This is a genomic window from Ruminococcus turbiniformis (assembly GCF_020687545.1).
GTDB classification, from domain to species: Bacteria; Bacillota; Clostridia; order Lachnospirales; family Lachnospiraceae; genus Mediterraneibacter; species Mediterraneibacter turbiniformis.
Window position 1 is genome coordinate 1 of sequence record NZ_JAJEQX010000022.1, and the last position, 57,671, is coordinate 57,671.

The following is a 57,671-nucleotide window of genomic DNA, read 5'->3' on the forward strand; positions in this document are numbered from 1 at the left end:
AAAAAAAGTAAGCGAAGATAAAACATTACTATATTTCAAGTATGGTGCACAAAGTGCCACAATCCCTGTATCTTCAAGGATTGTGGCACTCGTTTTTCTTTTCAACTGTCAAAGATGGGATTATACCATCATCAGGTATATATTGTAAAATTTATTTTTTTTCGATATACTAATAATATCAGTGTACTGATTTTTTGGTCACAGACTATATTCAAGGAGGAGTACAACAATGAAAAACAATGTAATCGTCGGACAGTCCGGAGGCCCAACAGCCGTGATTAATGCCAGTCTGTACGGAGTTGTGTCGGAGGCGCTGAAAAGAGCGGGCGACTGCGGAACTGTATATGGTATGGTAAACGGGATCGAGGGATTTTTAAATGGACAGGTAATGGAGATGAAACCTCTTGAAGAATCCGGCGACCTGGAGCTGATCCGGACAACTCCCGGTTCCTATCTCGGTTCCTGCCGGTTTAAACTGCCGGAAGATCTGGAAGATGAAGTATATCCGAAGCTGTTTGAGAGATTTGAAGAGTATGGAATCGGATACTTTTTCTATATCGGCGGAAACGATTCCATGGATACGGTGAGCAAGCTGTCCCGTTATGCGCAGAAAACAGAGAGTGAGATCCGCTTCATCGGTGTTCCGAAGACGATTGACAATGACCTTGTACATACAGATCATACGCCCGGATTCGGAAGCGCTGCGAAATATGTGGCGTCAACGGTGCGTGAAGTTGCCATAGACGCTTCCGTTTACGACAACAAGAAATCCGTTACAATCGTAGAGATTATGGGACGCCACGCAGGATGGCTTACTGCGGCGAGTGTGCTGGTGCGTAAGTTCGAGGGAGACAATCCGGTTCTGATCTACCTTCCGGAGACTGCGTTTGACACAGAGAAATTCCTGGAGGATGTAAAATCCGCTCTGGAGACAACACCGAACCTGGTTGTATGTATCTCCGAGGGAATCAACGACGGAAAAGGCACATTCGTGTGCGAGCTTGAGAGCAGTGTGGGCGTGGACAACTTCGGACACAAGATGCTTACCGGTTCCGGAAAATATCTGGAGAACCTCGTAAAGGCACGTCTCGGAGTGAAGGTGCGCTCCATTGAGCTGAACGTATGCCAGAGATGTTCTTCTTCGATGCTTTCCGCAACGGATATCGAAGAGGCGGCAGCAGCCGGAGCATACGGCGTGAAGGCGGCGCTGGAAGGCGAGACAGGTAAGATGATCGCATTCAGCCGCAAGGCAGGCGACGGGTACGCGATCGAGTACACAACAGAGGATGTAAACCAGATCTGCAACGAGGAGAAGACGGTTCCGCTTGAGTGGATTACAAAGAACGGCTCTGATATCGGCCAGGAATTTATCGACTATGCGCGTCCGCTTATTCAGGGACAGGTGGATGTGCCGTCAGAGGATGGTCTTCCGAAGTTTGCTTACCGCAGATAAGAGAGTGTGATAAAAGAAACATAAGCCCCTTTGCACAGGGGCGGTACAGTTGGAGAAGATGTCCGTCTTCCGGTTTTGGAGGGCGGTGTCTTCTCCAACTGTTTTTTATCCCGGAATGTGTCCTTTGGTGCATCCGGTGATTTGTGCTGACAAGGAGATAAAGCCGAAGCAGGATGCATAGGATAGAAAGCAGAGAAGAGAAAGCAGGAGAGTGAGCGACTGTGAGTCAGAAAATTGAAAATCTTCTGAATCTTGCTTTGGCGGCAGATCCGGATGAGCGGATGCGTTCGGAGGAGCTCAGTGTCGGATATGACGCGAAAGAGAGGGAATGGGAGCTGATTATCCGTTATTCCGGAAATCTGGACAGAGTGAGGGAGATTGCAGTGTCCGTGACGGAACTGTTAAACGGATACGCGGTCATCCTGGTGAGCGAGGAACGGATCGGGGCGCTTGCGGCGCTGCCGGAGGTGGAGTTTATAGAGAAGCCGAAAAGCATCTATTTTCAGGCGGATGTGGGCCGCCAGACATCCTGTATTGACTCCGTCCAGATCGCGCCGTACGCGCTGACCGGACAGGGTATCCTCATCGGAGTGGTGGACAGCGGCATAGACTGGGAGAATCCGGATTTTCGAAATGAAGACGGGACAACACGGATTGCCGCTCTGTGGGATCAGACAATATCCGGAAATCCGCCCCGCGGATATAACTCGGGGACAGAATATACCGAAGACGAGATCAACAGAGCGCTTGCGGAGACAGACCCGGCTGTCCGTGCCGGGATCGTACAGAGCAGGGATGTCAGCGGGCACGGCACTGCGGTGGCAGGGATTGCGGCCGGAAATGGAAGCGGCAGTGAGGGGAGAAGATTCAGAGGCGCCGCCCCTGAAGCGAAACTTGTCGTTGTGAAAATGGGAATACCGAGGAAAGACGGATTCCCGAGGACGACCGAACTGATGCTTGGCGTGGACTATGTGATACGCAAGGCGGTGGAAGTTCGGATGCCTGTTGCGGTGAATCTGAGTTTTGGAAATACCTATGGATCGCATGACGGTACATCTCTTGTGGAACGCTTTCTCAACGATATCGCGGATACGTGGAAAACGGTGATCTGCGTCGGAAGCGGAAATGAGGGGAACAGCGCGGGGCATGCGTCCGGAACCGTGGGGGACGAGGAAGAAGAGGTGGTGGAGCTCGGCGTGCAGCAGCGGCAGACATCGTTCAGCGTGCAGATCTGGAAATCCTATGTGGATGAGATGGATGTCTCTGTTGCCGCGCCTTTCGGGAAACGGTCCGGGGCGCTGCGTGAGATTCTCGGACCCCAGAGGATTATCCTGGACGGCACAGAGCTTCTGATCTACTACGGTGAGCCGAAACCGTACAGTGTCCGTCAGGAGATCTACATTGACTTTATCCCTGTGGGTTCCTATGTGGATGCGGGGGTGTGGCAGATCATTCTGACGCCCAGGCGGATTGTGGACGGGACATATCAGATGTGGCTGCCGTCTCAGGCTGCGCTCAATGACGGAACAGCTTTCCTCACGCCGGACAGTTCGTTTACACTGACGATCCCTTCGACGGCAGAGCTTGTGATCACAGCAGCAGCCTATGACGCGTACACTTTTTCCTACGCTGATTTTTCCGGGAGAGGGCCTCTGCTGACGGCGTTTGAGGAGGACGGAGCGGTCAAGCCGGATCTGGCGGCGCCCGGAGTACGGATAAATGCTCCTGTGCCAGGCGGCGGGTACAGGGAATTCAGCGGTACGTCGTTTGCCGTGCCGTTTGTGACGGGAAGCGCGGCGCTTCTGATGGAGTGGGGGATCGTAAACGGAAACGACGCGTATCTGTATGGAGAGAAAGTGAAGGCATATCTGCGCCGGGGTGCCCGCCAGCTTCCGGGATATGATACCTGGCCGAACGCACTCCTGGGCTACGGCGCACTGTGCGTAAAGGCAAGCCTGCCGGGAGAGCAGCGCACATGAGCGGGAGAAAACAGCGCACAATTCCCTGTACACTGCTGCGCCTTTTGTGCTAGAATGAACATAGTGAAAAAAACAACAGGAGAAAGTTATGAAATCACTTCTTGTCTATCTGAAGGAATATAAAAAGGAAACGGTACTGGCGCCTCTGTTCAAGATGCTTGAGGCGTCTTTTGAATTATTTGTCCCTCTTGTTATGGCCGCGGTCATTGACGTAGGGATCGCCAGCGGGGACGGGTCCTACATTATCCGGATGTGTCTCGTGCTGATCGCACTTGGCATCATCGGCCTTGTCTGCTCGATCACGGCGCAGTATTTTTCCGCAAAGGCGGCGGCCGGATTCGGGACGGGGGTAAGACATGCGCTGTTTGAGCATATTCAGAATTTCACGTTTACGGAGATGGATACGCTCGGAAGCTCCACGCTGATTACCCGCATGACGAGCGATGTCAATCAGGCACAATCCGGCGTCAACCTTGTGCTGAGACTGTTTCTGCGCTCGCCGTTTATCGTGTTCGGGGCGATGATTATGGCCTTTACGGTGGATGCGGAAGCTGCGGTTATCTTTGTCGTTGTGATTCCGCTGCTCTCAGCGATTGTGTTCGGTGTGATGCTGATTACAATGCCGATGTACCGGAACGTGCAGTCCAGACTGGACAGTGTCCTTCTCACAACGAGGGAAAATCTTGCAGGTGTCCGTGTGATCAGGGCGTTTAACAAGGAGCAGGGGGAGCGGGAACGGTTTGAAAAGGAAAATCAGATGCTCACCGATGCACAGAAGTTTGTGGGCCGCATTTCAGGTCTGATGAACCCGATGACATATATTGTTGTGAACGGGGGAATCATTGCACTGATCTATACAGGTGCTGTGCGGGTAAATATGGGAAGTCTGACCCAGGGCGAGGTTGTGGCTCTGATTAACTATATGTCCCAGATTCTCGTGGAACTTGTCAAGCTTGCGAATCTGATTATCACGGTAACAAAGGCAGTGGCCTGCGGAAACAGAATCGAAAATGTGCTGAAGATCCATCCGGATATGGAGAACGGAAGCATGTCATGGGAAGAGGGAAAAGAGAGAGCAGAACATGCGCACTCCGGCGGTGCGGATGAGGTTCCGATTGTGGAGTTTGACCATGTGTCGCTTGCCTATAAAGGTGCCGGCGCAGAATCGCTGGGCGATATCAGTTTCCGGGTTATGCCGGGCGAGACGGTGGGAATCATCGGGGGCACCGGCTCGGGCAAATCTTCCCTTGTGAACCTGATCCCGCGGTTTTATGACGCGACCGGGGGTGAAGTGCGGATTTTCGGGCAGAATATCAAAGAGTATGACACGGAGAGCCTGCGCCGCCACATCGGAGTCGTGCTCCAGAAAGCGGTTCTTTTTAAGGGGACAGTCGAGGAAAACTTAAGATGGGGAAACGAGCAGGCATCGGCAGAGGAGATCGAAGAGGCGCTTCGCATCTCCCAGGCGAAAGAGTTTGTGGACAACAAAGATGGAAAACTTTCGTTTCGGATCGAGCAGGGTGGAAGAAACCTCTCCGGCGGCCAGAAACAGAGGCTGACCATCGCCCGGGCGCTTGTGAGAAAACCGGATATCCTGATTCTGGATGACAGCGCTTCCGCCCTTGATTTTGCTACGGACGCGGCGCTCCGCAGCGCCATTGGCGGCATGAAGGAGCACCCGGCAGTGTTTATCGTATCGCAGCGGGCGGCATCCATTCAATATGTGGACCAGATCATCGTACTGGACGACGGAAGAGTGGCAGGAAAGGGGACGCACGAAGAGCTGATCAGGAACTGTCCGGCCTACCGGGAGATCTATTACTCTCAGTTCCCAAAGGAGGAAGCGGCAAATGGCTGATGAGAAAAAGAAAATAAATCAGAGAGACACGCTGAAAAAGGTGTTCCGCTATCTCGGAAAATACAGGATCTTCGTTGTTTTTTCCCTTCTGCTGGCGGCTGTATCCGTTGCGCTCACGCTCTATGTGCCTAAGCTGACGGGACGTGCGGTAGACTGTATCGTGGGAGCCGGAGCGGTGGATTTTCCGGGGGTGTTCCGCGTTATGGTACAGATCGGCGTCTGTACGCTTGTCACGGCGCTTGCACAGTGGCTGATGAATGTGTGCAACAACAAGATGACGTATCAGGTTGTACAGGATATCCGCAATGAGGCGTTTCGGAAGATCGAGATCCTGCCGCTGAAATATATCGACGGACATCCGTACGGCGATGTGGTCAGCCGGGTGATCGCGGACGTGGATCAGTTCGCGGACGGACTGCTCATGGGCTTTACCCAGCTTTTTACGGGAGTTGCGACGATTGTCGGTACGTTCGGCTTCATGCTGTCGGTCAACGTTACGATTACATTTGTGGTTGTGCTGATTACGCCGGTGTCCTTCCTTGTGGCGAACTTTATCGCAAAGCGGACGTTTGCGATGTTCAGAACGCAGTCCGAGGTCAGAGGGGAGCAGACCGGGCTGATTGACGAGATGATCGGAAACCAGAAGGTGGTGCAGGCGTTCGGGAAAGGCAGAGATGTGACGAAAAAGTTTGACGAGATCAACGGACGGCTTGGAAAGGCATATCTCCGCGCCACGTTTTTCTCCTCCATCACAAATCCGGCCACCAGGTTTGTAAACAGTCTCGTGTATACAGGAGTGGGGATTACCGGGGCGTTTGCCGTTGTGAACGGTTCGCTCAGCGTGGGGCAGCTGTCGAGTTTCTTAAGCTATGCGAACCAGTACACGAAGCCGTTTAACGAGATATCAGGCGTGGTGACAGAGTTTCAGAACGCGGTTGCGTGCGCACAGAGAATCTTTGAACTGATCGAGGAGGAGCCCCAGCCGCCGGAGCCGGAGAATGCGGAAGAATTAAAGGACATTGCCGGAAATGTAAAAGCGGAGCATGTGGATTTCTCTTATGAGCCGGAGCAGAAACTGATCAGGGACTTTAACCTGGAAGTAAAGCCGGGACAGAAGATCGCCATCGTAGGGCCGACAGGATGCGGAAAGACGACGCTGATCAATCTGCTGATGCGCTTCTACGATGTAAACGAAGGGAGGATCTCCGTGGAAGGGCTGGATATCCGGGATGTGACGCGCAGGAGTCTCCGTGCGGGGTACGGAATGGTTCTGCAGGACACATGGCTTAAGACCGGGACGATCCGGGAGAATATTATGATGGGCCGCCCGGACGCGTCGGAGGAGGAAGTGATCGCCGCGGCAAAGGCGTCCCATATTCACAGTTTTATCCGAAGGCTTCCTCAGGGGTACGACACGCAGATCACGGAAGACGGAGGCGGGCTGTCCCAGGGGCAGAAGCAGCTCCTCTGCATTGCGAGAGTGATGCTGTGCCGTCCGCCGATGCTGATTCTCGACGAGGCGACGTCCTCCATTGATACGAGAACCGAGATCCGGATTCAGGAAGCATTCTCCAGACTGATGGAAGGCCGGACGACGTTTATCGTGGCGCACAGGCTCTCCACGATCCGTGAGGCGGACGTCATTCTCGTCATGAAAGACGGGCAGATTATCGAACAGGGAAATCACGAGAGCCTTCTGAAAAAGGGCGGATTCTACAGGCATCTCTATGAGAGCCAGTTCGTGCAGACCGCAGGAGCAAGGACGTGAAACTACAGAACTGAAAGAGGCAGGGCAGGAAGAGAATACAGCAGTCGTAAGAAAGACAAAGGCCGGGAGACGGAACAGGAAAGGACGGAAGCGAAAATGGACAGAATGAGTACACTCTGTTACATCGAGCGGGACGGAAAGTATCTCATGCTTCACCGTACTGTGAAGGAAAATGATGTAAACAGAGACAAATGGATCGGAGTCGGCGGACATTTTGAACACGGGGAAAGCCCGGAGGAATGCCTGCTCCGGGAAGTGAAAGAGGAGACCGGGTATACGCTTACTTCCTGGGAATACAGAGGGATTGTGACGTTTGTGTACGGTAAGGATACGGTGGAATATATGTCGCTCTACACGACGGACGGTTTCGAGGGAACACCGATCGAATGCGACGAGGGCGAGCTTGAGTGGGTGGAAAAGGAGCGGATTCCTTCTCTGGAGCTGTGGGAGGGAGATAAAATCTTCTTCCGGCTTCTGGATGAGGGAAGAGAGTTCTTCTCGCTGAAGCTTGTCTACAACACAGAAGATATTCTTCAGTATGCGGCGCTGGACGGAAAGACGATGGAGCTTTTCGACGAGGTGAACCCCGACGGGAGCAGAACGGGAGTTGTAAAAGAGAGAGGCGTGGTTCACGCGGAAGGGGCGCTTCACGCGACCGCGCATACGTGGATCGTAAGGCCGAACGGGAAGAGTGGGTATGATCTTCTCCTTCAGAAAAGAAGCGCGTGCAAGGACTCCAATCCCGGATGCTATGACATCTCATCCGCCGGACATGTGGAGGCGGGGCATGGATATCGGGAGACTGCGCTCAGGGAACTGAGAGAAGAACTGGGGATCAATGCGTCAGAAGAGCAGTTAAGGGAAATCGGGACGCGGCGGGGTGGATTTAAAGGAGAATTTTACGGCAGGCCGTTTCTCGACAACGAGCTGAGCCGGATTTATCTTTACGAGGAACCGGTGGACATCAGTTATCTTCATCTCCAGGAATCCGAAGTGTCGGAGGTGATCTGGATGGATTACGGGGAGTGCTGCGAAAATGTGGCAGAGAACCGGATGCCTCACTGCATTTATATGGAAGAACTTGAGATTCTCGGAAAGGCACTTGGAATTTTGAAGACGGAAAGGGAAGAAAGGTTATGACAGAGACAGGAGTGGTACACGGAAGATTTCAGGTGCTTCACCTGAAACATATGGAATATTTTCTTGCGGCGAAGATGAGATGCAGAGTCATGTATGTGGGGATTACCCACCCGGATATTGGAGCGTATCCGGCGACATCGCCGCTGGATCTTCACGGAACGGCAAAGGCGGATAACCCGCTGACTTATATCGAGAGGTATGAGATGATCCGGGATGCGCTTCTTGATTTTGGAGTAAAGAGGGATGAGTTTGAGATCATTCCGTTTCCGGTAAGCAGACCGGAAAAGCTCCCGGAGTATGTCCCGGCGGATGCTGTACACTATATGAGTCTCTGTGGGGAATGGGATGCGGAAAAATGCCGGATTCTCAGATCGCTCGGCCTCCAGGTGGAGATCCTGTGGGAGAGGAGCGGTGAGGAAAAAGGGATTACCGGTACGCAGCTTCGCGGAATGATCGCGCGGGAGGAAGACTGGCGTCAGTATATGCCGAAGACTGCCGCGGAGTATCTCGCAGAACACGGGATCGACCAGAGAATCCGGAATCTTTATTATACCGGTTCGTAAAGCGGGCTCAGCTGCAGTTTTCGCTGTATGCCTCAAAAGACTTTTCCATTTTTTCCAGGATTTCCGAGTACTGCAGAAATGCGTTGCGCATTTCGATCTCGTTAAAGGGCTGGCTTTTGTAGCAGATGCGGTGCTCCATGGCCGCCCAGAAATCCATGGAGATGGTGCGGAACTGGATCTCCACCGGGTAGTACTCCATGCCGTCCATATAGTAGATCGGCACGCCGACGATCAGATGATAGCTTCGGTACCCGTTCGGCTTCGGCGTTGTGATGTAATCCTTTTCCCGGATGATGACCAGGTCCGACTGTTTCTTCAGACATTCGGAGAGCTGGCGTATGTCCCGTTCGAAAAAGCAGATCACCCGTACGCCGGCGATGTCTTTGAGAGTGGTTTTCGCATTCCGGACGCTTGCGGGCATGTTCTGTTTCTCAAGTTTTTTCTCAATACTGTCTTTCTCTTTGATCCGGCTTGTGATGCTGTGGATCGGCTGCAGATCCTCGCAGTCATATACTTTGTGATTCAGCATTTCAAGGCGCGTGAGGATCAGCTCCATAGCGTCATGATACGGCGGAATCAGTGAATGGTACTGTTCGTTTGTCATTTGTATAATACTCCCTTCAATTCATTAACAAGTTTATTACGAAAATGTGACAATTGCGTGTCGGAAAAATAATGTTTTTCAAAAGAAGCGGCCCGGAGTACACCGCCCCTTCATACCGCCGGCGGCCGAATGCTTTGACTTCACAGAGAGAATCCGCTATAATGCAGTGGAAAGGTGGGATGCGGTCATGGAAGAATTACTTCGGAATTCCTTCCCCTTCTGGGACAGTCTGTCGGAAGAAGAGAAAGAAGAGATGGAAAAGAGCATAACGGAAAACAGATGCCCGAAGAAGACAAGGCTTCATTTCGGCGGCGGAGAGTGCGCCGGGGTACAGATTATAGGTGAGGGCCGCGCCCGTGTATTTATCACCTCCCCGGGAGGGGGAGACATCACCCTTTTCCGCCTGCTTGACGGGGATGTGAGCATACTGAGCGCCGCATGTATGTTAAACGGCATGGACGTGGAGCTTGACATGGAGATGGAGACGGACTGCACGATCTATACAATACCGAAGAAAGTGTACCGGAAGCTTTATGATGAGAACGGTGCAGTGAAAGACTATACGATGGAGATGATCTCGGAGAAATTCTCGGATATCATGTGGCTGTTCAATCAGTTCGTGTTCTCTAATGTGGCGTCGAGAATTGCGGGTGCGATTCTGGAGCACAGGGGACTGGAGGGCAGTGATGAACTTAAGATCACCCACGAGGTGCTTGCAAGAGACGCGGGCACAGCAAGGGAAGTGGTGACGCGGATACTGCGGCAGTTCCAGGCAGACGGGCTGGTCAGTCTTACGAGAGGAAAAATAACTGTTCTTGACACCCGGCGGCTGGCGAAAGTATAAATGTGATTTTGTCACTGAAAAAAGAAGAAAACGTGGTATACTAAAAGCATCACAGAGATAGATGATAAAAAAGGAGGATATAAATATGGCAGTAGTAAAACTGACGACAGCTAATTTTGATCAGGAAGTGTTAAAGGCAGACGGCACCGTTCTTGTTGATTTTTACGCAGACTGGTGCGGACCCTGCAAGATGATGGGACCGGTTGTGGAGGAACTCTCCGGAGAGGTGTCCGGCGTGAAAGTGTGCAAAATCAACATTGATGAGGAGATGGAGATCGCACAGCGCTACGGAGTGATGAGCATTCCTACATTCATCTCTTTTAAAAACGGTGAGATCGCAGGAAAGCAGGTCGGTGCGGTGCCGAAAAGCAGACTGGAAGAAATGGTGAAATAAAAACAAGGGAATGAAAGCCGGAGCTTTGTTGGTGGTGTGATCCCCATCAATGAAGCTCCGGTATTCGCATTACATATATTTATTATCTTGTATCGTTTTGGGAGGAGATCTATGTCGCTTCAGTTTATTTTCGGCAATTCCGGAAGCGGAAAATCCACTTTTTTGTACAACAGCATCGTAGAGCAGTCTATCCGGCATCCGGAGAAAAATTATCTTGTCCTTGTGCCGGAACAGTTTACCATGCAGACGCAGAAAGACCTCTGCCTGGCCCATCCGAGAGGCGGAATTATGAACATCGACGTCTTGAGCTTCGGTCGTCTGGCGCACCGCGTCTTTGAGGAAGTGGGGCAGGACGAGCGTCCGGTGCTTGACGACGAGGGAAAGAACCTGGTGCTCAGACGGATCGCAGGAAAATGCGGGGACGAGCTGACCGTGCTGAAGGGAAATCTGAAGAAGCAGGGATATATCAGTGAAGTAAAGTCCGTGATCTCCGAATTTACACAGTACGGGATCAGTCCGGAGCAGCTTGGGGACTTTACGGAAGGGCTGAATCCGGACAGTTATCTCTATTATAAACTGAGCGACATCCGGAAGGTGTACGAAGAATTTGAGGCCTATTTAAAGGAGAAGTATATCACGAAGGAGGAGATGCTGGACGTGCTCAGCGACGTGGTTCCGGATTCGGAGATTCTGCGCGGAAGCGTTGTGGCGCTGGACGGGTTTACGGGTTTTACCCCGGTGCAGGACCGGCTTCTCGGAGAACTGCTGAAAGTGTGCAGCAAAGTGTACGTGACGGTGGAGATGGATGAGCGGGAGGATCCGTTTGTGTACCGGCATCCGTACCAGCTTTTTGCGCTCAGCAAGCAGATGGTGACATCCCTTGTGAAGATTGCGCGCGAGGCGGGCGCGGAGGTGGAAGAACCGGTCTGCCTGTACGGAAAGCCCCCGGTGCGTTTTGCAGACAATCCGGAGATGGCATTTCTGGAGGCGGAACTGTTCCGGTACTCCGGGAGGACGTACGAAGCGTTTGCCGATCCGGCACAGACGGAGGCTCACGAGGATGCGCATGGGAAGGCCTGCGTGGATGCACAGATGCGGGCTTCCGGGAGCCGCTGTGCAGTCTCGCTCCATGAGGCGCGCAACCCGAAGGCGGAGGCTGAGTATGTGGCGGAGGCGATCCGCTCTCTTGTGAGGGAAGAGGGCTACCGGTACCGTGATATCGCGGTGATCGCCGCGGATGTGAATGTGTACGCGGACGCGCTCGAGAAGGCGTGCGGAACCTTTGATATTCCGGTATTTATGGACCACAAAAAGAGCATCCTCCTGAACGCCTTTGTGGAGTATCTGAGGAGCCTGCTTGCGATGGCAGAGCAGAATTTTACAGCCGACAGTGTCTTCCGGTGTCTGCGAACAGGGCTGTGCGGGTTTACGATGGATGAGACGGACCGGATGGAGAATTACTGTCTGGCGCTCGGCATCAAAGGCTACAGAAAATGGCAGCAGGCGTGGGTCAGGAGAACTCCGGGTATGGGCGAGGAAGAACTCCGGGAGCTCAATCATCTGAGAGTGCGGTTCGTGGAAAAGACGGACGGGCTTATGTTTGTGCTGCGACAGAGGAGCAAGACGGTAAAAGATATCACAGCCGCTGTGTGCGGGTTCCTTACGGAAGAAAAGATACAGGAGAAAGTCGCCGGGATGGAACAGCGTTTTCAGGAGGCAGGAGAGCTGGCTCTTGCGAAGGAGTACGCGCAGATCTACCGGATCGTGATGGAGCTTTTCGACCGGTTTGTCTCTCTTCTCGGCGATGAGAAAATCTCACTGAAAGACTACTGCGATCTGCTTGACGCGGGTCTGGAGGAGGCCCGCGTGGGCGTGATTCCGCCCAGTCTGGACCAGGTGGTGATCGGAGATGTACAGCGGACCAGAATCCGGGATATCCGCGCCCTGTTTTTTGTCGGGGCAAACGACACCCTGCTCCCGGGAAATCTGAGCGGCGGAGGATTGCTCTCCGAGCGGGACAGAGAGAAGTTTGCCAGGGAGGAGATTGCCCTTTCTCCCGGGCCGAAGGAGCAGACGTATATCCAGAAGTTTTATCTCTATATGAACCTGACAAAACCGACAGAGTATCTGTCCCTCTCCTGGTCGAGAGTGTCGGGAGACGGGAAAAGTCTCCGGCCGGCGTATTTGATCTCTGATATCCGCAGGCTGTTCCCCGGGATTGGCGTGACCGACGAGGAAAAGCGCGGCATGAAGGAAAGAGAGATTACAAGGCAGACGGGGATTCTCAAAGTTGCGGGAGGAGTCCGGGACCGCAGGCTTGGAGTGAGCGACGAGTGGAAGGAACTCTACGGATGGTTTATGCGCGACGGAGAGAACCGCGAAGAGATCCGGCAGATTTTAAATGCAGGCTTTCTGAAAAAAGAGGGTGCAGACATAGGAAAAGATACGGCGGAGAGGCTCTATCCGGACCGGACAAGAGTCAGCGTCTCCAGAATGGAACAGTACGCATCCTGTGCGTACGCGCATTTCCTGCGCTACGGGCTTCGTCTGGAAGAGCGGAAAGAGTACGGATTTGAAGCGCTTGATCTCGGAAATATCGCGCATCAGGCGCTGGAGAGATTCTCGCGAAAGGCAGACCGGGAAGGCGTGGCCTGGACAGAGCTTCCTGAGGAGAAGCGGGAAGAACTGATCTCCGAGAGTGTGGAGGAGAGCGTCATCGATTACGGGAATACGGTGCTGTTCAGTTCCGCGAGAAACGAATATATGATCGGGCGTATCAGGCGGCTCATCGGGCGCTCGGTGTGGGCGCTCACAAAACAGATGGAGAAGAGTGATTTTGTGCCGGGCGGTTATGAGATGAAGTTCGGAAGCGGAAAGATCGACAGAATCGATATCTGCGAGGACAAAGACTGTGTGTATGTAAAGGTGACAGACTACAAAACCGGAACGAAGAGTTTTGATATCACGGCCATGTATCACGGGCTGCAGATGCAGCTCCCGGTATATTTAAACGCGGCGATCGGAATCGAGAAGGAGAAATATCCGGACCGGGAAATCATTCCGGCGGGCATCTTTTATTACAGGGTGAAAGACCCTGTCGTAGACCGGGAGGAGACAGAGGAAGATACCGAGAAAAGCATGTTGAAAGAGCTGCGTCTGGACGGCCTTGTCAACGGGGATACGGAAGTTGTCTCTCATCTGGAGAAGGATCTGTCCGGCTCGTCGCTGTTTTTCCCTCTTGAGAGGAACAAAAACGGATCGCTTGGCAAAAGATCGAAGGCACTGCCCGGGAGCACATTTGACGCGGTGTTAAGCTATGCGGAGAAAAAAGAGCAGAAAATTACGGAGGAAATGTACGAAGGAAAGGTGGAAGCGTCGCCCTATGAACTGGGAAGCGCGTCTGGCTGCGACTTCTGTTCCTACCGGGATATTTGCGGGTTTGACGTGCGCATTGACGGGTGCGGGTACAGAAAACTGGAGAAATACTCCATGGAGGAGGCAGTTGCAAAAATGGTAATGGAGGTGGAAGAAGATGGGCGTACAGTGGACGGCGGAACAGAAGAAAGTCATTGAACTCCGTGACAGAAACATCCTTGTCTCCGCAGCGGCCGGCTCGGGCAAGACGGCAGTCCTTGTGGAGCGCATCATACAGAAGATTCTCGACGAGGAGAACCCGGTAGATGTGGACCGTCTTCTCATCGTTACCTTTACGGACGCCGCGGCGGCGGAGATGAAAGAGCGGATCCGTGCAGCCATCGAGGCACAGCTTGCCGTCCGCCCGGGAGACGCGCATCTGGAGCGGCAGGCAACGCTGATCCATACGGCGCCGATCACAACGATCCACAGTTTCTGCCTGTCCGTTGTAAGAGACCACTTTCATGTGATCGGGATCGATCCGGGATTCCGCACCGCCGAGGAAGGGGAGCTTAAGCTGCTGAAGCAGGACGTGCTGGATGAAATGCTGGAAGCGTGCTACGACGAGGCGGATGAGGAGTTTCTGGCGTTTGTGGAGCGGTTCGGCACGGGAAACAACGACAGAAAAATCGAAGAAATTATTTTAAGGCTCTATGAGTATTCCCGCAGTTATCCCCAGCCGGAGAAATGGCTCGACAGCTGCGTGGATTCCTACAGAATGCAGACAGACGGGAATTCCGCATCCGGAGCGGCGGACGGGGAAAACGGCGGAGATGGCCGCAGTGCTGCGGACGCTCCGGAAATGGAAAACAGGCGGAGCATCACACAGAGGGCGGCGCTGCGCGTCCGCTCCCGGGCGGAAGATGCATGCGGGATTTTAAAGCGCTGCCTTGAGATGTGCGAAGAACCGGACGGCCCGTATATGTACACAGAGGCGGTGCTGTCGGATCTGGAAGAGCTTGAGGAGATTGCGGCTGCGGAGGATTTTGAAGAGATGGAAAAGCTCGCCTCTGCATTTCCGAAAGCCCGTCTCTCGGGGAAGAAGGACATGTCCGTCTCTCCGGAGAAGAGAGAGCAGGCGAAGAAACTCAGAGAACAGGCGAAAAAGCTGATGGACGCGGCGAAGAAGACATACTTTTTCGCGCCGTTTTCCATACTGCAGAAGGATATGGAGGATGCGGCGCCGTCCATGCGGACGCTGGCCGGGCTTGTGAAACAGTTTTCTGCCATGCTCGCGGAGAAGAAGCGAAGCCGCAATATGATTGACTTCAATGATATGGAACAGTTTGCCCTTGCGATTCTCACGGAGGAAAAGGACGGTGTCCTTGTCCCGTCGGGTACGGCAGCGGAATACAGGGAGCAGTTTGACGAGGTGATGATCGACGAGTATCAGGACAGCAACCTTGTACAAGAGACGATCCTTACAAGTGTGTCCGGGGTGTCGGAAGGCCGCTGCAATATTTTTATGGTAGGCGATGTGAAGCAGAGTATTTACAGCTTCCGTCTCTCGAGACCGGAGCTTTTTATGGAAAAATACAACACATACAGCCTGACAGACGGCAGCAGGCAGAGGATCGACCTTCATAAAAATTTCCGGAGCCGGGAAGAGGTGCTGGCCAGTGTGAACGGCATTTTCGGGCAGATTATGCACCGGGATCTGGGAGGAATCGAGTATGACGACAGCGCGGCCCTCTATCCCGGAGCTGACTATGCGCGGCCCGGGGACGGCGGAGCGGAGGAGCGGACGACAGATCCGCTTCGGGAGGCAGAGCTGCCTGCGGGGGCGGATGCGTTCCGCACGGAGCTTCTTCTTCTGGACCGGGAGAGTACGGAGGAGGACAGCCGGGAAGCAGAGGCGAGGATGATCGCCCGCAGGATTCACGAACTGATCCGGACGGGGATCGTTACAGACCGGGAGAAGGGCGGCTTCCGCCATGCGGAATACCGGGATATCGTTGTGCTTACAAGAAGTATAAAAGGATGGGCGGAGACGTTTACGACAGTGTTTGCGCAGGAGGGGATTCCGGCGTGTTCCGTCAGCCGGGAAGGGTATTTTGAGACGTATGAAGTGAGCGTGCTGCTGGATTACCTGAAGATTCTTGATAATTTCAGGCAGGATCTTCCGCTTGCGGCTGTACTGACCTCCCCGTTTGCGGGGCTGAGTGAGAAGGAGCTGGCCGGGATACGGATCCGATACCCGAATCTTCCATTTTATGAGGCAGTCCGGTCCTGTGCGGCGGAAGACGGGCACGGCGGCGTGCTGAGGCAGTTCCTGGCCCGGCTTGAAGCGTTCCGAGAGAAAGTGCCGTTTACGCCGATCCATGATCTGATCACGGAGATTATTGAAGAGACCGGATACGGCCTTTTCATCACGGCGATGCCGGGAGGAGCGCAGCGGAAGGCGAATCTTGACATGCTGATCGAGCGGGCGGCGGCTTTCGAGGGGACAAGCTACAAAGGGCTGTTCCATTTTGTGAGATATATAGACCAGCTGAAAAAATATGATGTGGATTACGGAGAAGCGGGGATTGCGGACGAACAGGAGAACATCGTCCGGATCATGAGCATCCACAAAAGCAAAGGACTGGAATTTCCTGTCGTGTTTGTGGCGGGAATGGGGAAACAGTTCAACATGCAGGATATAAAGGGCGCTGTGCTCATCCACCCGGACTGGGGAGTGGGACTGGACGCAATCGACCTTGAACATCGGACAAAGATGCCGACGCTTCTGAAGAACATGATAAAAGAAGAGACGGTGCATGACAGTCTTGCGGAGGAAATGCGGGTTCTGTATGTGGCGCTGACCCGGGCGAAAGAAAAACTGATCATAACCGGGGCTGTCCGGTCGGCCGAGGCGTCGCTGGAATCCTGTGTCAGCAATGTCTTCCGTCCCGAAGGAGCGCGTACTTATCTGGACTGGATCCTTCCGGCACTTATCTCGCGTGAGACGGGAAGCGTAAGGGAAGAGATCCCGGTGGATATAAGCGTGATCTCGGGCGGGGATCTGGAAGCTTCGCAGGCAGAACTGACGGCTGAGGAGCTGGCGCGTGATGTGCTGGAAAACTGGGACGTCTCCCGCACGTTTGTTCCCGGACTTAAAGAGCGCCTGGACGCGCAGATGAACTATGAATATCCCCATGCGGCAGAGGGGAAGATGAAACTGAAATTTACAGTGTCAGAACTGAAGCAGCGCGCAGCCGAGGGGGAAGGCCCGGACGAGGCGGGAGAAATGCTCTATGCCGAGCCGGAGATCGTTCCTCTGATTCCGGAGTTTATGAAGGCGGATCCGGAGGCTTCGCGGGCAGATCCGGCCGGGGATCAGGAAAAAGGGCTTACCGGGGCGTCCCGGGGAAGCGCTTACCACAAGATTCTGGAGCTTCTGGACTTCACGCAGAACTACGATGAGAGCGGTGTAAATCTGGCGGTGGAGACATTCCTTGAGAAAGGACGCATTACAGAGGATATGGCGGAGAGTATCCGGGCAGATGACATTCTGCATTTCTTAAACTGTGAAAGCGGGCAGCGCATGATGGAGGCGGCAAAGCGGGGCAGACTTTTCCGGGAGCAGCCTTTTGTCATCAGCATGGACGCATCGGCCTTTTATCCGGATGACTGCTCCGGGGAAAAGATCCTTGTCCAGGGAATCATCGACGTGTATTTCGAGGAGGAAGACGGTCTTGTCGTTCTGGACTATAAAACGGACCGGGTGCGGCACGCGGCGGAGCTGAAGGAGAAATATCACGCCCAGCTTGACTACTATGCGGACGCCCTCCGGAGACTGACGGGAAAACCTGTGAAAGAGAAGATTATCTATTCATTTACACTGAGAGAGGAGATCAAAGTATGAGAATTCTGCTGTACTATCTGATCCTGATCAACCTTGTGACATTTGTGATCTACGGAGCGGACAAGTGGAAGGCAAAAGCAGGAAAAAGGCGGGTTCCGGAGAAGACGCTACTTGTCCTTACCCTGATCGGCGGTTCGGTCGGCGCGCTTTTTGCCATGCTTCTGTTCCGGCATAAGACGAGGAAGCTGAAGTTCGTCATAAGCGTTCCTGTTCTTCTCGTCGTCCACTGCGTTCTTGTGGCTGCGGCGGTATGGTATTGGCCGGGCGGCTGAAAAAGTCTGGAAAAACAGAAACTTTTCTGATAAGATAAGAGTGTTGTAATTGAACACAGAGCAATGAAGCGGACATGTACCTGCGAGGAATATAAGGTCCGCTTTACTCATTGGTAGGAAAGGATGATCAAAATGCCAAAGTTAAATGAAAATTATCTGAATGTACAGGACAGTTATCTTTTCGCGGAAATTGCCCGGAGAGTGAAAGCCTATGAAGAAGCCCATCCGGACAAGGCGGGAAATATTATCCGTCTCGGAATCGGCGATGTGACGAGACCGCTTACAGAGAGCGCTGTTGAAGGACTGCATGAAGCGGTGGACGAGCAGACGAAAGCGGAGACATTCCGCGGTTATGGCCCGGAGCAGGGATATGAGTTCGTGCGCAGGGCAGTGGCAGACTATTATGAAAGAAACGGCGTCAAAGTGGATCCGGATACGGTGTTCATCTCTGACGGCGCGAAGAGCGACACGGGAAATATCACAGAGCTCTTTGCACAGGATAACGTCATTCTTGTTCCGGACCCGGTGTATCCTGTCTATGTGGACACAAACACGATGGACGGCAAAAAGATTATCTATATGAACGGCACAGAGGAAAACAACTTCCTTCCCATGCCGGACGACTCGGTGAAGGCAGACATCATTTATCTGTGTTCGCCCAACAACCCGACGGGCGCATGCTACAATAAAGAGCAGTTAAAGGCGTGGGTAGACTACGCGGCTGCCAACGAGGCAGTCATTTTATTTGACTCGGCATACGAGGCGTTTGTGTCTGAGCCGGAACTGCCGAGAAGCATCTATGCGGTTGAGGGAGCAGAAAAATGCGCTATCGAGTTCTGTTCTCTGTCAAAGACGGCAGGGTTTACGGGAACACGTTTCTCATATACGGTAGTACCGAAAGAGCTGGTGTTCTCTTCATCTGACGGCCGAAAAATGAGCCTGTATGATATGTGGAACAGAAGACAGTCCACGAAATTTAACGGAACCCCGTACATTATCCAGTATGCGGCCGCGAAAGTGCTTTCGGAAAAAGGCATGAAGGAGTGTATGGAAAACATTTCCTATTATATGGAAAATGCCCGTGTCATCGCGGATACGCTGCGGAAGAAGAACATCCCCTTCACCGGAGGCGTCAACTCCCCGTATATCTGGTTTAAGTGCCCGGAAGGTATGGAATCCTGGGAACTCTTTGACTATCTGCTGGAGAAAATCCAGGTGGTCGGAACACCCGGAGCCGGCTTCGGAGTGAACGGAAAATACCACTTCCGTCTGACATCCTTCGGAACGCACGAAAAGACAAAAGAAGCAATGGAAAGATTTGAGAAGCTTTTCTAAGTTAATATTGTAAAAAAAGATACAATATCCCCCGGACTGTACTGCACTCCCCTGCTCAGGGCCGCGCACGGCGCTCAATTCACCGTTCGCACAGTACAGTCCGGGGGATACCTTGTTTTTCGCAAAAAGAAAGCCTGAAAAGCATTCGGCTCCTGTTATCGTATTTTCTTAATATTATTATATTGACATAGTATATTATATAAAATATAATATAGAAAACAGTACAATATTGTGAAATTCAAGAAAGGATGGTTCCATGGTCTTTAATACAGGAGCAGCGCTTCTGGACGCGATCGTTCTGGCTGCCGTATCCCGTGAGGATGAAGGGACATACGGCTACAAGATCACGCAGGACGTGCGGCGGGTGATTGATGTATCGGAGTCGACGCTGTATCCGGTTCTGCGAAGACTCCAGAAGGATGAGTGCCTGGAAGTGTATGACAGGCAGTTTGACGGGAGAAACAGGCGTTATTATAAAGTGACGTCAAGAGGGATGGCACAGCTGAATCTGTATAAATCAGAGTGGAAGTCATATACCCACAAAATTAATGCAATATTTGAGGGAGGTGCAGGAGTATGAACCGTACTGAATTTTTGGCTGAACTTGAGAGACTGCTTGAAGGCATGCCTGAGGAAGAGCGTCAGGCGGCGGTTCAGTACTATGCAGATTATCTGGCGGACGCGGGCGTGGAAAATGAGGCGGACGCCATCCGGGAGCTGGGAAGCCCTGAGAAAGTGGCGGAGACCATCCGTGCGGACTACTATGGGACAGAGTTTAATGAGGAGGATTACGATCAGAAAGACTATATGGAGAGATACAGCCGGTCGTCTTCGGACTCCGGCGCGGAAGACAGAGCCGGACAGCAGAAACCGTGGACCAGCGGAAAAATCAAGCTTCTGATCGTCCTTTTGATCATTATTGCGGTGTGGCCGGTATCTCTTGGCGCGGCGGTTGCTGTTCTTGCTGTGGCCGCTGTGGTTATCTGTTTCTTTCCCGTGCTTGCCATCGCAGCGGCTGCAGTGATGCTGTCCGGCGGTTTTGTATTTGTGCTCGGGATTGCGCTGATGTTTATCCCGGCAGCAGGCATGATTGTGGTGGGAGTCGGTATCCTGCTGTTCGTGGCGGGACTGATCGCAACAGTGGGAGTAGTGAAGCTTTGTACCATCGTATATCCGGCCATGCTCAGAGGATTTGTGAATCTGTGCAGAAGGCCGTTTTACGGAAAGGCGGTGTAGTGTATGAGGAAAGGATGGAAAATATTCTGGATTGTGTGCGCTGTGCTTGCGGCGGTCGGACTTTTTTCCGCCGTGGCGGGAACAGCTCTGGGCGGGCTGACAATACTCAGAACGGGAAATCAGGCTGAAAGGCTTGTCTCCTGGCTTGACAGACTGGGAATTGACGGAAAGACAGAATTTTCCGGTTCAGTCGAAGATCCTAAGGATCTGCCGGATATTATAGAAGAAGAGATCAACGGAGGGGCATACTCTGTCGGGGACGCGGACGGAGTAACTGTTATTGATTATGAGGGGGTTGACAGGATCAGTCTTGACGCGGACGGGATCGGCATCAGTGTAAAGCCCTACGACGGGGAATACGTCCGGGTCGACACATCCCGTCTGAGAGAGGACCTGCAGGGGGAAATTCAGATTTCACAGGACGGCGGTGAGCTTGATGTCGAACTGAAAAGGCAGAACTGGGGGACAGAGGACAGCGGTATGCTGTACATCAATGTGCCGCAGGGGAGCAGGTTCCGGGAGATCTCCGCTGAGGTAGGCGCGGGCCTGCTTGAGATGGAGGGGATCGAGACGGAAGAGATGTCGCTGGATGTAGGTGCGGGCCAGATCTCGGCGGGTTCCTTTTATGCGGAGAAGCTCGAGGCGGACTGCGGCGCGGGCCAGATCGTTCTTGACGGGGAGACGGTCAGCGAGGCGAAGTTAAGCTGCGATCTCGGAGAAATCCGCTACACTGCGGCAGGACAGATGGAAACCTATGACTATGAGGTGTCCTGCTCGGCGGGAGAGATCGTAATAGGGTCAGAATCATACAGCGGGATCAATAATAAGATAGACATAGACAATGGCAGCGGCAGCCGGATCGAGGCGGACTGCAAAATGGGAAGGATCGAGATTTCATTTCAGTAAAAAGCAGCTGTGCCGCTCATCTGTACAAAGCAGCGTATATCTTCCGGATTTCCGGCAATACTCTGAAAAAACAGAAAGAAGGAGTATTCATGGCAAGGAAAAAGGAAAAGCCGATTGATTTAAACAGCCTGGAGCCGGAGGAAAAACTGAAGTACGAAATTGCTGAAGAGCTGGGGCTTCTCGACCGCGTTCTCGACCAGGGGTGGAAATCGCTCACATCAAAAGAGACAGGAAGAATCGGGGGTATGGTGACAAAAAAGAAACGCCAGAGGAAGTAAAACTTTACAAAGTGTGACATATTTGATAAAATTGTACAACTGGAGACAATGTCAGGCAATATGGCTGGTGAATGAATTATGGAAGAAAAGATAAAAGTCCTTGGTACTGCGATGGACTGCCTCACCGCAAAGGAAGCAATGCTCAGGACAATGCAGTTCATGGAGACAGAACCGGTTGATACAATAGAGATCATTTCGATGGATACTCTGATGTCCTGTCAGGAAGATGAGAAGTGGAAGGAGCAGGCAGAAAGTCTCAGCCTGGTGCTTCCCGGAGAGATCGAGATACTGGAAGCAGCCGGAGTACATGACAGAGTGAAAATAAGAGATACGGAAAACCGCATCTTCCTGAAGCTTTTTTTGAAATATCTTCAGAAAAATCACAGAAAAGTATTTCTTCTGGCAGAAACGGAAGATGAGATCATCCGTGTGGAAAATGCAGTGGGCAGATATAACCGCGGCATTAAGATGACGGGGCATGCACTTCTCGTTCCGGAAGAAAACAGGGAGGAAGAGGTAATTAATGAAATTAACGGGACGGAGACGGACTGTATTCTTTCCGTTTTGTCCTCTCCGTATCAGGAAGAATTTATTGCGCGGAACAAAACGCTGCTGAACGCGAGAGTGTGGTTTGGCTGCGGTTCCCTTCTGGGAAAGAGTTTTGCCGAGCGGGGACCATTCCGCTGTCTGAGACATTTCTTCCTCAAGTCGATGTTCCGCCGCAGAGTGGCGTCTGTTGACCGGGAGGAGGAGCAGAACAGCGTGTAAGATGGGGACCGGAAGCCTGCACTGGAAAAATTTGTGAACAATGTATAAGCATAAAAATGTGAATTTTTTGTAAAATATTTGAGGAAATGCATAAATAAAATGGATTTCCTCTTTCTTTTTTTGGTGTTTTGCCTTAATATAATACATAAGTATGATTGAGGGAATGTTTTTCTAACCTTAAAATTTGTGGAAAATGTACATGGGACAAGTGGGAGGAGCGGAGAAAGGATATGATTTCGAATCAGATACTGCAGAATACGATCGATGGCTTAAAGGGAATCTCAAGGGTGGATTTCTGCGTGCTGGACACAGAGGGAAAGGAACTTGCAGCTACATTCGACAACGATCAGGACCGCGGGAGTGCGGTGCTGTCTTTTGTTGAGTCTCCGGCGGAAAGTCAGGTAATTCAGGGGTGTCAGTTCTTTAAGATCTTCGACGAGCAGAGACTGGAATATGTGCTTCTGGCTGACGGCGACAGTGAGGATGTCTATATGCTCGGGAAGATCGCCGTATTTCAGATTCAGAGTCTTCTGGTGGCGTACAAGGAGCGGTTTGACAAGGATAATTTCATCAAAAATCTTCTTCTGGATAATCTTCTTCTGGTGGATATTTATAACCGTGCAAAAAAATTACATATTGACACAGAAGTAAAACGTGTTATCTTTATAATTGAGACACTGCATGAAAAGGATAACGCTGCGCTTGAGAATGTGAGAAGCATTCTCGGAGGCAAGTCAAAGGATTTTATCACTGCTGTTGACGAGAAAAATATTATTGTCGTCAAAGAGCTTACGGACAGAGACGGCAACCGGGAACTCGAGAAGATGGCGAGAGAGATGCTTGATACACTGCGTAATGAGGGAGAAGAAGAGCAGATTCGTATCGCGTACGGAACCATCGTAAATGACATCAAAGAAGTTTCCAAGTCTTATAAAGAGGCAAAGCTGGCTCTGGATGTAGGTAAGATCTTTTTCGCCGAGAAAGATATCGTGGCGTTTACAACCCTGGGAATCGGGCGTCTGATCTACCAGCTGCCGATCCCGCTGTGCAAGATGTTTATCAAGGAGATTTTCGAGGGGAAATCTCCGGACGATTTCGATGAGGAGACATTGACGACGATCAACAAGTTTTTTGAAAACAGTCTCAATGTGTCGGAAACGTCCAGGCAGCTTTATATTCACAGAAATACTCTTGTGTACAGACTGGATAAGCTTCAGAAGAGCACCGGTCTGGATCTTCGCGTGTTTGAGGATGCCATCACATTCAAGATCGCGCTGATGGTCGTAAAATACATGAAGTATATGGAATCACTGGAATACTGATTTCTGACAGGCCATGCGCAGTACACAGCGCAGGGAAGTGCAGGCGGAGCCTGAGAAGGCACTGCGGTGGGGACTGCATAGAAGCGGGCGCGAAAAGAAGAACGAAAGTTTGGAACCGGGTCTGCAGGGCGCAAAGGAAAAGCGTGAGCCCGGGTTCGGGCTGGCATGTTGTGTGTTATGTACAGAGGAGTATGAATAATTAGGAGGAACATATGATTGAATTAAGAAACGTGACGAAGGAGTATTCCAAGGGCAATCCCGCCCTGAATGGAGTATCCGTGAAAATCGAACGGGGAGAGTTCGTTTTCATAGTCGGTGACAGCGGATCGGGAAAATCTACATTGATTCGTCTGATCATGAAAGAGCTGAATCCGACAGAGGGAACGATCATTGTAAACGGACAGAACTTAAACAGGATGAAACATCGTCATATTGCCAAGTACAGAAGAGGACTTGGTGTTGTCTTTCAGGATTTCCGACTTCTGAAGGACAGAAACATTTATGAAAATATTGCGTTTGCGCTGCGTGTGACGGAGACGCCTACGAGAGTAATCAAAAAGAAAGTGCCGGCAGCACTTTCCCTTGTGGGACTTGCACAGAAGTATAAATCATTCCCGAAGGAGCTTTCGGGAGGAGAGCAGCAGCGCGTTGCGATTGCCAGAGCGATCGTGAATGAACCTGCCATATTGCTGGCCGATGAGCCGACCGGAAACCTGGATCCGACAAACTCATGGGAGATCATGAGTCTTTTGAAGGAGGCGAATGAGCGTGGAACGACAGTGCTTGTCGTGACGCACAACCAGGAGATCGTAAACGAGATGAACGAGCGCGTGATTACGATGAAACAGGGCGTAATTGTCAGTGATGAACAAAAAGGTGGGTATATAAATGAGGATTAGTACATTAGGATACGTCGGAAAACAGGGCGTCAAAAATATCTGGAGGAACAAGATGTTTTCTCTCGCATCCATAGCGACGATGTCAGCTTGTATCTTCCTGTTTGGATTGTTTTTCTCGATACTTGTAAACTTTCAGTATATTATCAGGACGGCAGAAGAAGGAGTCGCCATCACGGTATTCTTTAATGAGGATGCCACAGATCAACAGAAGGAACAGATCGGTGAGCAGTTAAGAGAGCATGAGGGTGTTTCTGAAGTTGTTTATGTCTCCGCGGAGGAGGCGTGGGAGGAGTTCCAGCAGCAGTATTTCGGCGACAACCCGGAACTGGCGGAAGGATTCCGCGATGATAACCCGCTTGCAAGCTCCGACAACTATGAAGTATATATGGAGACAACGGATGACAGCCAGAGCCTGACGGCGCGAAGCCGTTCTCTTTCTGAGACACAGGACGAACTGGTAGAGTTCGCCGAGGGACTTGACGGGGTGCGTGAGGTCAATAAGTCGGATGTGGTTGCCAAAACGCTGTCCAGCGTGAACACTCTGGTAGCGATCGTCTCGGTTGCGATTATCATCATTCTGTTTGGTGTCTCAATCTTCCTGATCAGCAATACGGTTACAATGGGTATTACGGTCCGGAGAGAAGAGATCGCGATTATGAAATATATCGGAGCAAAGGACTTTGTCGTCCGGTCGCCGTTCGTGATCGAAGGTGTGATCATCGGAATCTTCGGCGCGGCGATTCCGCTTACACTGCTTTACTTCCTCTATGACAGAGCGGTGCAGTACATTATGACGAAATTTACGATTCTCCAGAATATTATTAATTTCCTTCCCGTTGGAACTGTATACACGGTTCTGCTTCCGGTAGGACTGATTTTGGGAATCGGAATCGGCTTCCTCGGAAGTTTCTTCACTGTGCGCAAGCACCTTAAAGTATAAGGAGGTGCTCTTATGAAAAAGCGGACAAAAAGACTGGCGGGGATGCTGCTCACAGTTGTTATGAGCATGGGAATGGTCTGCAATGCAAATGCGCTGACAATGGAAGAGGCCGAACAGAAGGCAGACGAACTCGAAGAACAGAAAGAGGCAGCGGAGGCGGAAAACGCATCGCTGTCCCAGCAGCTTGAGAATATTATAGCTGATATGAATGAAACACAGAATCAGCTGACCGCCAAGGAAGATGAGATTGAAGCGGCGGAAAATGAACTCGTGCAGGCGCAGGTCGCTGCGGACAACCAGTACGAAAGTATGAAGATCCGCATTAAGTTCATGTATGAAGGCGGAAATACCCAGCTCATGGAGATGCTCATGACGAGCGAGAGCATGGGAGAATTTCTGAACAAGGCTGAGTATATTTCGAGTATTTCTGAATATGATAGAAATGAGCTCATAAAATATCAGGATACGGTAAAAGAGATTGAGGAAAAAGAGGCATCGCTTCAGGCAGAGTATGCCGAGCTGCAGACTCTGCAGGATCAGCTGATTACCCAGCAGAATGAAGTACAGACCATGCTGGACAGCAATGAAGCACAGCTTGAGGACATTCAGTCTCAGATCAGTGAGAATGAGGCAGTGCTGGAAGACCTGAGAGCGAAAGCTGAAGAGGCGAAGCGTATTCAGGAAGAACAGGCGGCAGCGGCGGCATCCGGAGGCGGCAGTTACACAGAGTCATCCGGAGGAAACGTAGTCAGCGGAAACGGGTATTTTACTCATCCGTGTCCGGGATATACATATCAGTCCAGTTATTTCGGAGAGATCCGTCCATACGAGGTGGGAGGTCATAAGGGACACGATTATGCGGCTCCGACCGGAACACCGACCTACGCGGCAGCGGCAGGAACCGTTATTATCGCGGGCTACAGCCCGAGCGCAGGCAACTGGGTAGTCATCAATCACGGGAACGGACTGACAACAAAATATATGCATCACAGCGCGATCTGTGTTACGGCAGGACAGACCGTGGAAAAAGGTCAGCAGATCGGATATGTGGGAAGCACAGGACAGTCCACAGGACCGCACCTTCATTTCCAGGTGGAAGAGAACGGTGTCGCGGTGAATCCGGATAAATACCTGTAAATTGTTTTGCGGGACAATAAAACCGGCATTTCTCCGGGAATGCTGTAAGACGAGGGAGGACAAAGCGGGAAATAACCGTTTTGCCCTCCTTTATAATTTAATGGTACAGCAGAGTTTATGAAAGAGGCTCTGACAGATTGGCGGAGGAGTTATGACAGAGAATATGGAAACAGAAACACGTGGAACAGACGGTGTGGAAACAGAGGCGGCAGAGACGGCGGATTCGGAACAGAAAGGACGTCAGGAAAGGAAAAAGCCGGCCCTTCCGGGACAAAATCGGTTTGGCAGAGGATTCCTGGCCGGGATGCTGACCGCGGCAGTCCTTCTCGTCGCGATAACAGGAGGAAGCAGCCTTCTGAGCAAGGTGTTTGGCGGAAGCTTTGCGTCGGATTCGGTTTCGGTCAGAGAGGTGAACAACAAGTTAAATGACATTAATGCTCTGGTTGAGGAATACTATCTCTATGATGATGAGATCGATAAAGATGCGTTGATAGAGGGAATATATTCCGGATATGTGGCGGCTTTGGGAGATCTTTACACGGAATACTACGATGCGGAAGAGACGAAGGCGATGATGGAAGACGACAGCGGAGAGTTTTCCGGAATCGGAGCGTCTATTCTGAGAAATGCGCAGACCGGAAAGTTTACCATCACCGAGGTTTATGAGGGATCCCCTGCAGATAAAGCCGGAATCCAGGCGGGAGATGTGCTGTATCAGGTGGACGGCCACCTGACAGACGGGGAAAGCTCGGATACGGTACTCTTCTGGACAAAGGGGGAGACTGGAACAGAAGTCGTAATCCAGGTGATAAGAGACGGGGAAACGATGGAATTCACCGTCACAAGAGATGTAATTGAAGAGCATACTGTTGAGTACGAGATGAAAGACGGACAGACCGGATACATTTATGTGGAAAAGTTTGCTGATGTGACGTATGAGCAGTTTAAAACCGCTCTTGAAGATCTGGAATCCCAGGGGATGACCGGACTGGTTATCGATCTGAGGGGAAACCCGGGAGGAAACTTTAACACTGTCACAGATATGCTCAGGCTGATTCTTCCGGAAGGCGTGATTGTGTCTGTGAAGGATAAATACGGAAATACGGAAGAAGAGACATGCGACGGGGAAAATGAGTTTGCAAAACCGCTTGCGGTACTTGTAGACGGCCGCAGCGCGAGTGCTTCGGAAATATTCAGCGCGGCAGTGCAGGATTATGGGATCGGCACAATCGTCGGGCAGACGACTTACGGAAAAGGCGTGGTGCAGCAGATTATCGGCATGGGGGACGGAACAAGCCTGAAAGTTACGATTGCCGAATATTATACACCGAGCGGGAACAGTATTATCGGGACCGGGGTACAGCCGGATGTGGAAGTGGAATATGTATACGACGAAAATAATCCGAAGGCAGATAATCAGCTCGAGGCGGCGCTTGAAGCTGTACGTGCAGAGTGAATTCTGAGAATCATTTGCCGCCGCCTGAGCGCGCGTGAATGAACCGATGTGGAAAAAGCTTCAAAACTTTAAAAAAAGGATTTTATAGAACTGATTTTGCAATAAATATCTTGCAAAATCAGTTCTTCTATGGTATTATATAAGTCGCTGTTGATGGCAAAACGGGCAAAATAATCTGTGAGGCCCCGTGGTCAAGCGGTTAAGACATCGCCCTTTCACGGCGGTAACACGGGTTCGATTCCCGTCGGGGTCATTTTAAGTGTAAAATTGAATATGCCGATGTGGCACAATTTAATAAGATTGACGAAGTCAATCGCAGGCAGAGCAGAGATTACAAATCGCTGCTCAGCAGACAGAAAACTACATATGCCGATGTGGCACAATTCAATAAGATTGACGAAGTCAATCGCAGGCAGAGCAGAGATTACAAATCGCTGCTCAGCAGACAGAAAACTACATATGCCGATGTGGCTCAATTGGCAGAGCAGCTGATTTGTAATCAGCAGGTTATCGGTTCGAGTCCGATCATCGGCTTTGTTCCTGAGGGAACATTAATCATTTGCGGACCTTTAGCTCAGTTGGTTAGAGCAACCGGCTCATAACCGGTCGGTCCTGGGTTCGAGTCCCCGAAGGTCCATTTGCACATGAGTGTCTGAAAGACGGATGCTGAGTGCTCACAGTAAGGCCCAGTGGCTCAGTTGGTTAGAGCGCCGCCCTGTCACGGCGGAGGTCGAGAGTTCGAGTCTCTTCTGGGTCGTTTCTCATCGCAGGATGGGGAAAATTTAATAGCTGCCGCAGTGGCGGAACTGGCAGACGCCCGGGACTTAAAATCCAATGGATGGATTGTTAAGTTCTGGCAGATTTTCCTTGAAAAATCAAGGATCTTAAAATTTCATATTTAGCAAATGTGCTTGCATCCCTCCAAAACATCCCTCCAAAATTAGAGGTGTTTGTAGCTGTTTACAGCGGGTTGGGTGTACACATATTTGCCGGTGTGGCGGAATTGGCAGACGCAAAGGACTTAAAATCCTTCGGAGAGTAATTTCCGTGCCGGTTCGAGTCCGGCCACCGGCATTTGGTAAAGAGACTAAGACAGATTGTTTTAGTCTTTTTTCTTTTTAGTTCACACCTATGCCCGGAAAAACACTTGCGGGAAGGGACTGGATCATTGCATTTGCTGTGTTTATCTTCTGGTCGTAATCAAAGTGTGTATAAATGTTTGCAGTCGTTGAGATCGTACTGTGTCCTAACCAATGCTGAATAGCCTTGAGGTCAACGCCATATGAATACAATAAGGATGCACAGCTATGGCGGAGATCATGAAAGCGGATCCGTCGCAGACCATTCTTTTTCAGTAGTAACTGGAAGTGATCCGTCACATAGCCCGGCTTTATAAGTTCTCCGGTTTCTGTCTTATTGATGTAATCCAGATATTCCTTACAATAGGAATCGCCGCAGACGTACTGCTGATAGTGCTGCTTCTGATAAACATATTTAAGGACTGCCTCAAATGGCGGGACTAATGGTAGCTTGCGTGTGCTTGATTTTGATTTTGTCTTGTCTTTGATGACACGCTGACAATGCCCGTCAATATAGATATCTGTTACCACATGGTTTACAGTGATGGTCTTGTTCACCATATCAATTCTGGACCACTTCACTCCAAGTGCTTCGCTGCGACGCATACCATAAAATGCGGCAAGAAATATGCAGATTTCAAGCGGATCCCCATGAGCAGCTTTAAAAAGCTGTACCATTTCTTCGTTTGTATAGTATTGAGCCTCATAAGTGTTCTCTTCTGGTCTTTGCACCCGGTCTGCTGGATTATCCTTTAGCAATTTTAATTGTACAGCATAGTCAAGACACTTATGGATGTTAGCATGGCGTCTGATGACCGTATTTGGCTTTACATGCCGTTCTTCCAGTTCATAGGTATAATAGTCCTGAATAAACTCTGGATTGTCTGAAAGCTCATTTAACGTGTATCCTCTTTCACGAAAATAGGGTTCTATCCTCTTCTCTACATTACTGCGGTATCCTGCATATGTTGTAATTTGCACCTTGTACTTGATGACTGCAAGCCATTTCAAAATGAAGTCTGCAAACAGAATCTCACCTTTCCCTGTCTCCGGATTGATCGAAACCAAAGGATTTTTTTCAACCCAACCACTACTAACTGCATGGCTGAAGGCCATCAGTAAAATGTGATGACTGGTAGAGATTAAATGTTGCGAACCAGCAATCTGTGGATTGTCGGCTTTTCTGAGTGAGGAAAAATACTGTTCCAGTTCTTGAACGGACAACTCACTGATGCTGCTGATATGCTCTTTAAAATAGGGCACAATCCACCGGTTGATATGGTGCTTGTACTGAGAAAATTCGGCTGCCTCCAGAGGAGCATATTGTATCCACTCCACTAGAAACACATGAACGTGTGTATCCTTATTCCAGATTGGAGGGATAAACTCTTTTCTCGTCTGTGCCAGAAGTGCTTCCGCCTTCTTTTTATTTCCTTTTACCGGAAGCCCGGTGCTGATTGATTTACTGCACCGCTTGTTGTTCGTGTCTTTGTAACATAATATCATTTGGTAAATGCCATTCTGCTCTCGAAGATGACCTGCTACCATAATTCAAACCTCCTTTACAGGGTAACAGTCAACTTCACGTATTGGCATGGATATTATACCATGCTGGCACAAAATTGGCAGTACCTGTGATAGAAATTACTTGTTGCTATTGTTCTGGTCAAGAATTTCCAGATAGGTTAGAATATAATATTTTGGAATTTTGTAGATCCGCCCTATCATAAAATGTTTTATTTTATTTTCTTTAAGCAGTTTATAGGCGGTTTTAGTGCTAATTCCTAACATTTCACTCATTTGTTCTACAGTTACAACATCCGGATAGTTTTTAAATACGGATGTGTATGTCTCGCTTTTTTTCGTATAGATACCTCCCTGATAAATAGATGATTGAAATAATTCTCCCTGGAAGCCAGTTCCTGCGCCTTCCCAAGCCGCGTCTTCGGCGTTGCTATGCAATCTTAAAGCCTGCAGGCACGCATCATGCTGCACTATCTGCAGGCACCCGTATCCCTCTTCCGGGAGGGTGTGAAATTTTCAAGGTACTCTATTTTGCCATTTGTAAGGGAAATAGCGGAGAAAATGCAGAATGTGTAAAAAAATAGAAAAAAAGCTGTCCGTGTGGACAGCCTCTGAAAATTATTTATGTCTGGCAGCGAGCCGATGTAGTATACTGATTACAGCGATCATATCCTCATCGTCGAGCTGCTTTAATAAGTCAGCCGCTTTTTCGTATAGAGGAAGATTGTGAAGAGCTGTATCGAAGAACTGGCAGGGAGTTACTTCCAGATATTCGCAGATTTCCAGGAAGTTCTCCATGGTAGGCAGGGAGCGCCCGGAAGAAATGGACTGGATGTAACTTTTGTTTTTGCCGAGATCCAGGCTCATCTGATATTCGGATACATTCTTTTTTATCCGCAGTTCGGTAATCCTGTCACCGATAAATTTTTTCTCCATGTCATCCACCTCTCTTCCTACATCTTCCTTCGATTTTAAACTATTTAATTCCGGCAAATTACGGAATAAAATAGAGTTATTCACTATATAAATGCTTATATTACGGAATATAACCGGAATTTACTGCTATATACCTGATTGCAAAAAAATGTGATAGAAGCGCTGTTTTAGGGTATGATGTTAATGAGGTGTTTTTAATGAAAATCATAGGTACGCAGGAAGAATTGAAATGGGTCCGCAGGGCGCTGGCAAACAACTGTGAGGGATGTATCTTTGAAGAACGATGTAATCAAAATGCCAGTGAGGAACTGAAGAAGCATGGAAAAACTCTGACAAGCTGTGAGGAATTTATGGCAAGACAGATCACGTTTGTCAGCGAGGAGGAAACAAAAACCACAAAATAGGATATTTATACCGTTATTGCATACCATATATAGTATAAAACAAATTGACAGCACCTATATCCTGTGCTACTATACTGATATAGTTCTTTTTTATGCGTTCCCCGGCGGGAGATCATGTTTTGGGATTTTGAGAAATCCCGTACATGAAGAGGAAAAGCAGGAGCTTTTCCCGGCATAAGTTGTTTATGTTTGTAGTGAAGTGTCACCGTATGCCTGAAATGGCTGTGTGGCACTTTTTTTGTTTTATCGGTGAAGAACCAGATTGGAAAAGGATGAATGGAGAAAACAAGAGGTTTCTCTGCTCATCCTTTTTTGTTGCCGTTTATCCGGAAGAAAATGTTTCTGCCGGATTTTTGTGTATGTATGTGGCCTGCCACAATCAGCTTCGGCTGTTTATGGATAATTATTTTAAAGAAAGGTGGAAGAAACAATGAATGAAACAATGGTTTACGCAGATGGTTTTGAAAAGACATTTGCCACGGCAGAGGAGATGCTTGATTTTCTTTCAAGAAGAAGGAAAGCCTCAGAGTGGATCCGCAAGCCCATCCGAGCCCTCCGGCTGGTGCCGCTTGAAAAAGAGGCGGACAACCTGGAGAACGGAGACGCAGAGATGGAGGAAATCCTGAAGGATACGGAAAAGCACACCCGGCTTGTACTGAAGGTACGAGGCGAGGCATATCCGGTCCGGAACTGTGCAATCCAGACAATCTTAGGACGTGCCGGTATCGGCGGGGACGGCCTGCGAAAGCTGGATCTGGCAACTTATGCAAAGGTTGTGAATTGCTGCCTGAAAGCAGCGAAAGGGGAATGCCTCATCAAGATTGCGGATGGAAAAGTCTCTGCAGTCCACGGGGGAGACGCCCATGATTACAGCGTACTGGACATGAAAGCAATCTTTGAGATGACCAGCGAATATCTGCACACGAATTTCAAGGGAAGCGCTTATCTGGAAGGCTCCGGAACCTATGACCATTCCGTCATGAGTGCCATGTGGACGCTTTCCGGGAACCAGGAGCTTCTGGACACCTACAGGGATGCGCTGGACCGGTACGGAGTAAGCAGAAAGAATCTTACACCGGCGCTGCGCCTGACCACTTCTGATGTCGCAGCCAGCGGTGTCAATCTGTATCCTATGCTGCTGACAGACGGGAACAACCATACGCTCAGCCTGGGAAGCCCGATCACTCTGGCGCACAGGAACCACAGCACAATCCTGGATTACCGCAACAATTTGAAAGAAGTGTATGCAAGATATCAGGATGCCACAGAGCGTTTGGCAGCGCTTCTGGAAATCGAGATTCATAACCCGGTGAACTGCTTAAGGTTACTGATGAAAAAGCTGAAGATCAAGGCGGCGATCCGTAATGAAGTGGTGGAGATGTATGTGGCACAGAACGGGGAACAGAGCTGTACGGCCCATGACCTTTACTATGCCATGAACGAGGCACCCTTCTATGCCGCCTGCCAGGGATTTACCGGCAGCCAGCTTTTGCGGATGGAGGAAAACCTGACCAGGGCCCTTGCCATGGACTGGAAGGAATTTGATGTATATGGCGCCGTTAAGTGTTAAGGAGGAGCTTATGAAACAGATGTTACGAATGGATTATGAACCGGAACAGGTCGTGGATATCAGTACCCTCTCCAGAGAGCAATGGCTCGCATTCCGCCGTCTGGGGATCGGAGGCAGTGATGTAGCCGCTATCATGGGAATCTCGCCTTTTGTTACCAGCCGTGATCTTTACTATGACAAGATTGGCGTTACCCCGGTGATTGAGGAACCTGAAGCCAACTGGGTTGCCAAGGAATTTGGACACAGACTGGAGGATCTGGTAGCGGAGATTTTCTCTAAGAAAACCGGCCTGGAGGTGTTTCCCGTGCGGATCATGTTCCGGCATCCGCTTTACCCGTTTATGCTTGCCGATATTGATTTCTTTGTGCGTATGCCGGATGGCAGCTTTGCCATACTGGAGTGCAAAACCTGTAATTATAACGCCAAAGAGAAGTGGGATGACGGGAAAATCCCGGAGCACTATGTCTATCAGGTGCGGCACTATATGTCGGTGGTGAACATCAGTCATGCATTTATTGCGTGTCTGTGGGGGAATAACGAGAACGACTTTGTATACCGTCCTCTGGAGCGTGATCTCATGGAAGAGCAGGATATCATCGAGCAGGAAGGATATTTCTGGCGTGAATTTGTGGAGAAGAAGGTGGAACCGCCGCTGGTGGGGAAACCGGATCTGGTGCTTGCCAGCATCCGCCGTTACAGCGGCTATGCTGATAAGTCGATCCCGGAAATCCCAATCACGACGCTGGATTCCAAAAGCCTGGAAAAGTATCTTGCTTTATCAGATGAAAAATCACGCTTAGAGAAGCGTAAGAAGGAAATTGACGCAGAACAGCGTGCGATCAGTGTTCCTTTTGTGGAGCTGATGGGACAGGGATGCAAGGCATTTCTGGAAGACGGAACCAACCGTTACAAGATTACCTTTAACCCGACCCGCAGGACGATGATCGGGAAAGAAAATCTTGAAAAGCTGAAAGTGCAGCATCCGGATATTTTCAAAGAATATGCTACAGAAACAGAAAACCGGATCTTCCGGTTAAAGAAGGAGGCGGCGTGATGTTAAAAGGAAAAAGAGCGTATATCTGCTCTCCGTTGTCTGCGAAAACCCGGGAAGAACGAATGTTTAACATGGGGCTTGCGAAGGCGTATCTGGATACGGTCAGCCAGGTATTCCACTGCCGTACATATGCCTCCCATGCCTATCTGCCACTGATGCTGGATGACACCATACCAGAGGAACGGAAGCTGGCGCTTTCCATTGGGAAACAGCTTTTAGACTTCTGTGATGTGCTGATTATCTGTGGAGAGAGGATTTCTTCCGGCATGGAAGGAGAAATCCGTTATGCCCATGATACCGGGAAGGAGGTGTACTGGCTCAAAGGAGGCCGGGATCCGTTTCAGTTACGGAAGATAAAAAATTGGAAGGAGATCGAATATGCGGTGCAGATACCGGAAAACCATATTTCTGAATGAGGAGAATGGATACACCATTGCGGTGTTTACGACGAAGGATGCTTCTGTACCGCTTGCTGCCAGAGACAAATACTTACAGGGCCAGAAAGTGATCGGGTTTATCGCCATAGGCTTTGACCTGCCCCAGTCTGACCAGATCGAGATTGAGATGGAAGGACAGTGGGAAAAGTCCAGCCACGGCCTGCAGTATCAGGTGGAAAATTTCATGGAGATCGTGCCGCGCACGAAGGAGGGGATCTTAGGCTACCTCTCCTGCGGTTCTGTAAAGGGTGTGGGGCCAAAAGTTGCAGAGGCCATTTACAAAGAATTTGGCCTTAATACGCTGGAAATCATGGAAGAACATCCCCAGGAGCTTCTGAAGGTAAAAGGAATTTCCCAGAAAAAGCTGAAGGGGATTGTGGAGTCCTACGGAAAAAACAAGGTGTTCCGGGAACTCATGACATTCCTGGCACCCTATAAGGTAACGCCTAAAAAGGTGAACCTGATCCTCCAGCGGTTTCGCAATGAGTCCGTGGAGATTGTCCGCCACAGGCCTTATCAGCTCTGTGCTGTGAAAGGGTTTGGCTTTTTAACAGTAGATGCCATTGGACGGCAGAACTGCCAGGCGCTCAATGATCCCATGCGGATTTCAGGCTGCCTCTCCCATCTCATGGAGTCTGCCATGAAGGAGGAGGGACATCTGTACCTGGAGTGCCCGGAGCTGATCCAGCGGGCATATGCCATGCTAAACCAGGATCTCCCGCATCAGGCAGTGACAGAAACAGACATCCAGCGGGTACTCTACCGGCTGGTCATGCAGGAAAGCATTGTGGTAGACGGCGAGCGGGTGTATGTGAAGAAGCAGTATGAGGAAGAAAACCAGACCGCTTCCATGATCGCCCGGCGTTTGTTGGATCAGGGCGAGGCGTATGACATCGAAAAGGAATTGGCGCAGGCCCAGACTGCCCTGGCGATTACCCTGTCAGAGAAGCAGAAACAGGCAGTGCGCATGGTGTTCCGAAACCAGATCAGCATTATTACCGGCGGGCCTGGAACCGGAAAGACCACCGTGTTAAAGGTCATCCTTTATATCCATGCCATTGTCTGCCGATCACAGGTACAGCTCATGGCTCCTACGGGGCGTGCGGCACGCCGGATGGCGGAAAGCACCGGGCATGAGTACGCCTCAACGATGCACATGGCACTGGGGCTTCTGGGTGACTTTTCCGATTATGAAGACGCAGTAGAATACCTGGAAGCCGGATTCCTGAATCTGGATGAAGTATCCATGGTAGATATGCATTTGGGATATGAATTTTTCCGCAGGGTAAAGCCTGCTTCCCGTATCCTGCTGGTAGGCGACGTAGATCAGCTCCCTTCTGTGGGAGCCGGTGATGTGTTCCGGCAGTTGATCGGCTGCGGGCTGATCCCTGTGACGGTGCTGGATCTGGTATTCCGCCAGGGAAAGACCAGCAACATCCACTTAAATGCCCGTAAAATGTTGGCAAACCGGACGGATTTTGGGTTTGGAGATGATTTCCAGTTTATCTCCTGCAATTCGGCAGATGAGACAGCAGCCATGGTACGCCAGCTTTACCAGGAAGAGGCCGCAAGGAACGGCCTGGACCATGTGCAGATTTTGACACCCTATCGGGTAAAGACGGTAAACGGCGCTAACGAGCTGAACCGGAGCCTGGAGGACCTGATCAATCCGCCAAGTCCTGGGAAAAAGGAACTGTCCGCAGGAGGGCAGACCTACCGGGAAGGGGATAAGGTGCTTCAGAACAAGAATACGTTGATGGCCAGCAATGGGGACCTGGGAAGGATTACGGATTTTTATACGGATGAGGAAGGAACCGTAAAAACGGTGATCGAATTTCCGGATGGACGTGTCGTGACCTACGAGACGGAAGATCTGGAGATGATCGAACACGCCAATGCCATTACCATACACAAGTCCCAGGGATCCGAGTGCGATATTGTCATCATCCCCTGGGTGAGAGCCTTTTATATGATGCTGAAGCGGAATATCCTGTACACAGGCATTACCCGTGCAAAGAAAAAGGTGTATCTGGTGGGGCAATGGAACGCAGTCTGCCAGGCAGTCCATACGGACGATGCCGGCAGGCGCAATACAGCTCTTGGGGAGCGGATCACCCGTTACTATTATCAATACCTGAATGAGCGTGAGCCGAAACAGCTTCGGCTTGCGGTATAAAAATAATTTCCACTTATGAAGAAAGGCAGGCTATTCCTTATGTAGAGGGATATCCTGCCCTGTTTGTGAAAGGAGCAGATGTATGAACGAATTACTGTATCAGAAAAATCAGGCAGTGGCGGCTTTGAACCGGGTGGAGGGATTTGAACCTCTGGAATTTGCCCGGACGATCAAACAGGAGGATCAGGAGGACCAGCTTTATCTGGATGTGAAATACCGGAAACTCTGGTTCCGTCTGGCGAATCCTTTGGGGCGGATCTCCAGTCATATTGTCTGGTTTAATGAGAACGTGGCGCTGGCGGAGGCAAAAATCTACCTGAACTACACGGATGCACCGGAGAATTACATTGCCAATGCGTTTTCCATGAAATTCCGCTCAGAGGATCCAAAGTTTGGAGACAAGTTCCTGGAGATGGCAGAGACTGCCGCCGTGGGACGTGCGCTCTCTGATGCGGGATACGGCGTCCAGTTTGCGGACGTAGGAGAAAGCAATGATCCGGCGCAGGTGGATGCGGGGATCCCCGTACCGCTGCAGTATCCGGAAGCTGCCGCAGGTGCACCCTCTTATGGAGGGCAGCCGGTTTCTGCCGGACAGCCGGATTACAATGGCAAGAACGGGTATGCCGGGAACACTCCCGCAGGGAATATGCCGTATCCGGGCAGGCCGGCAAAAGCCAATCCCAGCCAGAGCATGATGAACCAATTCTATCGTCAGGCCCAGGCGCAGGGAAATATGATGGGAGCGTCTGTCCGGCAGATGAAACCTGCAGCGGCTGCACCGGAAACTCCGCTGGACGGAAATCTTCCCGTGGAGGAGCTGGCAAACCGCATGACCTATGAGCAGGCGAAAGCCGTGGTCATTGGCGGAAAAGGAAAATTTGGCGGGAAATCTATGGGGCAAGTGGCTGTGGAAAGCCCTTCCAGCCTGGATTATTTCGCTAACAGCTACCGGGGACATAACAATCTGATCCCGGCGGCAGCCAGGGTTCTTTTGAGACAGGCACTTCCAAAAGCCAGCTGATCATAAAACGCAACTTTCCGCAGTCTTTTTTAGGCTGCGGAAGAAAGGAGGTCAGACCTGGATGTATGACATGACTGGGTTTGATTATGACATCACGGATGTTGCCAACCTTCTGCGGCTGCATAAGCGCCGTGGGAATTACTACGACTGTCCCTTTTGTGGAGACACCAAAGGGCGGCTGAATATCAATCCGGCTAAAAATGTCTTCCGCTGTAACCGGTGTGACAAATCCGGAGGGATGTTACAGCTTTATGCAGACTTGCATAACCTGACCTACCGGGAAGCAAATGAGGAAATCCGGGAGGCTTTGAATAAAGGGGAATACCGGCAGGTGCGCCAGGCAAAGGTACAGGAAGAAAAGGAAGAGCCTGTGCAGTCGAAGCTGGCGCCACTGGATGAACGGCACCGTACCTATACGGAATTACTGAATCGGCTTCCCCTTTACAGTGTACATAGAGAAAACCTGAGATCCCGGGGCCTTACAATCGAACAGATAAAAGAGCGGCGCTACCGGAGTGTTCCGATGTACGGGCTGCATAAGATTGCAGAGACACTTCAGGAGAGCGGCTGCGTGCTGGAAGGCGTACCGGGATTTTATCGGGATCCGGAGGAGCGTTGGACATTGAATTTCAAGACGAAGAACTCCGGCTTCCTGGTTCCTGTGGAGTCCATGGACGGAAAGATCCAGGCGTGTCAGATCCGTCTGGACCATCCCAGGGATAACAACAAATATCTCTGGTTTTCCAGTGCTGGCTATCCACACGGTGTTTCCTCCGGAAGCCCGGTTCATGTGATCGGAGATCTGGATGCGGAAAACGTCTATCTGACAGAGGGCGGGCTGAAAGGCTCGATTGCTCATTATCTGTCTGGGCATACATTTATCTGCCTGGCAGGTGTGAATATGTACCGGAGCCTGCGCCCGGTGTTGGAGGAATTTCAGCAAAGAAAAATGAAATTTCTCTTTGAGGCGTTTGACATGGACAAGAAGCTGAAAACCGACTGTGATAAGCATTATCATAAATGTTCGGTCTGCAGTGAAAAGGGTACGCCGGAAAACTGTCCGTACAAGGTGGAAAAGCGCCGTATCATCCAGAACGCCTGTGGAAAAGTCTATGGGATCTGCCAGGAGCTGTCCCTGCCGGTCAGCCGTATGGTCTGGGACCAGGATGCGGATGGAAACTGGAATGGAAAACTCAAAGGCATTGATGATTATTATTACGCAAAGCGGGCTGCACAGACAGCCCCTTTGCAGGAACAGAAGGGAGTGGACATATGAAAAAGGGAGAAAAGCTGCTGTTTCTGGCAGGGATCCTGCTTGCCATCGGCGCTCTTGCTTTTTCCGCATGGAAACTAAGAGGAATCTATGGTGAATACCAGGAGGGCGAGGATACCTACGAAGAGCTTGCTTCATTTGTGGAGGAGCCGGAGGACACACCAAAACCAGACGGGGGCGAACCAGATGCAGAACCGGACGGATATCTGAAGATTGACTTTGAAGGACTGCAGGCTGTGAACCCGGACGTGATCGCCTGGATTGATATTCCCGGCCTTTCCATTAGTTATCCGGTGGTACAGGGAACCGATAATGCTTATTATCTGCATCATCTGTTTACCGGGGAGTACAACAGCAGCGGCAGTATCTTTGCGGACTGGCATAACCAGCCGGATTTTGCGGATCCGAACACCATTGTATACGGCCACAATATGAAAAACGGCAGTATGTTTGGAACCCTATCCCATTATCAGGATCAGGCTCTGTGGGAGGCTTCTCCTTACTTTTACCTGTATGTGCCGGGGAAGGTACTGAAATATCAGATCTTCTCCTGTTATGCCGGGTATGTGGGGAGCGAGGCTTATACCTATGCGTTTCCGGAAGAGGCAGACTTTCAGGCTTTTCTGAAGCAGATCCGCTCCTATGCGGGATATGATACCGGTGTGGAAGTCGTGGAAACAGACCGGGTGGTGACACTTTCCACCTGTGTCAGCTCCAGACGTGATTATCGGTATATTGTCCACGGGAAATTGACAGAGGAAATAGCAAATTGAAGAAGAAAAGTATAGGAACAGAAAACAGCGCCGGTATGGAAAAGGAAGACACCATGCCGGTCTTTTTTTATGGAGGAAAGTATCATGTTGGAAGCTGAATATGAGAAAGAACGGGAGAAAATTGAAGGAAAAGAAGATGACAGGCTTAAGGAGGAGCGGATACAAACACTCCAGACAATTTTTCAGCGGGCATGGCGTTATCAGGAGCGGGGGATGCTGGAGGAGATTATCTTAGGATTTGTTCAGAAAAAGACAGCGATGCTTCAAAATGCCAGGACAAAAGGCGAACTGCAGGAAATCAGCAAACCGCCTAAACCGGTTTATAACGGAAATGTCTTTACCACCGGAAAGTATGACACAGAGGAAGAAGAATTGCTGGTCTGGAGCCTTACTTGTTTGCAAGCACCGCTCAACAACCAGGCATATGAACGGTACAAAGAGCTGTTCTGCCGCCTGTTGCAGGAAAAGGCGAAGATATTATTCCCGGAAATGAATGAGAATAATCAGGCAAAAGTTGCCTGAAGAATGAAGAATGGAGGGCGGATATGACGATCAGAGAAGCAGGAAAAGGAATTGTGACAACCGTGGGAGGTACTTACAGGATCGGATTTATCAACATGGATGGTCAGGAAGATGAGACGGAACTCGATGCTTACAACATGACGGAATTGGAAGAATTATACAGGGATTTTTGTAAAGAGAATGGATTTAGACAGAATACCGTCACCTATATGGAACGGTAAATGAAACGCAGGCACCGGGAAACCGGCGCCTGCCTTGATAGAGAAAAATTAGGATTTATAAATATTTTCTTCTGATTTTTTTAGCTGTATTAATTGCTGTCTTCTTTATCCAATTATTATCAGAATTACAGTACATTTCAATATCTGATAATACTTCAGGTTTTCCACATTTTCCTAATGCCTGTAAAGCGTGACCTCTAACATCTTCGTCATTTAAGAGACTAACCAAACAGTTTATTGATAAATCTGACTTATATTCTCCCAAAGATAGCACTAACATTTGCCGGCCAGTCCCATATTTTTTATTTGATGACAACTCGATCAGTTCTTTTTCTATTGTCATACTGTGTATAATATTGATTGAATTTGCAATTGCCCATCGATAATAATTATTCTTTGCATTTTTAAATTCTGTTAACATCTTCGGTATTGCTTCTGTAAATCCCTTTACACCTAAACAACGTACAATAAATTCTTTATCGCTTTCATCAGATAAATAGTCGAGAAATTCTAACAAATAAGGAACAAGTTCTCTTTCTTTGAGAGACAGATTAAATAAATCATTGATATTGTTTATAACATATCCATGCTGTTGCAGTCGATTCATTATTCTTAATTTAGTTTCTTTTGTCATTTCCTCACCACCACAAATTCCAATTTGTTTCTGCCTACATTCTACCAAAGACACGTCTGGAATACTATCCTAAATAAAAAGTCTCAAAAAATTTTTTCTCCAGAGTTGCTATCTACATATCTCATACGTATGGAATAAGTAGAAATCAATATAAGGAGTGACGCATTATGATAAAAAAACTGACTATCCCCGTGGATTACGGGAACCGGAACATGAAGACCACCCATTTTCTTTTCACTACGGGGCTCTCATCCACTGACCGTAAGCCTGCAGGCCGGGAGGATTTCCTTCAGACTGACGGGAAGTTTTATGTTTTGAGTGACAAGCGGATCCCGTATCAGAGGGACAAGACGCAGGATGAGCGTTTTTCCATCCTGACGAGGTTTGCTATTGCAAAGGAACTGGAGCGTACCGGTCAGGTAACGGAAGAAGATGTGGTGCAGGTATCGCTGCCGATTGGCGTGCCGCCCAAGCATTACGCTGAATTGGCGGAGCGGTATCGGGAGTATTTCCTGGGAGACGGAAAGGTGCAGGATCTGGTGTATAACGGAAGAACCTACCATACCTGCATCCGGGACGTAGCTGTATATCCCCAGGCGTATGCTGCCATGATGACTGAGGGCGAGAAAATCCGGCAGATCCCCAAAGCGGTGGGAATTGATATCGGAGGATTTACTTCCGATTTCCTGCTGATGCGAAGCGGCGCCCCCTGTCTGGACTATTGTGACTCCATGGAAAAGGGTGTCATCACCATGTATAACGACATCATTTCCAGCGTCAACGGGGATCATGATATGCTCCTGGAGGAAACAGACATTGACAGTATCCTGGAAGGCAAGACGGAATATTATCCGGATATGGTGGTACATACGGTAGAAGAAATGGCCCGGAATTTTGTGACCGACTTGCTCAGCAGTGTCCGGGAGCGGGGCATTGATACGAAATCTACCTATACCATATTTATTGGAGGCGGAGCTATTTTGCTGCGGCGTTTTCTGGAAAGTTCTAACCGGCTGATCAAGTATCGGTTTATTGATGATATTTTCGCAAATGCGAAAGGGTATGGCATCCTGTACCGCAGTTCTTTAGCAGGGAAGTGATGATCGTGGGAAAGAAAAATCCATATGTATTTACGATAGGATTTGACAAGAAAAATCCAGAGCATCTGGAAGTCGTAGAGATCCTGAACGGGACGGAGAAAAAGGCGGCCCTGATTGCGGAAGCCGTTCTGCAGTATATGGGGAAGAAGTCTGGTGAAGATACTGGAGTCTCCCAGGAAAGTATCCAGGCAATGGTGCGTCTTCTGGTACGGCAGGAAATGGAGCGGATTGCCGGTGAGGTTCCTGTTTCAGATATTGGAACTTTAACCAGCCAGCAGCTGCAGCCGGAGACAGAAAAGAAGCCTGCCGAAACCGTGATCGAGGATCTGAACGAAGAAGGCCCTCCGATTGATGAAAGAACGATGCAGGATATTGCGGATGCCATGGCAGCATTTAGAAATATGTGATACAGGTCTTTGGGGAGAACTCGCATGGGTTCTCCCTCTTTTTCACCGTTTTTTCAGAATTTCCATAGAAAATCCATAGAACTTCTATAAAGATTTCCGAGAAGTGTATCTTACAATGGCAGAAGAGGTGGTTATGTGGGGTTCTCTGTCCGGGTATGTAGTCCTTTCAAGAGGCCTCGCAGCGTTTGCAGCACAATTACCTGCTCTTCTTCTGAGCAAGACTCCAATTCTACCAGGATCTGCTGCATCGTCGTACTGCCGCTATTGTTCTTACGGTCTTTGATCACCGCGTCAATAGAAATGTTCAGATAGGACGCCAGGGAGCAGAGACTGTCAAAACGAGGGTTCGCCTTATAAGTTTCGATATCTGAAATTGTACGAAGGGATACGTGGGACCGTTCCGCAAGCGTATTCTGCGATAAATCCAAATTCATTCTGGCTTCTCTTACAGCATCCCCCAATCGTTGTCTATACATCCAATCACCTCATTTCCTGCATATATTTTACCGCAGACAAGCAGTATATGAAATGCGCTATCATGCGTGTTGACAGGCGGTATAACGCATACATAGAGGGGGAATCTACGGAAGATAAGGTGTGAACAGCCGGATGGATCAGACGCTATCTGAAACAATTTCAAAAAAATCCTGCTTCTTTTTGCAGGTGAAGAAACTCTTTTACACGCAGTATATGTGTTGGTTCCGACCACATATACTGCGTGTTCTCATGTAAAGTTAAATCCGCCGAATAGGATCGGGCTGCCTTTGGCAGCTTTCGGTCTTATTTTTTTGCCGTGGGAACGGAACGAAAGACTGCCAGGGTGCCGCTCGCCGCCGGCCTTCTGAATTTCTTTGGAACTACAGATGAAATTCAGGAGGAATCAACATATGAATGAAAAACATACCTATTCGGGAGATCGGACAAAGAACCATTTTACGGCATACTTACTGGAATTTATCAAAGGGCGCAGGAGCAGTTACCTGGACAAAAAGATCCGGACGGAGAAGGACTCCTTCTTGATGGAGGAAATTGCGGAGATTGAAGAACGGATCACATTTGAAGAAATGAGGGAGAACCAGGAGCGGGAAGAGATTCTGCTCAAAGAGGCTGCTGGTGAGTTCCCGGAGTGGAACGAACTCTCGGATGAAAAACTTGTGAAATCGCTGCTGATGCTCAATGAGAAAGAACGGGAGCTGATCTATCTTCACGTATTTGAGGAGCGCTCGTTTAAAAAGATCGGTCAGATGACCGGGATGACAGCAGAGCGCTGCAAGGATGCGTACTTCTATGCAATCCGTAAAATACGCAAAAGATTGGGGGATAAATAGGATGAGCTTTGATGAATTATTATTCCGGGCGAAAGCCGGCGACATGGAAGCGAAGACAGAGATCTTTGCGATGTACCGTCCATTGCTGATCAAGAACGCACTGGTGAACGGAAGATTTGATGAAGATCTGTACCAGGAGCTGGCAGTGGAACTGATGAAGTGCATCCGGTATTTCCGGGATGTGGAGTAATTAAGAAGGGACCGGGCGGTGTAAGCTGCCCGGTTCTCGATAAGTATACTAATATGGATTAATTAGAGAAGATATGATAAAATGAGATTAGTTACAACTAACACATGGAAATGAGGTAAAATGATGGAAAAAATAGTAAAAGACTCTCTTCATAAGATATATTTCCCATATAAAGAGAGATCAAACATCAATGTTATACTGCAACAAGATACAGATACAGGGAGTGGCGAACTGACCTGCTATGATGTTGCTCCAGGTATCCAGATTACATATAATAACCTCAAGATGGATTCTTGTTATCGTCCGTTAATTCCACAGCAGGATTTTTTACAAATTGATCATTGTTTGGAAGGTTGTTATGAGTTTGAACAGGAGAAAGGAAATGTTAGTTTTCTGGGTGAAGGAGATTTATCAGTGAGCAGCCTTTGCAAAGGGAAGCAGTTATTTGTTGGTTCACGGATCCCATTGAAAAAATACCGAGGAATAACGGTATTATTGGAAATTGAAGAAGCACAGAAAACTCTTGATACGGGTTTTCAGCAGGGAGATATCTGCCTGAAGCAAATCAGGGATACCTTATGTGCGGACGGCCGTTCTCTATTGATTAAATCAAAACATGAAATTGATCATATATTCAGTGAACTATATCGAGTAGACGAAAGAATCCGGTTGCCCTATTTTTGGATTAAAGTAATTGAACTGTTACTATTTTTAAGCCTTTTGGATGCCAGTTATGTTAAGAAGCCCAAACAGTTTTCTGAGGATGTTTCTAAAGGTACACAACAGGCATATCAATACATTATAGAAAATCCCTTTTCAAAAATGACCATTTCTCAACTGGCAGAGATGGTTCATGTAGCAGAGTCCAGCATGAAGCGATGTTTCACTTCTATCGCAGGCAACTCGATAGGTACTTTTATGAAAATAAAGCGTATGGAAGCCGCTGCAGAACTGTTGGTTTCCGAACCACAACTTAGCATCTGCGAAGTAGCTGAGACTGCTGGATATGAAAATCAAAGTAAATTTTCCGCTGCTTTTAAATCGGTTATGGGTGTTACACCTTTCGCATACCGTTGCAAATCATGGTGATCCGATTGGAGTAAAAATTTACCTGCTTGGTTATAGAAGCTGCCCGTTTTACATTGTTATAATTGACAATGTACGGTGGCAATAAAAGAGAAAAGAGCCGCAGTGTTGCGGTTCTTTTTTTTAAAATCATAGGTTAGACAAATCTAACTAAAAAGGAAAGCGAGTGAAAAGGAAGTGCTGAATAAAGGTAGTCTTGGGCGTAGAATTTTGAAACGCCTCATTAGTTTTGCCGTTGTGATTTGGGGCGTCGTAACTTTATGTTTCTGCTTACAGGTGTTTACTGGAACAGATCCGGCGGAAATGATTGTGAGGAAAAACAGTATTTTTGCTACAGAAGAACAGATTCAGGCAGTGCGAGAACAGCTTGGCCTGGATGCGCCATTCCATGAAAGATATTTTGACTACATAACCGGTGTGGCAACCGGTGATCTGGGTACTGCCATTACAAATAGGCAGCCAGTGATTGAAAATATAAAAGCTGCCTTGCCAGTGACTTGTACCGTCATTGTGATGGCGATGGCATGGGTGATTTTGTTTACCGTCATCCTATCGGCGATTTCTGTAATACGGAAGAATGGTATCTTTGACAATGTAACGAGGATTGTCTGTATCATTGGAATTTGTGTGCCAAGTTTTTGGCTGGCTCTTATTCTTTTGACGGTCTTTGCAGTGAACATTCCAATCTTTAATGTCATTGCAGATGGCAGTATAAAATCCCTGATACTTCCATCAATCGCTATGGCAGTGCCTATTATCTGTATTTCGACAAGAGTGTTGCGAGCTTCTGTTTTAAATGAACTGAAAAGTGATTATGTGCTTTATGCCAGAGCCAGGGGATTTTCTAATTCACAGATTGTTTTTGAAGAAGTTTTGCGTAACGCTCTGCCTGCGGCAATCACTTTATTTGCTCAGTATTGTGCTGCATTATTTGGAACATCAGCCTTAGTGGAAAGCGTGTTCTCCATTGACGGGCTTGGAATCTATCTGATGGAATCCTGCGAAAGCATGGATGTGTATGGAATATCCGGGGCTGTTTTGGTGTGTGCAGTTCTTTTTGTTCTGTTTAATACAGCAGCTGATATTCTTTCCAGTATAATATGCCCAGCGTATAGGAGGAAACGTGTATGAAAAGAAAACCGCAAATCATCATCGGAATTGCTTTAATTGCCGTTTTTGTAATACTTGCTATTGCGGCTCCCCTATTGGCACCCAATGATCCTAATGCGACAAATCTGGCTTTAAAAAATGCTCCGCCATCTGCAGAATATCCACTGGGCTGTGACCAGATGGGAAGGTGTGAATTGTCACGTTTGATTTATGGGGCGAGATATTCTCTCGGTCTGTCCATCCCTGTTTTGATCGTTATTGCAGTCATAGCTCTCTTTGTAGGCTGTTATTCCAGCTATAAAGGCGGGATATTGGATGAAATCATGCGGCTGGTTTGTGACATTTTCATGGCTTTTCCACTAATTGTTATTGCAATGTCGTTGGTTTCTGCTGTAGATAACTCAGTTGCCAGTATTATTATTGCGATTGCTATTTCCATGGCATCGTGGTTTCTGCGGATGGCACGCTCTTATGCAAAAACAGAGTGTGGAAAAGAATATATAGAAGCCTCAAAAGTTTCTGGGGCTTCCGACTTACGCATTGTAATCCGGCATTTAATTCCAAATGTGCTTCCCCAGTTTATTGTTTACTTTACAACGGGAATTGCAACTGCAATCATGTCTGTTTCCAGCTTTGCCTTTCTGGGCGTTGGATTGATTGCAGGGACACCGGAATGGGGCGCCATGCTGGATGAAGCCAGGAGCAGCATTTACATCAATTCCAGTTTGATTATTTATCCTGGAATCTGTCTGATTATCTGCTGTGCCGGCTTCAACCTTTTAGGTGAGGGCCTGCGAGATACGATTGGAAAGGAGGACGAAATCAGTGCCACTTGAAGTCAAAGACCTTACGATTTCTCTTGCCTCCGGAGAACTTGTTGCGGAAAATATATCCTTTCAGATTGAAAAAGGAGAGATGCTTTCTATTGTAGGAAGTTCTGGAGCAGGAAAGACAACCATCTGCAAAGCAATTATGGGGCTGCTTGGCTCCGCCTATCAGGCTACAGGCCAAATTGTTTTTCAAGGAATGAATCTCCTGGACCTGACTAAAAAGGAGCGAAAGCAGGTATATGGAAAAGAAATATGTTTTATCATGCAAAATCCAATGACAGCTTTTAATCCCTCCATTCGTGTGGGAAAGCAGTTGGAAAAAACCTATCGGCTGCATCATGATTGTTTTTCCAAGATGGAAATGCACACCTTATTCGATAAAATTTTACGAAGGCTGGGTTTAGAGGATACAGACAGAATATTAAAAAGTTATCCTTTTGCCCTTTCCGGCGGTATGCTGCAACGGTTGATGATAACTGCAGCACTAATCAATGAACCGCAGATTTTAATTGCGGATGAGGCAACTACGGCTATTGATGCCTGTAATCGCATAGAATTGATGAAAGAGCTGAAACAACTTTGCACAGAGGGAATGTCGGTATTGTTTGTCACCCATGATCTGCGAGCCGCTGCCTTTTCCGATCATTTGCTGATTATGAATCATGGAAAAGTGATTGAGGCTGGAATTACGCAGGAAATTATCAAAGCACCAAAAGAAGAATATACCGCCTATCTTTTAGGGGCGTGCCGTTTAGAAAGGAGGGAGGGCGATTGATTGAAACGAGAAATCTAAGCTGCTCATTTTCAGAAGGGACCTTTTCGCAAAGCAGATTCATGGCGGTATCGCCAATCAGCGTTGCTTTTAAAAATGGAGGGCGTTATGCGATTGTTGGTGAATCCGGTTCCGGGAAAACAACGTTCGCACGGATGATTGCCGGACTGCAAAAGCCAGACGGGGGAAATGTGTATTTTGATCATAAGGCCCTATATGGCAGACGTTATAAAGTCCGGAAAGATCATTTTAAGAAAATACAGATCATCCAGCAAAATTCTGCCTCGGCTCTGGATCCAAAGATGCCTGTGGGAAAATCCATTGAAGAGCCTCTGGTTTGCTTTTTTGGTATGGATAAGGCACGGCGAAAAAAACGATGTGAAGAATTATTGTCACTTTGTAATCTGCCGGTTTCCTACTATGCACGTCTCCCATCGGAATTGTCTGGTGGCGAACAAAAACGAATTGCGATAGCCCGGGCGCTGGCTGCTAAACCGGAGTGTTTAATCTTCGATGAAGCGACAAATGGGTTTGATCTGCCTCTGCGGAAAAAGATTGTGGAAGAGATTATTGATTTGCAAAAAGAGGTTGGTTTCACTTTGATTTTCATTACCCACGACATGGAACTTGCTGTAGTGGTAGCTGATGAAATTCTTGTGATGCAAAGTTCACATCTGATTGAACAGGTAGCTTTTACCGGGGACCCTTCTGTATTTCAGCAGCCGTATAGCAAAGTGCTGTTAGAAGCCAGTGGAATTATTTAATTTGACATCCAATGAATTTGGATAAATAGAATCAAGAAAGGAAAATTATATGATGAAATTTAAACGATTAGCGGCGGCTCTGCTGTCCGCAGCGATGGTTGTTTCCCTTGTAGCGTGCTCCGGTAATGAGGAACCGGAACAGTCCGGATCCGAAGCAACAGAAAGCGAGGCTGTACATGTTAATTTGGCTGAAAGCTGGGGATTTGAATATTTCTATACGATTATCACTCCTGAAGTATCTTCCAGCCAATATGATATTACCTATTATCTTACCAGTTTCTACGACACCCTGGTAACATACAATGAAAATAATGAGCTTATTGGTTCTCTCGCTGAAGAATGGTCTATGAGTGATGATGGGTTAGTTTACACTTTCCAGATCAAAGAAGGTGTAAAGTTTTCAGATGGCTCGGACCTGACTGCTGAAGATGTGGCAAAATCATTGATGGCTGTACCTGTGAATCTCGGTCAGTATAACGGAGGATATGGACGCCTTTCTACAATTATTGAGAGTGCGGAAGCGACGGATGATTATACGGTGGAGCTTCGACTGACACAGCCCTATTACAATACTCTGAGGGAACTTTGCCTTGCCAATCCTTTTGGCATTGTTTCCAGTGAGCAGCTAAATGATGATTTAACTGCCAAGGATACATTCCGAACAGCTACATATGGAACTGGCCCGTATATGTACGAAGGTGATAATGATGGACAGATATGGAATTTTGTTCGTAATCCTAACTATTGGGGGGAAACACCGGAAGTTGATAGCTTTTCGATTAAGAACATCCCAGATAATGACGCAAAGATTCTTGCGCTGAAAAATGGTGAAGTTGATTTTATCTCCGGTATCAAAAATGTTTCTGCAGAGAGCTATGATGAAATCAACCAGACAGAAGGTTTTGGGGCCAAAATCGACGATAAGGCTCTGCAGACCTACTATGTAGGATATAACTTAAATGATACTGTTTTTGGTGATTCTGTTATACGAAAGGCTATTGCATCGGCCATTGATAAAGATGCGGTTGCAGATAATATTTATGGTGGACTGCATGACCGGGCCGACAACTTTTTCTCCACGGACCTGCCGTATTGTAACTTGGAGCTTTCACAGGTAACATTTGATATTGATGCTGCAAATCAAATGCTGGATGACGCAGGATATGTCGATACGGACGGTGACGGAATCCGGGAAAAAGATGGGGCAAACATTTCAGCTGCGTTCCTGTATCAGACAGGATCTGATTCGGATGATAACTTAGTTGTCTATATTTGCGACCAGGCACAGAAGATCGGAATTGAATTAACACCACAGTCTGCAGCTATGATGGATTGGTATGCCATGGTACAAAGCGGAGACTATGGCTTAACTGTATTCAAAACACAGGGCGGTTTTTATGATCCGGCCAACGTGATTACAAATATTAATCCGGATACTTCTATGGATCCGATTGTAATGCTGTTAGGCTCTACCCAGCCGGAACTTGCTGAACTTGTTGCTGAATTGGATTCTTCTACGGATGAAACGAGGATTCAGGAAATATATCAAACAATTTTGACGACAATCGCAGAAGATGAACTGACAACGCCTCTTGTGTATATGCATCAGCTGGCAATTAACAGCGATAAAATCACTGACTATACATTCCCGATGGATTCCAACTTTACATCTGTTCAAAACATGAAAATAAACTGATGATATATGAGAAAAAGCGGTCACGTCAGCCGCTTTTTCTTTCATAGAGAATTGTGAGCTGATTGGAGCATGAATTTATCTAATAGGTCATAGACGTAAAAGATCTAAAGGACTAATATGAAAATATCAAGTTAGTTTAAACTAATTAAATTTGTAAGGAGGGAATATATAATGAAACAAAAATCCGGAGGAATAAAACGCTTGTTAGAGTTTACGGGAAAACACCGTGGACTGCTGGCTGTCTCCCGTATTTTATCCGGCATTAGCTCAATTTTTATTTTAGGACCATTCCTTTGCGTGTATTTTGCCGCACGTGATCTAATAGGAGTATTTGCAGGTACGCCTTTAAACACAAACAGCCTTGTGCGTTGGGGAATTATGGCTTTAGTTCTGGAGCTGATTGGTCTGGCACTTTATTTTGCTGCTTTGCTCTGTTCCCATGTGGTAGCTTTTCATACAGAGAAGAATCTGAAGATGGCAGCATTGAAGCATTTAGCGAAAATGCCTATGGGTTACTTTGATGCAAACCCCAGTGGAAAACTCCGGAAAATTATTGATGACAATAGCTTTCAGACAGAAACCTTTATTGCTCATCAGCTGCCGGATCTGGTAGGAGCGCAGGTAACAATGATTGTAAGTCTGATTCTGATGCTGGTTTTTGACTGGCGTGTGGGCGTGCCATTGCTTCTTCTTTTCGGAATTGGATTCTTTTTGCAGGGATCATTAATGGGAAAGGACAGTATGAAATTCATGCAGACGTACCAGGATTCTCTGGAAACGATGAACCATGAAGCTGTGGAATATATCCGGGGCATTTCAGTTGTTAAGGTATTTGGACAGACTGTACAATCTATAACAAAATTCAATAATGCAATCAAATCTTATCGTAAATTTGCTCTTGCCTATACAATGTCCTGTAAAAAAGGAATGGTTGCGTTTAACTCAGTCATTAACTCCAGCTTTCTGGTATTAGTACCTGCGGCACTTATTATTGGTTTTGTGTCCGATGATCTGATTGGTTTTATGCAGAGTTTTCTTTTTTATGTGATTTTCTCCCCTGCATGTGCGGTAATGCTTAATAAAATAATGTATATGACCAGTTATAAGATGCAGGCTGAAGAATCCATGCGCCGTATTGATATGATTTTGACCGCACAACCGCAAACTGAGAGTACCAGCCCAAAGCGTCCAAAGAATTATGATGTTTCTTTTGACAATGTGACATTTACATATGACAATAATGACCATCCTGCAGTATCTCATTTATCTTTTATTGCCAAATCGGGGATGACAACAGCTTTAGTAGGTCACTCTGGTTCAGGAAAAAGTACCACGGCAAGTCTTATCCCACGCTTTTATGATGTACAGGAAGGCGCAGTGAAGATTGGCGGTGTGGATATTCGTGATATTCCACATATGGATCTGATGAAAATGGTGGCTTTCGTTTTCCAAGATCCTAAACTATTTAAGGACAGTCTTCTGGAGAATATTAGAGCTGGAAGACCTTCTGCTACACGGGAGGAAGTCTTACAGGCAGCACATCTTGCACAGTGTGACGATATTCTAGAGAAGTTTCCAGATGGAATTGACACTGTGGTAGGAAGTAAAGGTGTGTATCTTTCCGGCGGGGAAACTCAGCGAATCGCCATTGCGAGGGCTATATTAAAAAATGCTCCTATTGTGGTCATGGATGAGGCGACTGCCTATGCTGATCCAGAGAATGAACAACAGATCCAGAAAGCCTTCGAGGGACTGGTCAAGGGCAAAACAGTTATAATGATTGCTCATCGCCTTTCGACGATTCAGGATGCCGATTTGATACTTGTAATGAAGCAGGGAGCGTTAGTTGAAAGTGGAACCCATGACATATTGGTGCAGCAAGGAGGCGAATATGCCAAGATGTGGAGCAACTACACAAAGACTACCAAGTGGCACATTGGAAACCCAACAAGAGAATACCTGCATGACATGGTAAGTGTGTCAGAGTAAGAAAATGAGGTGAAAGTATGCTAAAACAAATGTTTGCTCTGAGCGATCAGGGATCGAAAGATTTGAATAAAGGAATTGCGGCTACCACACTTAGCAATCTGTGTCTGATTGCACCGGTCAGCCTGCTGGTTATGGTGATTTGGGAATTGTTGAATGTTATTTCGGGACAGGAAACCAGTATGCAAGAGCATGCGACGTTGTTCATAGTGGCTACAGTGCTGATGTTTATTATTGTATTTCTGACTCAATGGCTTCAGTATAATAAGACTTATACGGTTGCTTATGAAGAAAGCGCTAACCGACGGATTGTGTTGGCAGAGAAATTAAGAAAATTACCGTTATCTTTCTTCGGGCAGAGAGATCTTTCAGATTTGACAACAACAATCATGGGAGATTGTACAGCATTGGAAAGGGTATTTTCAAATGCTATTCCTCAGCTTTTTGGAACGATATTTATGTTTATTATTACAGCGATTGGTCTTTTAGTTATGGACTGGAGAATGGGGCTTTGTATCGTATTGCCGGTTCCGATAGCAGCATTCGTGGTTTTTGCGGCAAAAAAGGCCCAGTCAAATGCCGAGAGCGCAAACATGGATGCTAAAAGAGCCGCATATGACGGAGTACAGGAGTATCTGGATACCATTCAGGAATTGAAGTCTTGCTCCCGTGAAGCGGAGTATTTAGTGGGCTTAGAAAAGAAGCTGGACAACGTAGTTAAGTGCTCTTTCCGTAATGAAATTGCTCCTGGAGCAGCGACAACTACAGCTCAGTTCATTTTACGATTCGGTCTTGTAGCGGTTATGCTGGTGGGTGGTTTACTGGTTACATCAGGCTCGCTGTCAACCCCTATGTTTATTCTCTTCTTACTGTTCGCAGGCCGTATTTATGATCCTTTTACCAGTTGCTTTATGCTGATGGCTGAGGTGTTTTCCGCACTTGTCAGTGTTAAGCGGATGAAGCAGATAGATGCTACTCCGGAGCAGACTGGCACTAACGTCTGCAACAACAAGGGATATGATATTGAGTTCAAGAATGTGGTATTCTCATATAATGAGGAGCCGGTCTTGAAGGGAGTATCATTTGTTGCAAAGCAGGGAGAGGTTACGGCACTCGTGGGACCGTCCGGAAGCGGAAAATCTACAGCATCAAAACTGGCAGCACGTTTTTGGGATGCTGATTCTGGCACGATTACTCTGGGCGGTGTGGATGTCAAGACGGTGGAACCGGAAACTCTATTTAAAAATTATGCGATTGTGTTCCAGGATGTTATGCTTTTTGATGAAACGGTTATGGAAAATATTCGCCTGGGGCGTGGTGGTGCTACTGATGAAGAAGTTATAGCAGCAGCCAAAGCAGCTCAGTGTGAGGAGTTTATTCAGCGGCTGCCACAAGGATATCAGACTAATATTGGAGAAAATGGAAGCGCTTTGTCCGGCGGTGAGCGCCAGCGTATTTCCATTGCACGTGCCTTACTGAAAAATGCTCCAATCGTTTTGCTTGACGAGGCAACAGCATCTATGGATGCCGAGAGTGAAACATTAGTACAGGATGCGTTATCTGTTCTTCTCAAGGATAAAACAGTTATGGTGATTGCACACCGTATGAGAACAGTAGCCAATGCAGATAAAATCGTTGTCTTAGATGACGGTAAAGTGAGTGAAACAGGCACACCGGAAGAACTGTTACAAAAAGGTGGATTATATGCTCGTCTTGTATCTCTTCAAAATGGGCAATAAGTATTTTTATAATACAAGGTAAATGGCATGTTTTCTTTACTTGTACGTTTGGCATGGGAGGAGAATATGAAAAAAGAAAAAAATACTACGGCTTCAAGGGAAGATTACTTAGAAGCAATTCTCGTCCTGCAGCAGAAAAAAGGAATGGTGCGCTCTGTTGATGTGGCGCAGCATCTGGGTGTGAAAAAGCCCAGTGTGTGTAATGCTGTGTCAATTTTGGAGCAAGGCGGCTTCCTGGTTAAAGATGATGACCATTTCCTTCACTTAACTGAAAAAGGCCGGGAGACGGCTGAGGCAATTTATGAACGGCACTGCTATTTTAAAAACTGGCTGATTGAGGCAGGTGTAGAGGATGCCACTGCGGAACAGGAAGCCTGCAGGATTGAGCATGACATCAGTGAGCAGAGCTTTCAGAAACTGAAGAAATGGAAGGAGCTGGGACACTCTGAAGAAGCAAATGGTGATTGAATTTCCAGAGGAACGGCTGTCGGAGATCTGCTGTATCAAGAGAAAACTCCAGACTCTGGAGGGTGTGAAGATCTACATGGAGCCGCAGCAGATCCGATATCCGGGATTTTTCCTGGATACGCTCCAGCGTAAGGTCATGGTGGAGGAAAAGGAGGTATTGCTGACTGCCAGGGAATTTGATGTCCTCGCAGTCATGGCCAGACATCCGGGACGTGTGTATACCTATGCTCAGATCTGTCGTATGATCTATGGAGAAACGGATGTAGGGGAAGAAATGTACAGCAGTGCCTACTGTCTGATCAGCGGCCTGCGGAAGAAGCTGGAGAAGGAACCACGGCACCCCCGGTATCTTGATACCGTATATGGTGTCGGGTATCGGTTTGAGATTGCATAAATAATAATCGTTATAACCATCAAGGGGCGCTGCTTTTTACACAGCGTCCCTTGAGTTCATTCATAAGATATTTACAACATTTTTATTCTGGGAACGGCAAAGTCGGGCGATAGTAGCCATCCACATGAAGAGGAAGGACTACCGATCCGGCTTCGATTTTTTTAATCTGAACGTCATGGGAATAGCCCAGGACAACGCAGCCACATGAAACGTTTTCAATGCCTGATCGACCAGATGCCCGGTCAACGATTGTTTGTCCGCCCATTGTTCCAATCCGTGCATTCCCATTCAGGCGCAGAATATGGGCGTTGTCCAACATATTATGTATATGGCTGTTTTCATATACACTACGAATAAGCGAAATGCCTTTCATCTTATGGACGACTGCATTTCCACACAATTCACAGATTATGGAATGGTCAGCCAGATTTTGAATCTGAACGTTTCCACAAGCATATCGAATCAAAGAGTTCCCTGTGATCAACTCTGCCTGAGCGTGATCAGACATAGAATTTATGACAGAATCAAAACAATAGATTTCTGCATCTCCACAAACGTTCGTTACGTTACAGTGATACAAAATATGCTTACCGCTGCTGATCATCTTGATTGTCTCATTTGTCCGTAAGTATTTTTTCTGCCAATCCTCCAGTGCGGCAATTATTCTTTGTTGGATAGGTTTGTTCTTCCGTAAAGGTCTGTCAAGCCAGGAATCAGCAGAGAACATTGAAAAATCGATTTTCTGGTGCTTTGGACTGATCCACCATTCCCAACAAGATTGATATAATGTGATAATTATGGGAAAGGTGCCCTCCTTGATATATCCGGACTCGGTTTTGGCTGCCAGAATATCCTGTACCCCTTTATCCCCTCTAGCTGTCGCATAACCTTCATTTTCAAATAGTACAATTCTAAAATCCATTCTTTTCTCCTTTCTTGTGGGTGTTCCTCCGGAAATTTAATTCAATCCTCCTCTCCTGCTTTCAGGCATAAAAAAAGAGAATGATGCCGGGTGCTCATTCTCAAACTTCGTACAGAAATCTCTGCAAAATAAAAAAAGCCAGAAGGTACTGCCCTGGTGGCAGAATATCCCTCTGACTGATTACAAACCTAAACAGCATATCCTTTTCCGGATAAACACAAATAATGATTACAAAGTAAGTATATTACCATATATGGTATGTGTCAAACAAAAATACAACAAAATATAGTTTGGTTCGGATTTTTTCAATAAAAGTTGCTATTTACGCATCCCATACGTATGAAATAAGTAACAGAGCCATATGAAGCGTTAAGGGAAGTTTTAGTAGAACAAACAGAAAATCATCCACTCTGCGAAAATGCAGCCCTATTATTCTTATGAAAAGTAAAAATACAGGAGGAAATTACTATGGTAAAGAAAAAAGGCGTTTTATGCTATGACCGGGAATCTGGGAGGTATGACATCTACTTTGGAAACGGAAGCTATTACGGCGGTCTGCATTGTGGGGACTGCTTTGATGTGGAGATGGATGGAGACTGGGTGCCGGTTCGGATTGAAATGGATGATGATTGGTATCTTGTGGGAGTTCCGAAGATCCGGCTGGACGGCCTGACAGTCCGGGCGGATTGGTACGAATAATCTTGTCAGGAGGGCGAACATGAAAAAGGAATGGGTGAAACCTGAGATCAAGTTTATCACGGATCCGGATATTATCCTGGGATGCCTCTATGAAGTGTATGGACAGGAACAGAAGTCTGTATTGGCTGGGAAGAATATCCGGC

The 57,671-nt window shown here is 48.3% G+C and carries 56 protein-coding genes and 5 tRNA genes (1 of these 61 running past the window's edge); 54 read left to right on the plus strand and 7 right to left on the minus strand.

The genetic code is table 11. The annotated features are described in order from the left end of the window. Nucleotides 1–229 precede the first annotated feature (229 nt). The 6 genes from LKD70_RS11915 to LKD70_RS11940 all read left to right on the plus strand — a co-directional run bounded on the left by LKD70_RS11915 (nt 230) and on the right by LKD70_RS11940 (nt 8,761). Nucleotides 230–1,453: a 6-phosphofructokinase gene (locus tag LKD70_RS11915; RefSeq protein ID WP_227708218.1), complete on the plus strand. Its 1,224-nt coding sequence runs from the start codon at nt 230–232 to the stop codon at nt 1,451–1,453. Between the two features lie 221 nt (nt 1,454–1,674). Beyond that, a complete protein-coding gene (locus LKD70_RS11920; RefSeq protein WP_227708219.1) occupies nt 1,675–3,432 on the plus strand; it encodes a S8 family peptidase in 1,758 nt (585 codons plus the stop codon). A gap of 88 nt (nt 3,433–3,520) precedes the next feature. After that, nucleotides 3,521–5,290, plus strand: a complete 1,770-nt coding sequence (locus LKD70_RS11925) for an ABC transporter ATP-binding protein (protein ID WP_227708220.1) — start codon at nt 3,521–3,523, stop codon at nt 5,288–5,290. Beyond that, nucleotides 5,283–7,058, plus strand: coding sequence for an ABC transporter ATP-binding protein (locus LKD70_RS11930; protein WP_227708221.1), 1,776 nt, complete (start codon nt 5,283–5,285; stop codon nt 7,056–7,058). Before LKD70_RS11925 ends, LKD70_RS11930 begins: the two co-directional genes overlap by 8 nt. A gap of 96 nt (nt 7,059–7,154) precedes the next feature. After that, nucleotides 7,155–8,198 (plus strand): NUDIX domain-containing protein, encoded by a 1,044-nt coding sequence (locus LKD70_RS11935; RefSeq protein WP_227708222.1) that lies wholly within the window; start codon nt 7,155–7,157, stop codon nt 8,196–8,198. After that, nucleotides 8,195–8,761: a nucleotidyl transferase family protein gene (locus LKD70_RS11940; protein WP_227708223.1), complete on the plus strand. Its 567-nt coding sequence runs from the start codon at nt 8,195–8,197 to the stop codon at nt 8,759–8,761. Before LKD70_RS11935 ends, LKD70_RS11940 begins: the two co-directional genes overlap by 4 nt. Before the next feature lie 7 nt (nt 8,762–8,768). On the opposite strand, the gene LKD70_RS11945 is transcribed toward LKD70_RS11940, so the two are convergent. Next, nucleotides 8,769–9,365: a GTP pyrophosphokinase gene (locus LKD70_RS11945; RefSeq protein ID WP_227708224.1), complete on the minus strand. Its 597-nt coding sequence runs from the start codon at nt 9,363–9,365 to the stop codon at nt 8,769–8,771. A 187-nt stretch (nt 9,366–9,552) separates the two neighbouring features. Here LKD70_RS11945 and LKD70_RS11950 point away from each other — a divergent pair, with 187 nt between their 5' ends. The 21 genes from LKD70_RS11950 (at nt 9,553) to LKD70_RS12050 (ending at nt 29,487) form a co-directional block, all read left to right on the plus strand. Then, entirely contained in the window at nt 9,553–10,209 is a 657-nt protein-coding gene (locus LKD70_RS11950; RefSeq protein ID WP_227708225.1) for a Crp/Fnr family transcriptional regulator, read from the plus strand. An 85-nt stretch (nt 10,210–10,294) separates the two neighbouring features. Next, nucleotides 10,295–10,603 (plus strand): thioredoxin, encoded by a 309-nt coding sequence (trxA, locus tag LKD70_RS11955; RefSeq protein WP_227708226.1) that lies wholly within the window; start codon nt 10,295–10,297, stop codon nt 10,601–10,603. A 111-nt stretch (nt 10,604–10,714) separates the two neighbouring features. Next, nucleotides 10,715–14,176: a PD-(D/E)XK nuclease family protein gene (locus tag LKD70_RS11960; protein ID WP_227708227.1), complete on the plus strand. Its 3,462-nt coding sequence runs from the start codon at nt 10,715–10,717 to the stop codon at nt 14,174–14,176. Beyond that, nucleotides 14,136–17,864, plus strand: coding sequence for a helicase-exonuclease AddAB subunit AddA (addA, locus tag LKD70_RS11965; protein WP_227708228.1), 3,729 nt, complete (start codon nt 14,136–14,138; stop codon nt 17,862–17,864). The genes LKD70_RS11960 and addA overlap by 41 nt, the downstream gene beginning before the upstream one ends. Continuing rightward, nucleotides 17,861–18,136, plus strand: coding sequence for a DUF1294 domain-containing protein (locus tag LKD70_RS11970; RefSeq protein WP_227708229.1), 276 nt, complete (start codon nt 17,861–17,863; stop codon nt 18,134–18,136). The genes addA and LKD70_RS11970 overlap by 4 nt, the downstream gene beginning before the upstream one ends. A 132-nt stretch (nt 18,137–18,268) precedes the next feature. Beyond that, entirely contained in the window at nt 18,269–19,471 is a 1,203-nt protein-coding gene (locus LKD70_RS11975) for an LL-diaminopimelate aminotransferase (RefSeq protein WP_227708230.1), read from the plus strand. Nucleotides 19,472–19,727: 256 nt separating this feature from the next. Further along, nucleotides 19,728–20,051, plus strand: coding sequence for a PadR family transcriptional regulator (locus LKD70_RS11980; protein ID WP_227708231.1), 324 nt, complete (start codon nt 19,728–19,730; stop codon nt 20,049–20,051). Then, nucleotides 20,048–20,707: a DUF1700 domain-containing protein gene (locus LKD70_RS11985; protein WP_227708232.1), complete on the plus strand. Its 660-nt coding sequence runs from the start codon at nt 20,048–20,050 to the stop codon at nt 20,705–20,707. Before LKD70_RS11980 ends, LKD70_RS11985 begins: the two co-directional genes overlap by 4 nt. 3 nt (nt 20,708–20,710) lie before the next feature. Continuing rightward, nucleotides 20,711–21,613, plus strand: coding sequence for a DUF4097 family beta strand repeat-containing protein (locus LKD70_RS11990; protein ID WP_227708233.1), 903 nt, complete (start codon nt 20,711–20,713; stop codon nt 21,611–21,613). An 89-nt stretch (nt 21,614–21,702) separates the two neighbouring features. After that, the gene (locus tag LKD70_RS11995; protein ID WP_227708234.1) at nt 21,703–21,891 is read left to right on the plus strand and encodes a small, acid-soluble spore protein, alpha/beta type; all 189 of its coding nucleotides are present in this window, start codon (nt 21,703–21,705) and stop codon (nt 21,889–21,891) included. A 78-nt stretch (nt 21,892–21,969) separates the two neighbouring features. After that, complete coding sequence (locus LKD70_RS12000; RefSeq protein WP_227708235.1) at nt 21,970–22,659, plus strand: WecB/TagA/CpsF family glycosyltransferase; 690 nt, start codon at nt 21,970–21,972, stop codon at nt 22,657–22,659. Between the two features lie 230 nt (nt 22,660–22,889). Further along, complete coding sequence (locus LKD70_RS12005; RefSeq protein WP_227708236.1) at nt 22,890–23,981, plus strand: PucR family transcriptional regulator; 1,092 nt, start codon at nt 22,890–22,892, stop codon at nt 23,979–23,981. 212 nt (nt 23,982–24,193) lie between these two features. Continuing rightward, a complete protein-coding gene (ftsE, locus tag LKD70_RS12010; RefSeq protein ID WP_227708237.1) occupies nt 24,194–24,880 on the plus strand; it encodes a cell division ATP-binding protein FtsE in 687 nt (228 codons plus the stop codon). Next, a complete protein-coding gene (gene ftsX / locus LKD70_RS12015; protein WP_227708238.1) occupies nt 24,870–25,820 on the plus strand; it encodes a permease-like cell division protein FtsX in 951 nt (316 codons plus the stop codon). The genes ftsE and ftsX overlap by 11 nt, the downstream gene beginning before the upstream one ends. Nucleotides 25,821–25,832: 12 nt before the next feature. Beyond that, nucleotides 25,833–26,957: a murein hydrolase activator EnvC family protein gene (locus LKD70_RS12020; protein ID WP_227708239.1), complete on the plus strand. Its 1,125-nt coding sequence runs from the start codon at nt 25,833–25,835 to the stop codon at nt 26,955–26,957. A gap of 151 nt (nt 26,958–27,108) precedes the next feature. Continuing rightward, on the plus strand, nt 27,109–28,413 hold the full coding sequence (locus LKD70_RS12025) for a S41 family peptidase (protein ID WP_320442602.1): 1,305 nt from the start codon (nt 27,109–27,111) through the stop codon (nt 28,411–28,413). 181 nt (nt 28,414–28,594) lie between these two features. Further along, nucleotides 28,595–28,666: transfer RNA gene (locus LKD70_RS12030), tRNA-Glu, on the plus strand. 208 nt (nt 28,667–28,874) lie between these two features. Then, nucleotides 28,875–28,947: transfer RNA gene (locus LKD70_RS12035), tRNA-Thr, on the plus strand. A 29-nt stretch (nt 28,948–28,976) separates the two neighbouring features. Beyond that, nucleotides 28,977–29,050: transfer RNA gene (locus tag LKD70_RS12040), tRNA-Ile, on the plus strand. A gap of 46 nt (nt 29,051–29,096) precedes the next feature. Further along, nucleotides 29,097–29,170 (plus strand) — tRNA-Asp (locus LKD70_RS12045). A gap of 231 nt (nt 29,171–29,401) precedes the next feature. Continuing rightward, a tRNA-Leu gene (locus LKD70_RS12050) sits at nt 29,402–29,487 on the plus strand. A gap of 44 nt (nt 29,488–29,531) precedes the next feature. On the opposite strand, the gene LKD70_RS12055 is transcribed toward LKD70_RS12050, so the two are convergent. The 3 genes from LKD70_RS12055 to LKD70_RS12065 all read right to left on the minus strand — a co-directional run bounded on the left by LKD70_RS12055 (nt 29,532) and on the right by LKD70_RS12065 (nt 31,952). Continuing rightward, nucleotides 29,532–31,040 carry a tyrosine-type recombinase/integrase gene (locus LKD70_RS12055; RefSeq protein WP_227060854.1) on the minus strand — a complete coding sequence of 503 codons (1,509 nt, stop codon included), beginning with the start codon at nt 31,038–31,040 and terminating at the stop codon, nt 29,532–29,534. Nucleotides 31,041–31,136: 96 nt separating this feature from the next. Beyond that, a complete protein-coding gene (locus tag LKD70_RS18650) occupies nt 31,137–31,487 on the minus strand; it encodes a helix-turn-helix domain-containing protein (RefSeq protein WP_320442603.1) in 351 nt (116 codons plus the stop codon). 147 nt (nt 31,488–31,634) lie between these two features. Continuing rightward, complete coding sequence (locus LKD70_RS12065) at nt 31,635–31,952, minus strand: helix-turn-helix domain-containing protein (RefSeq protein WP_015573094.1); 318 nt, start codon at nt 31,950–31,952, stop codon at nt 31,635–31,637. Nucleotides 31,953–32,149: 197 nt separating this feature from the next. Between LKD70_RS12065 and LKD70_RS12070 the strand changes: the two genes are divergently transcribed. The 11 genes from LKD70_RS12070 to LKD70_RS12120 all read left to right on the plus strand — a co-directional run bounded on the left by LKD70_RS12070 (nt 32,150) and on the right by LKD70_RS12120 (nt 41,403). Then, nucleotides 32,150–32,356, plus strand: coding sequence for a 2-ketoisovalerate ferredoxin oxidoreductase (locus tag LKD70_RS12070; protein ID WP_106789382.1), 207 nt, complete (start codon nt 32,150–32,152; stop codon nt 32,354–32,356). 185 nt (nt 32,357–32,541) lie between these two features. Continuing rightward, complete coding sequence (locus LKD70_RS12075; protein ID WP_054353196.1) at nt 32,542–32,790, plus strand: hypothetical protein; 249 nt, start codon at nt 32,542–32,544, stop codon at nt 32,788–32,790. Further along, entirely contained in the window at nt 32,787–33,926 is a 1,140-nt protein-coding gene (locus LKD70_RS12080; protein ID WP_227708241.1) for a transposase, read from the plus strand. The genes LKD70_RS12075 and LKD70_RS12080 overlap by 4 nt, the downstream gene beginning before the upstream one ends. A 10-nt stretch (nt 33,927–33,936) precedes the next feature. Next, the gene (locus tag LKD70_RS12085; RefSeq protein ID WP_227708242.1) at nt 33,937–34,980 is read left to right on the plus strand and encodes a YqaJ viral recombinase family nuclease; all 1,044 of its coding nucleotides are present in this window, start codon (nt 33,937–33,939) and stop codon (nt 34,978–34,980) included. Continuing rightward, nucleotides 34,980–35,396: a DUF7768 domain-containing protein gene (locus LKD70_RS12090; RefSeq protein ID WP_087416647.1), complete on the plus strand. Its 417-nt coding sequence runs from the start codon at nt 34,980–34,982 to the stop codon at nt 35,394–35,396. Before LKD70_RS12085 ends, LKD70_RS12090 begins: the two co-directional genes overlap by 1 nt. Then, nucleotides 35,359–37,593, plus strand: a complete 2,235-nt coding sequence (recD2, locus tag LKD70_RS12095; protein ID WP_227708243.1) for an SF1B family DNA helicase RecD2 — start codon at nt 35,359–35,361, stop codon at nt 37,591–37,593. Before LKD70_RS12090 ends, recD2 begins: the two co-directional genes overlap by 38 nt. An 82-nt stretch (nt 37,594–37,675) precedes the next feature. Next, a complete protein-coding gene (locus LKD70_RS12100) occupies nt 37,676–38,614 on the plus strand; it encodes a hypothetical protein (protein ID WP_227708244.1) in 939 nt (312 codons plus the stop codon). A 61-nt stretch (nt 38,615–38,675) separates the two neighbouring features. Next, nucleotides 38,676–39,890 (plus strand): CHC2 zinc finger domain-containing protein, encoded by a 1,215-nt coding sequence (locus LKD70_RS12105; protein ID WP_227708245.1) that lies wholly within the window; start codon nt 38,676–38,678, stop codon nt 39,888–39,890. Next, nucleotides 39,887–40,660 (plus strand): class B sortase, encoded by a 774-nt coding sequence (gene srtB, locus LKD70_RS12110; RefSeq protein WP_201310207.1) that lies wholly within the window; start codon nt 39,887–39,889, stop codon nt 40,658–40,660. The genes LKD70_RS12105 and srtB overlap by 4 nt, the downstream gene beginning before the upstream one ends. A gap of 84 nt (nt 40,661–40,744) precedes the next feature. Further along, the gene (locus LKD70_RS12115) at nt 40,745–41,182 is read left to right on the plus strand and encodes a hypothetical protein (protein ID WP_201310208.1); all 438 of its coding nucleotides are present in this window, start codon (nt 40,745–40,747) and stop codon (nt 41,180–41,182) included. Nucleotides 41,183–41,205: 23 nt separating this feature from the next. Next, nucleotides 41,206–41,403 (plus strand): hypothetical protein, encoded by a 198-nt coding sequence (locus tag LKD70_RS12120; protein WP_015573104.1) that lies wholly within the window; start codon nt 41,206–41,208, stop codon nt 41,401–41,403. Between the two features lie 55 nt (nt 41,404–41,458). Here LKD70_RS12120 and LKD70_RS12125 read toward each other — a convergent pair whose 3' ends face one another. Further along, nucleotides 41,459–42,091 carry a HEAT repeat domain-containing protein gene (locus tag LKD70_RS12125; RefSeq protein WP_227708246.1) on the minus strand — a complete coding sequence of 211 codons (633 nt, stop codon included), beginning with the start codon at nt 42,089–42,091 and terminating at the stop codon, nt 41,459–41,461. A 113-nt stretch (nt 42,092–42,204) separates the two neighbouring features. Here LKD70_RS12125 and LKD70_RS12130 point away from each other — a divergent pair, with 113 nt between their 5' ends. Next, a complete protein-coding gene (locus tag LKD70_RS12130; RefSeq protein ID WP_227708247.1) occupies nt 42,205–43,137 on the plus strand; it encodes a ParM/StbA family protein in 933 nt (310 codons plus the stop codon). After that, entirely contained in the window at nt 43,137–43,544 is a 408-nt protein-coding gene (locus LKD70_RS12135; RefSeq protein WP_087270548.1) for a hypothetical protein, read from the plus strand. The genes LKD70_RS12130 and LKD70_RS12135 overlap by 1 nt, the downstream gene beginning before the upstream one ends. A gap of 131 nt (nt 43,545–43,675) precedes the next feature. On the opposite strand, the gene LKD70_RS12140 is transcribed toward LKD70_RS12135, so the two are convergent. Then, entirely contained in the window at nt 43,676–44,020 is a 345-nt protein-coding gene (locus LKD70_RS12140) for a helix-turn-helix domain-containing protein (RefSeq protein WP_015573108.1), read from the minus strand. Between the two features lie 411 nt (nt 44,021–44,431). Here LKD70_RS12140 and LKD70_RS12145 point away from each other — a divergent pair, with 411 nt between their 5' ends. The 12 genes from LKD70_RS12145 to LKD70_RS12200 all read left to right on the plus strand — a co-directional run bounded on the left by LKD70_RS12145 (nt 44,432) and on the right by LKD70_RS12200 (nt 55,907). Next, a complete protein-coding gene (locus tag LKD70_RS12145; protein WP_087270550.1) occupies nt 44,432–44,872 on the plus strand; it encodes a sigma-70 family RNA polymerase sigma factor in 441 nt (146 codons plus the stop codon). Nucleotide 44,873: 1 nt separating this feature from the next. Beyond that, nucleotides 44,874–45,062: a helix-turn-helix domain-containing protein gene (locus LKD70_RS12150; protein WP_087270553.1), complete on the plus strand. Its 189-nt coding sequence runs from the start codon at nt 44,874–44,876 to the stop codon at nt 45,060–45,062. 123 nt (nt 45,063–45,185) lie between these two features. Beyond that, complete coding sequence (locus LKD70_RS12155) at nt 45,186–46,151, plus strand: helix-turn-helix domain-containing protein (RefSeq protein ID WP_227708248.1); 966 nt, start codon at nt 45,186–45,188, stop codon at nt 46,149–46,151. Between the two features lie 207 nt (nt 46,152–46,358). After that, nucleotides 46,359–47,279 (plus strand): ABC transporter permease, encoded by a 921-nt coding sequence (locus tag LKD70_RS12160; protein ID WP_265104835.1) that lies wholly within the window; start codon nt 46,359–46,361, stop codon nt 47,277–47,279. Beyond that, the gene (locus tag LKD70_RS12165; RefSeq protein WP_227708250.1) at nt 47,276–48,094 is read left to right on the plus strand and encodes an ABC transporter permease; all 819 of its coding nucleotides are present in this window, start codon (nt 47,276–47,278) and stop codon (nt 48,092–48,094) included. Before LKD70_RS12160 ends, LKD70_RS12165 begins: the two co-directional genes overlap by 4 nt. Continuing rightward, nucleotides 48,084–48,863: an ATP-binding cassette domain-containing protein gene (locus tag LKD70_RS12170; protein WP_227708251.1), complete on the plus strand. Its 780-nt coding sequence runs from the start codon at nt 48,084–48,086 to the stop codon at nt 48,861–48,863. Before LKD70_RS12165 ends, LKD70_RS12170 begins: the two co-directional genes overlap by 11 nt. Further along, nucleotides 48,860–49,624: an ABC transporter ATP-binding protein gene (locus LKD70_RS12175; RefSeq protein ID WP_227708252.1), complete on the plus strand. Its 765-nt coding sequence runs from the start codon at nt 48,860–48,862 to the stop codon at nt 49,622–49,624. Before LKD70_RS12170 ends, LKD70_RS12175 begins: the two co-directional genes overlap by 4 nt. Before the next feature lie 49 nt (nt 49,625–49,673). After that, nucleotides 49,674–51,320, plus strand: coding sequence for a nickel ABC transporter substrate-binding protein (locus LKD70_RS12180; protein ID WP_456115015.1), 1,647 nt, complete (start codon nt 49,674–49,676; stop codon nt 51,318–51,320). Nucleotides 51,321–51,491: 171 nt separating this feature from the next. Next, on the plus strand, nt 51,492–53,309 hold the full coding sequence (locus LKD70_RS12185) for an ABC transporter ATP-binding protein (RefSeq protein ID WP_227708253.1): 1,818 nt from the start codon (nt 51,492–51,494) through the stop codon (nt 53,307–53,309). Nucleotides 53,310–53,326: 17 nt separating this feature from the next. After that, the gene (locus LKD70_RS12190; RefSeq protein WP_227708254.1) at nt 53,327–55,045 is read left to right on the plus strand and encodes an ABC transporter ATP-binding protein; all 1,719 of its coding nucleotides are present in this window, start codon (nt 53,327–53,329) and stop codon (nt 55,043–55,045) included. Nucleotides 55,046–55,111: 66 nt separating this feature from the next. Beyond that, complete coding sequence (locus LKD70_RS12195) at nt 55,112–55,513, plus strand: metal-dependent transcriptional regulator (RefSeq protein ID WP_227708255.1); 402 nt, start codon at nt 55,112–55,114, stop codon at nt 55,511–55,513. Further along, entirely contained in the window at nt 55,503–55,907 is a 405-nt protein-coding gene (locus tag LKD70_RS12200; protein ID WP_227061040.1) for a winged helix-turn-helix domain-containing protein, read from the plus strand. The genes LKD70_RS12195 and LKD70_RS12200 overlap by 11 nt, the downstream gene beginning before the upstream one ends. Before the next feature lie 82 nt (nt 55,908–55,989). On the opposite strand, the gene LKD70_RS12205 is transcribed toward LKD70_RS12200, so the two are convergent. Continuing rightward, nucleotides 55,990–56,829, minus strand: a complete 840-nt coding sequence (locus LKD70_RS12205; RefSeq protein WP_227708256.1) for a hypothetical protein — start codon at nt 56,827–56,829, stop codon at nt 55,990–55,992. Nucleotides 56,830–57,297: 468 nt separating this feature from the next. Between LKD70_RS12205 and LKD70_RS12210 the strand changes: the two genes are divergently transcribed. Beyond that, nucleotides 57,298–57,528, plus strand: a complete 231-nt coding sequence (locus tag LKD70_RS12210; protein ID WP_087162982.1) for a DUF5348 domain-containing protein — start codon at nt 57,298–57,300, stop codon at nt 57,526–57,528. A 19-nt stretch (nt 57,529–57,547) separates the two neighbouring features. Next, on the plus strand, nt 57,548–57,671 hold the start of the coding sequence (locus LKD70_RS12215; RefSeq protein WP_227708257.1) for a hypothetical protein. 182 nt of this gene lie beyond the right edge of the window; only the first 124 of its 306 coding nucleotides appear in the window; it begins with the start codon at nt 57,548–57,550; its stop codon lies beyond the right edge, outside the window.

Bases quoted from the DNA above. Each gene is read 5' to 3' on its own strand.
- LKD70_RS11970 (WP_227708229.1), top strand. From the start codon at position 17,861: ATGAGAATTCTGCTGTACTATCTGATCCTGATCAACCTTGTGACATTT.
- LKD70_RS11935 (WP_227708222.1), top strand. From the start codon at position 7,155: ATGGACAGAATGAGTACACTCTGTTACATCGAGCGGGACGGAAAGTAT.
- LKD70_RS12055 (WP_227060854.1), bottom strand. From the start codon at position 31,040: ATGGTAGCAGGTCATCTTCGAGAGCAGAATGGCATTTACCAAATGATA.
- LKD70_RS12120 (WP_015573104.1), top strand. From the start codon at position 41,206: ATGACGATCAGAGAAGCAGGAAAAGGAATTGTGACAACCGTGGGAGGT.
- LKD70_RS12150 (WP_087270553.1), top strand. From the start codon at position 44,874: ATGAGCTTTGATGAATTATTATTCCGGGCGAAAGCCGGCGACATGGAA.
- LKD70_RS11945 (WP_227708224.1), bottom strand. From the start codon at position 9,365: ATGACAAACGAACAGTACCATTCACTGATTCCGCCGTATCATGACGCT.
- LKD70_RS11915 (WP_227708218.1), top strand. From the start codon at position 230: ATGAAAAACAATGTAATCGTCGGACAGTCCGGAGGCCCAACAGCCGTG.
- LKD70_RS12145 (WP_087270550.1), top strand. From the start codon at position 44,432: ATGAATGAAAAACATACCTATTCGGGAGATCGGACAAAGAACCATTTT.
- LKD70_RS12205 (WP_227708256.1), bottom strand. From the start codon at position 56,829: ATGGATTTTAGAATTGTACTATTTGAAAATGAAGGTTATGCGACAGCT.
- LKD70_RS12090 (WP_087416647.1), top strand. From the start codon at position 34,980: ATGTTAAAAGGAAAAAGAGCGTATATCTGCTCTCCGTTGTCTGCGAAA.
- LKD70_RS12200 (WP_227061040.1), top strand. From the start codon at position 55,503: ATGGTGATTGAATTTCCAGAGGAACGGCTGTCGGAGATCTGCTGTATC.
- LKD70_RS12165 (WP_227708250.1), top strand. From the start codon at position 47,276: ATGAAAAGAAAACCGCAAATCATCATCGGAATTGCTTTAATTGCCGTT.
- recD2 (WP_227708243.1), top strand. From the start codon at position 35,359: ATGCGGTGCAGATACCGGAAAACCATATTTCTGAATGAGGAGAATGGA.
- LKD70_RS12080 (WP_227708241.1), top strand. From the start codon at position 32,787: ATGAATGAAACAATGGTTTACGCAGATGGTTTTGAAAAGACATTTGCC.
- LKD70_RS11985 (WP_227708232.1), top strand. From the start codon at position 20,048: ATGAACCGTACTGAATTTTTGGCTGAACTTGAGAGACTGCTTGAAGGC.
- LKD70_RS11925 (WP_227708220.1), top strand. From the start codon at position 3,521: ATGAAATCACTTCTTGTCTATCTGAAGGAATATAAAAAGGAAACGGTA.
- LKD70_RS12005 (WP_227708236.1), top strand. From the start codon at position 22,890: ATGATTTCGAATCAGATACTGCAGAATACGATCGATGGCTTAAAGGGA.
- ftsX (WP_227708238.1), top strand. From the start codon at position 24,870: ATGAGGATTAGTACATTAGGATACGTCGGAAAACAGGGCGTCAAAAAT.
- LKD70_RS12140 (WP_015573108.1), bottom strand. From the start codon at position 44,020: ATGTATAGACAACGATTGGGGGATGCTGTAAGAGAAGCCAGAATGAAT.
- LKD70_RS12065 (WP_015573094.1), bottom strand. From the start codon at position 31,952: ATGGAGAAAAAATTTATCGGTGACAGGATTACCGAACTGCGGATAAAA.
- LKD70_RS12135 (WP_087270548.1), top strand. From the start codon at position 43,137: ATGATCGTGGGAAAGAAAAATCCATATGTATTTACGATAGGATTTGAC.
- LKD70_RS12085 (WP_227708242.1), top strand. From the start codon at position 33,937: ATGAAACAGATGTTACGAATGGATTATGAACCGGAACAGGTCGTGGAT.
- LKD70_RS12130 (WP_227708247.1), top strand. From the start codon at position 42,205: ATGATAAAAAAACTGACTATCCCCGTGGATTACGGGAACCGGAACATG.
- LKD70_RS11975 (WP_227708230.1), top strand. From the start codon at position 18,269: ATGCCAAAGTTAAATGAAAATTATCTGAATGTACAGGACAGTTATCTT.
- LKD70_RS12100 (WP_227708244.1), top strand. From the start codon at position 37,676: ATGAACGAATTACTGTATCAGAAAAATCAGGCAGTGGCGGCTTTGAAC.
- LKD70_RS12195 (WP_227708255.1), top strand. From the start codon at position 55,112: ATGAAAAAAGAAAAAAATACTACGGCTTCAAGGGAAGATTACTTAGAA.
- ftsE (WP_227708237.1), top strand. From the start codon at position 24,194: ATGATTGAATTAAGAAACGTGACGAAGGAGTATTCCAAGGGCAATCCC.
- LKD70_RS12025 (WP_320442602.1), top strand. From the start codon at position 27,109: ATGACAGAGAATATGGAAACAGAAACACGTGGAACAGACGGTGTGGAA.
- LKD70_RS12000 (WP_227708235.1), top strand. From the start codon at position 21,970: ATGGAAGAAAAGATAAAAGTCCTTGGTACTGCGATGGACTGCCTCACC.
- srtB (WP_201310207.1), top strand. From the start codon at position 39,887: ATGAAAAAGGGAGAAAAGCTGCTGTTTCTGGCAGGGATCCTGCTTGCC.
- LKD70_RS12185 (WP_227708253.1), top strand. From the start codon at position 51,492: ATGAAACAAAAATCCGGAGGAATAAAACGCTTGTTAGAGTTTACGGGA.
- trxA (WP_227708226.1), top strand. From the start codon at position 10,295: ATGGCAGTAGTAAAACTGACGACAGCTAATTTTGATCAGGAAGTGTTA.
- LKD70_RS11950 (WP_227708225.1), top strand. From the start codon at position 9,553: ATGGAAGAATTACTTCGGAATTCCTTCCCCTTCTGGGACAGTCTGTCG.
- LKD70_RS12210 (WP_087162982.1), top strand. From the start codon at position 57,298: ATGGTAAAGAAAAAAGGCGTTTTATGCTATGACCGGGAATCTGGGAGG.
- LKD70_RS12075 (WP_054353196.1), top strand. From the start codon at position 32,542: ATGTTTGTAGTGAAGTGTCACCGTATGCCTGAAATGGCTGTGTGGCAC.
- LKD70_RS11960 (WP_227708227.1), top strand. From the start codon at position 10,715: ATGTCGCTTCAGTTTATTTTCGGCAATTCCGGAAGCGGAAAATCCACT.
- LKD70_RS12020 (WP_227708239.1), top strand. From the start codon at position 25,833: ATGAAAAAGCGGACAAAAAGACTGGCGGGGATGCTGCTCACAGTTGTT.
- LKD70_RS11995 (WP_227708234.1), top strand. From the start codon at position 21,703: ATGGCAAGGAAAAAGGAAAAGCCGATTGATTTAAACAGCCTGGAGCCG.
- LKD70_RS12070 (WP_106789382.1), top strand. From the start codon at position 32,150: ATGAAAATCATAGGTACGCAGGAAGAATTGAAATGGGTCCGCAGGGCG.
- LKD70_RS11990 (WP_227708233.1), top strand. From the start codon at position 20,711: ATGAGGAAAGGATGGAAAATATTCTGGATTGTGTGCGCTGTGCTTGCG.
- LKD70_RS12115 (WP_201310208.1), top strand. From the start codon at position 40,745: ATGTTGGAAGCTGAATATGAGAAAGAACGGGAGAAAATTGAAGGAAAA.
- LKD70_RS12190 (WP_227708254.1), top strand. From the start codon at position 53,327: ATGCTAAAACAAATGTTTGCTCTGAGCGATCAGGGATCGAAAGATTTG.
- LKD70_RS11980 (WP_227708231.1), top strand. From the start codon at position 19,728: ATGGTCTTTAATACAGGAGCAGCGCTTCTGGACGCGATCGTTCTGGCT.
- LKD70_RS12180 (WP_456115015.1), top strand. From the start codon at position 49,674: ATGATGAAATTTAAACGATTAGCGGCGGCTCTGCTGTCCGCAGCGATG.
- LKD70_RS12155 (WP_227708248.1), top strand. From the start codon at position 45,186: ATGGAAAAAATAGTAAAAGACTCTCTTCATAAGATATATTTCCCATAT.
- LKD70_RS11940 (WP_227708223.1), top strand. From the start codon at position 8,195: ATGACAGAGACAGGAGTGGTACACGGAAGATTTCAGGTGCTTCACCTG.
- addA (WP_227708228.1), top strand. From the start codon at position 14,136: ATGGGCGTACAGTGGACGGCGGAACAGAAGAAAGTCATTGAACTCCGT.
- LKD70_RS11930 (WP_227708221.1), top strand. From the start codon at position 5,283: ATGGCTGATGAGAAAAAGAAAATAAATCAGAGAGACACGCTGAAAAAG.
- LKD70_RS12105 (WP_227708245.1), top strand. From the start codon at position 38,676: ATGTATGACATGACTGGGTTTGATTATGACATCACGGATGTTGCCAAC.